This is a genomic window from Comamonas sp. JUb58 (assembly GCF_004364775.1).
Taxonomy (GTDB): domain Bacteria; phylum Pseudomonadota; class Gammaproteobacteria; order Burkholderiales; family Burkholderiaceae_C; genus Comamonas.
In genome coordinates this window covers 57,455-114,855 of the sequence record NZ_SOAL01000019.1, presented here as the reverse complement: position 1 = coordinate 114,855, position 57,401 = coordinate 57,455, and the positions used below count along the sequence as shown (strand labels likewise).

Sequence of the window (57,401 nt, the reverse complement as noted above, 5' to 3'; positions counted from 1 at the left end):
TCCAGCAGTACCAAGAATGGGGCGTGGCCTATACCGAGCTGGGGCGCGATGCCTTGCAGCAGCGCCTGGGCACCACGCACTACCACTACGGCTATCACTCGGACAACAACGTCTTTGTGCAGCCCGCCGCCCTGGTGCGCGGCCTGGCCGACAGCCTGCCCGCCAATGTGCAGCTCTGGGAGGGCGAGCCGGTACTGTCGCTGCAGGAGGGCAAGCCCCACACCGTGCGCACCGCCACGGCCGAGCTGACCGCTCCGCGCATCGTCATCGCCAACAACGGCTTTGCCCGCAAGCTCGGCTTTGCACGCGATCGCGTGTTCACCATCTACACCTATGCGGGCCTGACCGAGCAACTGGACGAGGAAGAGCTGCAAAAACTAGGCCCCGAGCCGGAATGGGGCGTGATCCCCGCCAACCGCCTGGGCACCACCTTGCGCAAGGTCGCGGGTGGCCGCTTTATGGTGCGCAGCTCCTACTCGTACGACAGCGAAGAGCCGCTCGCCGAGGTGCGCAAGGCCCTGCAGGGCTGCTACCAGATGCGCTATCCGCAGATGCGCTCGCATGCGCTGCCGCTGCTCTGGGGCGGGGTCACGGCCCTCACCCGCAACGGGGCGCTCTACTTTGGCCAAGTGGGCGATGGCCTCTACATCTCCATTGGCTGCAATGGCGCCGGCATGCTCAAAGGCAGCATGTTCGGCAAGCTGCTCGGCGAGATGGCCTGCGGCCAGCAATCCCCCCAACTGGCCGACGCGCTGGGCTTTGAACGCCCCAGCTGGCTGCCACCCGAGCCACTGCGCCGCATCGCCGTGGTCAGCACCATCCAATACCAGAAATACAAGGCCGGCATTGAGCGCTGATGCGCTTATGCGTGCCCGCTTCAGCCATCACCCAGGAGAACAGCAGATGACTACCCACACCACCAATACCATCACCCGCATTGGCGGCAACCACCGCATGTCCCAGGTCGTGCGCCACGACAACACCTTGTACCTGGCCGGCCAGGTGGCCGACAAAGTAGAGGCTGGTATCAACGGCCAGACCGAAGAAGTGCTCGCCAAGATCGACCGCCTGCTGGCCGAGCATGGCAGTCACAAGGAGCGCATCCTGAGTTGCCAGATCTACCTGGCCGACATACGCCATTTCGCCGAGATGAATGTGGTCTGGGACCAGTGGGTGGCCGCAGGCCATGCCCCCGCCCGCGCCACCTTGGAAGCGCGCCTGGCCAGCCCGGCCAAGCTGATTGAGATATGCGTGGTGGCCAGCGCGGCAGCGGCATAGCGGCAAGGTGGCCTATGGCCGCATCCCGCGATCTCTGAAACGGCGAAAGTCCACTGGCAAAAAAAGACAGTGGCAGCAGCTGCCACGGCAACTGCCCCACTGCGACTCCCTCCCGCCTTGTTGTGCGCTTGCGGGCCTCAGTTGATCGTCAGCTCCTGCCAGCAGGTGGCAATGGGCTCGTTCCAGGTCAGCGTTGGCGTGTTATCCGGTGCAAACACATAGCCTGCCGGCGCGGTGGCGACGACCGAGGCATTGCTCGTCCGTAAGGCTTCGGCGTTGGTCAGGTTATTGCTGCCGTCGTATTCGGCGTCCGTGGCCTCACGCGTGTAGCTGAAGGCCGTGCTCACGCCCGCCACGTCAAAGCTGGGTTCGGTAGCTACCAGCGGCGCGTAGACCAGCATTTGGTTCAAAAAGGGATTGTCAGAATTCATGCCATAGACGCCGATAGGGGGCTCGGTGTCATTGGTGCAACCAAAGCTGGGGGCAGCCGTGCTGGTAATCACCAGTGGCTCGACCGGCGGCGTGCAGGCAAAGGCCTGGGTGGTACAGCTGGCCCCAGGCTCCACCTCGCTGTTGACGGCGCAGCTGCCGGTATCGGCCGCATTGCCATTGGCGGTGATGCGGATGCGCGTGCCGCTGGTGTTGGTCACCGTCTGCACGGGTGCCGGGTCGGCATAGACGATGGTGTTATCGGCCACCGTGCCACCCGCTGCATTGCTGAACTCATAAGGGCCGGCGGCGCGCACCGCATTGACCAGCGAGCCCCCGCCCAGTGCCGAGAGGCTGACAGCAGCAGCCATGCCCACCACGGCCATCATGCGGTGGCTGCCACCCTGGTGGCGATGGCGCCAGGCCAGGCCCGCCACCAACATTGCCAAAGCGCCCACCGCCAACATGCCCAGCCCAGGCACCGCCGTGGCGCTGCCGACAGGCGGAGCAGCGGCCGCCGCATAGGTCAGTGAGATCTCGCAAGTGCCTGCAGTCTGTGCCCAGGCCGTTGAGCCCCATGCGGCCAAGGCCGCGGCTGCGCTCAAACGCGCCAGTGGCAGCCCAGGGCGCCATGAAAGTGTCCGTGTAGCCATTCCATCTCCTCGTAATTCATCCGCCAACACCTGGGACCCCGCCCTGCCACCCCATTACTTCGCCATGGAAGTAGTGGTAGGGCGGACTGGCGAATCAAGAACCAGCACCCAGATGCGGGTCAAGCCTGCGTGAATACGAGATAAAGATCAAATTCAATTAGTAAGCAAGTATTGCTTAATTGTGAAAATGCAAACGCTATTTCGAGAGCGCAAGACCAAATGTCTCAGGCATTGAGCGGCATCACTGCTGAGCTTTCCTCTCAGACGATTGATTAGGAAACAGTCTTGTTATTCATAAAGCAAATAATAAAGATAAATTATTATCCCCCGAAAATGCTGTCGCACAGTGGCTAAATTGCGCTGGAAACAAGGATCCAGCACTTCAGGAAAATGCTTACCGGCACACATTGACGAATATCAAGACAGGTTCATCACGCCAATAATTTAACAATATTTGACAAATGTGAATGAGTGCACACTTTCAAGAAAATCACCTAGAAAACTTCATAAGCCCATGTTTCACATCAACTCTTACTAATACGAGAGAATCACTATAGTAATTTTGATATCCAATATAGCTATGATAGAAATGCTCATCATAAATTTAAATATTTAAAGAGGTGAGCAATGAAACTAGGACAACTGCTGGCAGGCGTGCTGGTCAGCGTACCGGCCTTGGTGATGGCGCAGGCGAATATCGAGAACGGCACTTTGCGTGTCGGCGTACGTGCCGATGGGGCGCTGATGCCACAAGAAATATCGCCGCTGACGGGTATTACTTACCTGGCCAATGGGCAGGATGGCCTGACCCCAGGCTGCCCTTGCGAAGCCTGGGGCATTGCTGATGCGCTGACCAACACCTCCGGCTTCACCGGCTCCAGCGTGGGAACCACCGGCATCACGTCTGAGTCCTTTACCTCCACAGCTAGCACGGCCACCTCGGTTGCCAATGCCTTTGGCACATTCCGGGTGACCCACGCGTTTGCGCCGTCCAGCACCAATAATATTTACGAAGTAAAAGTTACCATCGAGAACATCTCTTCGACACCGGTCGAAGCCCTGTACGGCCGAGCCATGGACTGGGATGTGTTCCCCACGCAGTTCAACGAATACACGACCATCCAGCGCGGCAGCAGCACGGCGCTGGTCTTCTCCAGTGACAACGGTTTCCATACCGCTGATCCGCTGGAAAGCGACCCCGGCATTCTGTTTGTCGACCAGGACGTGGTGGACAGCGGCCCCTATGACCATGGCGCGCATTTCCGCTTCAACTTCGGCACCATCGCGCCGGGTGCCAAGGTAGATTTCACGATCGGCTACGGCGCCACCGACAACCAGGTGGACGCACTGGCCGCGTTGGCCACCTTTGGTGCCGAGGCCTATTCGCTGGGCAAACCCAGCGAGAACCCTCCGGGCACCCCCAATACGGATGGCACGCCCAACACTTTTATCTTTGCCTTCAAGGGCATTGGCGGTGTGCAGCTGATTGGTGTCGACGCGGTCGATGACACGGCGCCCGCCCTCACCCGCCCGACCAGCGGCTCGGTTACGGCGATCAATGTGCTGGCCAATGACACGGTAGATGCCGCGCCGGCTACCACCAGCAATGTGGCGCTGACGGCGGTGGGTACCTGGCCTGCTGGCATCACGGTGACGCCTGGCGGGGATGTGCTGGTTTCTTCTGCTGCTGCGCCGGGTGCCTATACGATGAGCTACCAGATTTGCAGCACGGAGCAGGAGACGCAATGTGATACGGCTACCGTTACTTTGCAGGTGAATGCGCCTGCGGTGGTGGTGCCCAAGGCGGTGCCTGTGGGTCATCCGCTGGTGTTGGCTGGGCTGGGCTTGTTGCTGCTGGGCGTGGCCCGCCGCAAGCTGGGTTGATTGCCTGCTTAGCTGTGTGCTTATCTCTGTAAATAGGCGCTGATCCTCAATGCCCTGTGGCTTTTGCGCGGGGCGATTTTTGTTTTCTCCTTGGTGCTTGCTTGCCTGTGCATCGGCCTGTTTCAGGCGCCAAACAAAGCGATGTTCCATGACCTCACCCGCTGGGACGAGACCCAACCAGCACGCCTAAAAAGCACCAAACCAAACAAACAGCAGACACAAAAAAACCGAGGCCAGAGCCCCGGTTTGTCAAACCATTGCGCGTCAACCAGCCCGCTCAAAGGGTTCGCTGTGCCCTGTGCGCTGGCGTGGCATGGTTAGCGCTGGCGTCGGCGCATCTGGCTTGCACCCAGCATCACCAGCAGCAGTGACAGGGCCACCACGCCCCACTCTTTAAGACCGGGAACCGCCGCAGGCTGCAGCGGCCCTGTTCCTAACAGGGTGTTGACAAAGGAGGCGGTGTTGCCGGTGGCCGCCGTGACCAGGGTCACCGGCGCGGGCAAACTGGCACTCCAAGCGTAGCCGGCTGGCGCAGCAGGCATGGCCGGGTCTTCGCTCACCGTGCAGCTCGCGCCCTGGGGCACATTCATGATCGCAATCGCACCGGCATTGCTGGCGTTCAAGGTAACCACCGCATTGAAGCTGCCATCGGCGCCGCAGTTGGCCGTGAAGTTGAACGCGCCGCTCACGCCCGCTGCCGGGCCACCTGCCACGCTCTTGCTAATGGTGATGTCGGTATTCGCCCTCGCCAAGGTGTTGACCAACTGCGCGCTATTGTCTGCGGGCGGTGCCGCCATGTTGACGCTGACACTGGGCGCCGGATCTTCCACCCACAGGTGGTTGGCCGGGGGCGCTGGGCGCGTGCCCTCGCTGGCCACGCAGCTGCCGCCGGAGATCACCGGTGTCATGGAGACACTGCCACTGTTAGGCGTGGTCAGCGTGACCGTCGCATCAATGGCAGGCGAGACCACGCCATCGGACCCGGTGCAGACCACCGAGACGGGGAAGCTGGTGCCGGTCAAATCGACAGGTGTGACGTTGGCAGGCCAGACCACTTGCTTGGACACCGTCAGCTGCGCGGCCTGGCAGGCAAGCGTGGCCGTCGCCGGCGTGTTGACCTGACCAATAGGCGAGACAAAGTCGGTGCCCGGGGTGATGGTATTGGTCACCGATGGGTTGCTGATGCAGGCAGCGCGGCCATCAGGGCTATTGGGCCAGACCACGGGCACGGTGATGCTGCAGCCGCCAGCCGGGATGGTGAAGCCAGTACCGCTGATGGTGCCGGCGTTTTCTGCAGCGCTGAAGGTACCACCCGTGCAGGTGTTGGTCACCGTGCCCACACCCACCAGCAAAGGCGTGGGCAGGTTGTCGGTCAGGTTGACGTTGTTGATGGCATTGGGGGTGCCATTGGACAAATCGATCGTTAGCACGGTGCTGTTGTCGTTGCCGCCCAGGGTGATGTTGGTCTTGTCAAAGCTCTTGCTGACCTTGGGCAGGCCGCAGGCGCCATTTTCGGAGGTGGCGGCATTCACAAAAGCTGGCCCTATTTTTCCTCGATTAGCGGTCCAAGATTGGTATTGGGCTACATCAATAAAAGGGGAAACATCCACCACTGCAAAAACGCATGCACCTTGACCCGCATTGGACTGCACCGTAGGGATCAAAAGGCCGTATACGTTATTTGTTGGAGTGATTCCCGCAGGAGGAAAACTGCTGGGCGGCGTGCCTGCCGCCAAATAAAGCGCATTGTTGGCAGGCACATTGTTGATATAGGTAATCACAGCACCAGTGAACGGATTCAAGCCCGTGAACGATGGTGCAAACGGAGAGTTGGTGTTGAGTGGGAACTGCGTACTGCTTTCGGGAGGACTGACACCCAGCACGAAGCTGGAGCCCGTTCCCGCATTCAATCTGGACACCATCTTGGCGGCGTTGCCCGTGTTCAACGGTTCACAACAACCATCCATGAAAAAGACCACAGAGTTGGCCCAGCGGTTAGCTACCGCATTCTGGATAACCGCCCAATTACTGTCATCGATGGCCTTGTAGGTGCCCGCGACAATGGCAATGTCATAAGGGCCCGGAGCGGCAGTGAAGGTAGCGGAAGAGATGGTGTTCGCATCGCCTAACACCGACATGCGAGTGATATTGGCAGCACCCACTACGGCAGCGAACTCGCTTTCCATATTGGTGTAGGCATCAATGGCATCTGGGTTTTCTGCGTTGGCACCTGTGACATTGGTAGTCAACATCAGCACCTTTTGCGCCAACGCATGCTGCCCACCTGCGCACAATACCAAAGCCGCTAGCAGCAGCCTGAAGAATTTAGCTAGATTTCTCATTTTTTCCTTCTATAACCAGTGAGTTAAAGAGACAGGTGCGCAGGAGAATCCAGCGGAATAATGGCAATTTGCACATCAAACGTCTCTATATCTCTATATGTTTTTTGAATGAATTTTTTTATTCACCCAGGGGTAAACCCTGTTTTACGAAGCACAAGCTTCTTAGCAGCGGCATTGTAAATTAATAATTGCTATCGATATGAAGTACTCGATATATCAAATGCAATTTATTGTCAAGGCCCTGGATGGTTGGCATCGCCAATGCTGTTGCGCTTGCGGCTCAGAGGCCACCAAAAAAGGATGTGGTATTGCGCCAGCACAGGCGCTTGCAGTGCCTGCCTGGCACTGCATCGGTATCCGGTTTGCCATGCCCCCATAGCTGCGCATCTGCTGCGTGCCAAGCAAAAACGCTGTTGCAAATAACGCAAATTGCGTTTACTGGGGATCGGCGCGATAGCCCTGATCAATGCACGTCCCACCCCATGAGCTTGCATGCTGGGCTCAAACGCAAGTGGCTCAGCGGTGCGAAGTTACCAGCGACAATAGAAATTAATCATCTATTTTGCTTTTCAACTAGTTTATGACTATAATCTAAAAGCATGCCTATGCTGTGCGGCTCCACATACAACAACACCAAGGGGCCAGGCAGGCATGGGCCAGATCCGCAGGGGATGTGTGTGAGGCAGTGCCCACCCGCAGTGCTGGCAAGGGCTTGTTCATCGCTCTTGCGGGTGCACGCCTGCAGCCAACCCCCACCCCCTGCCCCGCCAAGCCCCTGAATTGCAGCACGCGAACAGGCTCCGCCCCTACCCAGCTCCCTTGCCATGTACCTGCTGATCATTGCTGCCAGCCTTCCGATGCTAAAAATCTATGAGATAGAAATCATGGATAGCTGGTCATGGTGTGCCGTGCTCACGCCCTTGGGGTTGCTGCTGTTGTGGAAGCTTTGGGCCGACTGGTCGGGCTATACCGCTCGAAGAACATGGGCCCGCAAGGCCCGCAAGCAATCTGCTCGCTATGTGAGAGACAAAGACCTTTTCAAATTCAAGCCCTCGGAAAGGTCGCGCAGTAGATAAGAGAGGCCAGCATGATCCGGCAAACCCCAGGTTTGCGCCAGGGCACAGGCGCCAAGCTGCTGGCGGTACCACAAGTACCTACCGGCTCTGACGGCGCCGACCCAGGATTGTGTTGGGCACTCTGCGCCCGCCGGCCTTGCCTTTATCGGCATGGCCACTCCCCTCGCCCTATAAGAAATACATCCCTATGCTCACCTTGATTGGTTTAGCCATTATTGTTGTCATCGTCGCCTTGCTGCTGACGGAGAAAGTCTCTCCGGTCATCAGCATGGTGCTGGTCCCCCTGGCCGGCGCCTTGGTCGCCGGCTTCAGTACCGAAGAAATCAACGGTTTCTACCGCCATGGCATCAGCTCCGTGGTGCAGGTGGTCACCATGTTCATCTTCGCCATTCTGTTCTTTGGCGTGATGAGCGATGTCGGCCTGTTCGACCCGGTCATCCGCACCATGGTGCGGGTGACGCGCGGCAATGTGATTGCTGTGGCCGTAGGCACGGTGCTGATCTCGGCGGTAGCCCAGCTCGACGGTGCCGGCGCCTCCACTTTCTTGCTGGTGGTGCCACCGCTGCTGCCGCTGTACCAGCGCCTGAAGATGAGCCCCTACTTGCTGTTTTTGCTGCTGGCCGCCAGCGCTGGCGTGGTCAACATGCTGCCCTGGGGTGGCCCGGTGGGCCGGGTCGCCACCGTGCTGGAGATGGATGCGGTGGTGCTGTGGCGCGAACTGATTGTGGTGCAGGCGATTGGTCTGGTCTTGCTGCTGGCGATGGCGGTGTTTTTGGGCCTGCGTGAGCAGCGCCGCATCCGCGCACAAGCGCTGCACGCAGAACCGGCCGAGCCGGTCGCTGCCACCTCGGTCTCCCAGCTGGCCGCCGCGCTGCAACCCCATGGCGCCACCGAGCTGGCCATACAGCAGGCAACGGCTAGAGCCGCCGATGAAGCCCGTGCGCAACTGCTGCGCCCGCGGCTGCGCTGGGTCAATGCGCTGGTGTTTGTGCTGACCTTGGCCGTCTTGGTGATGGGCTTGTTCCCACCAGGCTATACCTTCATGATCGCCTTGTGCGTGGCCCTGGTCATCAACTACCCCAAGCCAAAAATGCAGATCGAGCGCATCAATGCCCACGCGGGCGGCGCCATCATGATGGCCAGCATCATCCTGGCCGCAGGCACCTTTCTGGGCATCCTCAAAGAGTCGGGCATGCTCAACAGCATTGCGCTGGCGCTGGTCGATGTGTTGCCCGCCATGCTGCTGCCCTATTTGCACCTGGTCATCGGCGCCATCGGCATTCCGCTGGAACTGGTGCTGAGCACCGATGCCTATTACTTTGCGCTGTTCCCGGTGGTCGAACAGATCACCTCGCAAGCCGGTGTGCCAGCAGCCTCCGCCGGCTACGCGATGATCATCGGCAGCATTGTGGGTACCTTTGTCTCGCCCTTCTCGCCGGCGCTCTGGATGGGGCTGGGTCTGGCCAAGCTGTCGATGGGCCAGCATATCCGCTACTCGTTCTTCTGGATCTGGGGTTTGTCGCTGTCACTGCTGACCGCGACCTGGTTTCTGGGCATCATCTGAGCGCCAGCGCTGACCGCAAATCACAGCCGCATGCGCTGGCGCACAACGCCAGCGCATCGCCTGCAGGATAGCCTCACATGGGGCTTTTTTGCTGTGGGCCGGCGCCGATGCTAGCGCCGCGCCCAATATTAACGCGTCAGAAGACGCGCGGCCGCATCGCGCGCTGGCGCAGCTTCTTCGACCCGCGGTGGACGCTCTTGCAGGGACACGCGATAGTCGCGGGCATAGCCAAAGCTGGGCGCGGGCTCGCGCGAAGAAAACCAGAACGTGGTGGCCGCAGCAATCTGCGGGCTGCAATACCAATAGGCATGGCCATCACCGTCGATAGCCCACCAGTGCGCCTCCTCGGGCGCCTGGCTCCAATCAATAGCTGATAACTTCATCGTTGATCTCGTCATGGGGATCACGCCTCGCTAGCGCCCCAACCACCTAAGGGCCAGGCAACCGAATAACGGGCGGGTACAGGTTGAAAGAAAGTGCTGTAGGCCTAGGCCTGCGAACTGCAGCGGCACCTGGGCGCCATGCCAGCCACCTGCCATCGGCCACGCCCATCAGCAGGCATTTAGGGGCTATTGCGCTCTGACGGAGACCGGGCTAGTTCACGCAGGAGCGATGGGAAAAACCCTTCTTGAATGATAATTTATATCTATCAATAAATAATATTGATACATAAAACAAATGTTAATACAACATCATGCGGTGGAACCTGGCACGGCCCAGTGCTACCAAAACCGCACTGCAGCAGCCGCTCTGTAAACCGGTGAATACCCCATCGCTACAGGGTTCCCTGCCCATAAATCAGTGTCTGTTCATCCTTCTAGCATCGTGCACAGGGACAACAAGCACCGATGGCATCGGCTCAATTACACACCTATTTATAAAAAGTCCTTTGCATAGGAATTTACAATTGGATAATTTAATGTGATTTGAAAAAATGAATCCACCATGACGCATGTATTTAAGCCGCAGAGATCGGCACCCATCCCAACGCTGCGGCAACTGAGCTGTTTCAAGGAGGCTGCCGAACATACCACCTTCACCCAGGCCGCTCAGGCGCTGGACATGAGTCAGCCAGCCTTCTCCTCCGCCATCCGGGAGCTGGAAATCACCCTGGGTGCCACCTTGTTTGACCGCAGCATGCGGCGCGTGCGCCTGACGCCGGCAGGCGAGTCTGTGCGCACCCAGGTCAGTTGGATGATTGCGACCTATAACGAGGGCATACAAGATATGATGCAGCGCCTGCAACATCAAAACCACGTCATCCGCATCCATTGCATTCCGTCATTTTGGCAATGGCTGGCTCCGCACATGGCGCAGTTCCAGCAGCGCTATCCCGAGGTCCATTTCCAATTGGATGACAAGCACTGTGATACCGTGTTTCAGTCCCTGGTGCAAGGGAATACCGACATCGCTGTTGGCCTGCAGTTCAATGCAGCACCCGATATCGATTCGCGCCTGATCAGCACCGATGACATCCTCATCGCCGTCTCCAAGCAGCATCCATTGGCATGTCGGTCAAGGCTGTATTGGCTTGATCTGAAAGACCAGCAGCTGGTGGTGCTGCAGCGGGGCACCACCTATAAATCGATTGCTGGCTTACTGCGGGAGCAAGGCATGGATGTCAACAGCAGGCAAAGCCTGTCCTCCATTGAATCAATGTACGCGATGGTGCACAGCGATCTCAAGATCGGGGTGATCTCCAGCTTGAACATGCAAGCGCATTGTGATCCCGAGCTGTGTTACCTACCCGTCACGCGGCCCCAGCTGGCCAGAAAGGTATGCTTGATGAGGCACGCCAAGCGCGCCGACACGCCGCTGCTGGCACAGACATTCTGGGACGAGCTATGTGCTGCCCTGTAGCATCCCGTACCCTGCTCAACAACCGTCTCGCCCCTTAAGCAGAGTAGTCCTTGGGCCAGGGGCTGGGCTGCTCGCAACAGGCCTCCCAATGTTTACCCCGCGCCGTATGGCCAATGCCAGGGTTGAAGCTGTTGCTGGGGTCCAGGCTCCGATAAAAATCAGCCAGCGCAGGTTTGGCCACATAGAGATGGCCCACGTTATGTTCTGCCGGGTACTCGGCCCCGCGCGCATCGAGCAACTCCCACATGCGGTGCTCCATCGCCAGCGGATCCACACCCTTTTTCACGATGTAGTCCTGGTGGAAGACATGGCAGAAGAAGTGGCCGTAGTAGAGCTTGTGCACCATGTCGGCCTCGACCTCGGCCGGTAGCTGTTCCACCCAGTCGCGGTCATTGCGGCGCAGGGCCACATCGAGCGCAACGATATCTTCCACCTGGACGCGGTGCACTTCGCGGTAGCGGATGGCAGCACCGGCAATCGCAAAGCGATGCAGAAAGGCCTTGCGGCCTTCTTGCGCATCACACTCAAACCAGCCACCGCTTGCACTGCCGCTGAAATGCGTGGTGAGGAACGCGCGCGTGGCATCGGCCGTGTCGTTCGACACGCGCAGCAGCAAGTGGTGCTCATAGCGCTCGCGCCACTGGCGCATGCGTGCGGGCAAGTGGCTGGGCAGCAGGTTGGTAAAGGCCTGGATGATGCGGTCGCTGACGCCGCGCAGGCCCAGCCGTTCAAAGAAACCATCGACCCGGCTTTTGAGCGCAAAGGCCGCTGGCACGCGGGCCGTGCCAAAGCGATCGATCAGCAAAAAAGTGTCCTTGCCATATTTCTCGCCAATGTCGTAGGCCGTGCGGTGGATGTACTCGCCGGCAATGGGCAGCTCGGGCAAGGCGGTGAGCAGATGGCGGCGCACGGTGGTCAAGTCGTCGGCCGCATTGCTGCCGATGTAGAACACGGTGCTGGGCACCTTGGGGAAGGTATCGAGCCGCACCGCAAACAGGCAGAGCTTGCCGGCCGAACCGGAGGCTTCAAACAGCCGCGATGGATCGGCGTTAAAGCGCGCGGGCGAATCCTGGTCCACATCGCGCACAGCGGCAGCGTAGCGCGGGTCGGATGCGGCGCGCTGCGCATCGTGCGCAATATCGGCCTCGCGGTAGTCGCCGTTTTGCAGGCGGGTCAATATCTCTTGCGGCGTGGCACCCAGTTCTATCCCAAGGTGGTTGACCAGCGCCAGCGAGCCATCGGCCCGAACCTGGGCGTAGAGCGCTAGCTCGGTATAGGCCGGGCCGCGCCGCACCAGCGAGCCGCCGGAGTTGTTGCAGATGCCGCCCAGCACCGAGGCGCCGATGCAGGACGAGCCGATGACCGAATGCGGCTCGCGCCCGAGTGGTGCCAGCACCTGCTCCAGCTTATCTAACGTAGCGCCGGGCAGGCAGACGACCTGGGCGCCATCGCCCAGCACCTGCACTCCTGTTATGCGCAAGGTGTTGATCAGCACAATCTCGCGGTCATAGCCGCTGCCGTCGGGCGTGGATCCGCCGGTGAGCCCGGTGTTGGCCGCTTGCATGATGACGATGCGGCCTGCGGCCACGGCGGCCTCCAGCACCTGCCACTGCTCCCACAGGCTGGCCGGGCGCACAACGGCCAGCACGGGGCCTTCTCCCGTGCGGTGGCCTTTGCGAAAGCGGCGCGTGGCCTGATCGCCCGTCAGCACGTGGGCGGTGCCGACGGCGGCGCGCAGCTGGGCGAGCAGTGCATCGCGCGAGACGGGGGTGGTGGTGGCAGCGGTCATGGCGGTGAGGGGGTCAATGGCTGGTGGGTGTTTACTGGCGCACCAACAGATCGCCGTTGATATCGGCCACTTTGGCCACGCTGGTCAGGGTCATCGCGACGCGCATTTCCTTTTCCATCAGCTCCAGCAAGTGCTTCACACCGGCCTGGCCCGACGTGGCCAGCGCATAGATAAAGGCGCGGCCGAGCAAGGTGGCATCGGCTCCCAAGGCGATGGCGCGCACGATGTCGAGGCCATTGCGGATGCCCGAGTCCGCCAGGATCTTGATCTGGCCCTTAACCGCATCGGCAATGGCCGGCAGCGCGCGGGCCGACGACAGCACACCATCCAGCTGGCGGCCACCATGGTTGCTGACCACGATGCCATCGGCGCCAAAACGCACGGCATCCTTGGCGTCTTCCGGATCGAGGATGCCCTTGATGACCATCGGGCCCTTCCAGAAGTCGCGGATCCATTCCAGGTCCTTCCAGGAGATCGATGGATCAAAATTGCTGCCAAGCCAGCCGATGTAGTCGGCCAAACCGGTAGGGCTGCCCCGGTAGGCGGAGATATTGCCCAGGTCATGCGGGCGGCCATTCAGCCCCACATCCCAGGACCAGGCCGGGTGGGTGACGGATTGCCAGTAGCGGCGCATCGCGGCATTGGGGCCGCTCATGCCGGAATGCGCATCGCGGTAGCGGGCACCGGGCACGGGCATATCGACGGTGAACACCAGGGTGGAGCAACCCGCGGCCTGCGCGCGCTCCAGCGCATTCTTCATAAAGCCCCGGTCCTTGAGCACATAGAGCTGGAACCACATCGGCCGGCCCAGACCCGGTGCCACTTCTTCAATCGGACAGACCGAGACGGTGGACAGGGTGAAGGGAATGCCATGGGCGGCCGCAGCGCGCGATGCCTGCACCTCCCCTCGGCGGGCAAACATGCCCAGCAGGCCGACGGGCGCCAGGATGGCGGGGATGGAGAGCTTTTCGCCAAACAGCTCGATGCTGGTGTCGAGCTGGCTCATGTCCTTGAGCACGCGCTGGCGCAGTGCCACATCGGCGTAGTCGGTGACATTGCGCTTGAGCGTTTGCTCGGCATAGGCGCCGCCATCGATGTAGTGGAACAGAAAGGGCGGCAGGCGCTTTTGCGCGGCGGCGCGGTAATCGGATGCGGAAGAGATGATCATGCTGGCTCTCTCAGGGCTGGGTGTTTGTCTCGGGCTGGTGTGTCGTTATGTGGTCTGGCGCAACGCCCATCATGGCGCGCCGGGCAGGCTGGGCATCAGCTCAGCCGGCAGGCGCATCGATCGCTCGCGGCGCGCGCGCTCTTCGTCCATCTGCTGGATGGTGTGGCGCACATGCTCCAGGTGCTCGCCAATGCAGGCGCGGGCGCGCTGCGCGTCGCCCTCCAGAATCGCCTGCATCAAGCTTTGGTGCTGCACGGTGAGCTGCTGCAGGGTGACCGGGGCGCTCAGGCGGAACATGTCGTGGCGGTTGCGCTCCACGGTAGAGAGCACCACGGTGAACAGGCTTTGCATCACCTGCACCAGCACCAGGTTGTGCGAGGCCTCGGCAATCGCCAGGTGGAACTGCGCATCGGCGCGCGCAGCCAGCTCGGCATGGCCGCTTTGCTGGTGCTCGATCATCACATCAAAGCAGCGCTGGATGCGTTCCTTGTCTTGCGCGGTGGCGCGCTGCGCGGCCAGCCAGGCGGTGCTGCTCTCCAGCGCATGGCGGGTTTCCAGCACGTCGTAGCGGTAGTTGGGGTCGGATTCGATCAGTCCCGCCAGCGGCGCCATGGCCTCTTGCAGCCAATCGGCCGATGGCACCGTCTGCACATAGGTGCCATCGCCCCGCCGAGCAGACAGCACCCCTTGGCTGATGAGCTTTTGCAGCGCCTCGCGCACTGAGGTACGCGACACCCCCAGCTCCAGCGCCAGTTGCCGCTCTGCCGGCAGACGCTGGCCCGGCTGCAGCCCACGGGCCTGCACCAGGGCAAGCAGTTTTTCAACGACGTGGTCAGCGAGGCGCATGGGGGAGAGCTTTCAGGTGTGGTGTGTTCTCGTCGCGGGCGCCATCAACAGCGATGGCGCAGCGACCTTCAATGACCTGGAATCATCCACGGAAACACATAGGCCTGCAGCGTAGTCATCAAACCAATGATGACGGCGAAGATCAGGCTGTGCTTCACGGTGAAGCGGAACAGGTCCGATTCCCGCCCCGCCAGGCCCACAGCGGCGCAGGCAATGGCGATGGACTGGGGCGAGATCATCTTGCCAGTCACGCCGCCGGTGGTGTTGGCCGCGACGGTCAGCACCTGGGGCAGGCCCAGCTGCTGCGCGGTGGTGGCTTGCAGTGCGGCAAACAGCGCATTGGCAGAGGTGTCCGACCCCGTCAGGAACACACCAATCCAACCCAGGAAGGGCGAGAAGAAGGTGAAGGCCTGGCCCGTATGCGCCAAAGCCAGCGCCAGGGTGGCCGACAGGCCCGAGTAGTTGGCGACAAAGGCAAAGGCCAGCACCATGCCGATGGAGTAGATCGGCACGGCCAGTTCCTTGAAGGTCTCGGCCAGGGTTGCGACCGCCTTGGACGGCGACAGGCGGGTGAAGGCAATAGTGATCAGCGCCGCAATCAGGATGGCGGTGCCGGTGGCCAGCAGCCAGTTGAAGGTGTAGACGGCGCCATAAGGCGCGGCAGCGGCCACGACGGGCGGCGTCTTCTCGACCAGGTTGTGCAGAAACGGCACCGGAATATTGATGACGGTAGCCGCCAGCGGGCCGCCTGCCGCAAACAGCGCCTTGAAGGGCTTGATGCTCCAGACCGTGACCATCGCAGTCAGGATGATGAAGGGCGACCAGGCTTTGATGACGGCCATGGCCGTCAGTGGCGCGCCCGAGGACACAGGCGCTGCGGGCAAGGCCGAAGCACCCTGCTCACCCGCCTCAGGCGTGAAGCGGAAGATGCGCTTGGGCTGCCAGACCTTGAGGAACAGGGTCAGCGCGATCAAGGACACGATGGCCGAGGTAATATCGGGCAGCTCGGGGCCAATGTAGTTGGCGGTGAGGAACTGCACGATCGCAAACGAGCCGCCACCGACCAGCACCGCTGGCCAGGTCTCCTTCACACCGCGCCAGCCATCCATGATGGCCATCAGCCAGAACAGCACCAGCACGGTCATAAAGGGCAGCTGGCGGCCCGCCATCTGGCCAATCGCAAACGCATCGACGCCCGAGACCTGACCAGCCACGATGATCGGAATACCCATGGCCCCAAAGGCGACCGGCGCGGTGTTGGCGATCAGACACAGACCTGCGGCATACAGCGGCTTGAAGCCCAGGCCCACCAACAAGGCCGCCGTGATGGCGACTGGTGCGCCAAAGCCTGCTGCGCCTTCCAAGAACGCGCCAAAGCAAAAGCCCACCAGGATGAGCTGCAGGCGCTGGTCCGGCGTGACCGACAGGATCGACGAGCGGATCACATCGAACTGCCCCGTTTTGACGGAGATCTTGTACAGAAACACGGCGGCCACAATGATCCAGGCGATGGGCCAGAGACCATAGAAGAAGCCATAGACGGCCGAGGCCAGCGCCGCACTGATGGGCATGCGGTAGAACAACAACGCCACCGCCAGGGCCAGCACTACCGTGATGGTGCCCGCTTGGTAGCCCTTGAGGCGCAGCTTGGTCAGTGCCAAAAAGAAAAACAGGATCGGAATCAAGGCCACCAGGGCCGACAACCAGATGTTGCCAGCCGGGTCGTAGTTTTGCTGCCAGAGAGTTTGCATGGCGATGTCTCGAAGTAATTGGACGGGCGCTTGAGGCGCCTTGATCTTGGGCTGTTCACCGGAGGACATCGCACAGCAGGCTGCCCTGCTTCGCGACATGCCAGGTGAATGGCTTGTTCGCTATGCCGTTGGTTGGACCTTTGGTCTAAATTGGTATTACCAATAAACCATGAAATCGCCAATCTGCGGCAAAGTTGGGCGATTATTGGGGAATTGACAGATTTTATTGCCAGGGTAAACCCGTAATTTAACAATTTAAGGGCTTAATTGGTATATTGGTAATACCAATTTAATCCACTGAAGATAGTCACCTTGGCAAAAACCAAACAGGGATCGCTGACTGCTTTGCCTCCGCTTGCTGGCCGGGCAGTGACCACTTACCCGCCCTCGGCCAACTGCACAGGCGGGGAAATTCCCCAGTTTCAGGGATAGCATTTTTCCCCCACTCGCATACCATCGCGGGGGTCTGCCCGCGCGTTTTTTTACCCATGCTTGAACCCTCGTTGCTTGTTGAAGATGCTCTTTTGCCTGTCCCCGTCTTGGTTGTGGAGGACGAGCCGCTTCTGCAAGAACGCTTGCGCCAGGTGTTGAAACAGCTGGGGTATGAGAACGATGCACTGATCGTTACCAGCACCCTGGCCGAAGCTCGGGCGGTAGTGGCCGAAGGGCCGGTGGGCCTGGCCTTGGTGGACTTGCGCCTGCCGGATGGCAATGGCCAGTCGCTGATCGAGGAGCTGCGGGCCGAGGACCCGGGCCTGGGCATTCTGGTGGTGTCGGCCTGGAGCTCGGAAGAGCTGATCCTGAGCGCCTTGCGCGCAGGCGCTACCGGCTATGTGCTCAAGCAGCGCGATGATTTTGAGGTGATGCTGTCCATCCGCAGCGTGCTGCGCGGTGGCGCGCCTATCGATCCCTTTATTGCCCGGCGCATTTTGCAGCTGCTGCCCATGCGCGCGCCCAAGCCCGCCGATAGCGCTGCACCAGCCGCCCATGTTGGCGAGCCGGATGTGGGCCTGACGCCCCGAGAGGCCGAGATACTGCGCCTGGTGGCCGATGGCATGAGCAACCGAGAAATTGCCGACGAAGTGCATCTGTCGCGCCATACCGTGGAGAGCCATGTCAAGCGCATTTACCGCAAGCTGGCGGTCTCCTCGCGCATGATGGCTGTGCGCGAAGCGCGCGCCCGGGGAATGATTGAGTGAGCGGGCGCGGCAAGCCCCTCCCCTGGCTGCTGCAGGCTGGGGCGTACCTGCTCGCGCTGCTGGTTGTGCTGTTGGCTGGGCCTGCGATGGCCCAATCTGCGCAATCCGGCTCCCCCAACGCTGCCAGCTGCAAGGCACAGATCCTGCAGGTGGATGCGGCACGCGCCAGCGCGCTCAAGCCTGAACTGCCCGCCCCTGCAGAGGGTTGGGTGCCGGTCAAACTGCCCGATCTCTGGACCAGCCGCTGGCCCGAGCACGATGGTGCCGTCTGGTACCGCATCGCCTGGCAGCGCGTCTGCGACAGCGCTCAACCCGTGCTCGATGCCGAGTCTGCCGTGACGCCTAGCGCGGTCGCGTTGGGCATTGATGGCATCAGCGTGGCCGGTGCCGTCTATGTGAACCATGATTTGCTCTGGAGCGATGCCTCGCTGGTCGAGCCGCTGTCGCGCAGCTGGAATGTGCCACGCTGGTGGCTGCTGCCCGAATCCATGCTGCAGCCGGGCATCAACCATGTCTGGGTGTACGTAGTCGGGAGCAGGGCACTGAGCCCGGGCCTGGGCCAGCTGCGCCTGGGCGCGCCGCAGGACGTGGCCGAAGTACAGGCGGGCAAGCAATGGCGCCAGCGCACGGTCTACTTTGTCAATGCGGTGCTCTGTGCGATGGCGGGTGTGCTGTTCTTCAGCATCTGGTTGCTGCAGCGGCGCGCACGCACCTATGGCTGGTTTGCACTGATGGCCTTGTGCTGGATGCTGTACCTGAGCACCTACCTGGCGGACACCCAATGGCCCTGGCCCGATTCGCTGACCCGCTCCCGTTTCAGCCTGGTGGCGCTGCTGGGCTATGTGCTGAGCGTGTGCATTTTTACCTTCCGCTTTGGGGGGCAGAAGCTGCCCTGGGTGGAGCGCTTTTTGTGGGGACTCGCCTTTATTGGCGCCGCTGCCACCTGCCTGGTGCCGGCCGAGCATGCACGCCAGGGCTTTAGCCTGGTGTGGCAGGGCGCGACGGCGGTGTTCCTGGTCAATGGGTTGCAGTTCCAGATCCATGCCTGGTTTCCGCGCAAGCGGCCGCGCAACCTGGCGCATATCCTGCTCGCCTGCATCTGGCTGCTGCTGACCTTGGTGGCGCTGAACAACCTCTACTCGGTGCTGGACCGCTGGCAGGTGGCGCGCGACTGGGCCGCACTCAGCGGCGTGCTGGTGATCGGCCTGCTGATGCTGCTGCTGGGTGGCCAGCTGGTCAAGCAGATGCACGAAGTGCGGCGCTTTAACCGCGAGCTGAAGGTGGGGGTGGAATCGGCCCGCAGCGAGCTGGCCCAGGCCCTGCAGCGCGAGCATGTGCAGGCGCTGGAGAACGCCAAGCTGCAAGAGCGCATGGCCCTGGCCCATGACCTGCACGATGGCCTGGGCGGTGCGCTGGTGCGCAGCATGGCACTGGTCGAGCAGTCGCCCGACACCATCAGCAGCGAGCGCGTGCTGTCCCTGCTCAAAAGCATGCGCGATGACCTCAACCAGCTGATCGACTACGGCTCCAGCGCCGGCGCGTCCGTGCCCGACACGCCCGTGCAATGGGCTGCGCCGCTGCGCCACCGCATCACCCGCATCCTCGATGAAATTGGCGTGCAAACGCACTGGAGCATTGCCGCGCAGTGGCAGGGCACGGTCGAAGAAGGCAAGCGCCCCAATGCGCTGCAGTGCCTGTTGCTGACCCGGCTGGTGGAAGAGGCGCTGTCCAACGTCATCAAGCACAGCCATGCCAGCAAGGTGCGGGTGGAATATTCGCAGCCCAAGCCCAACCAGCTGCTGGTGCGGGTCGAAGACGATGGCGTGGGCTTTGATGTGCAGGCGGTGCAACGCGCTGGCCAATCGGTGGGCATGCGCAGCATGGCCGCCCGCGCCCAGCGCCTGGGCGCCAGCTTCAGCGTGCAATCGAGCCCTGCGGGGACGATGGTAACGGCGGTGCTGCAGCTGGGAACGGGTCTGCCGGCGGCGGCACCGGGGGTGGATGCCGGAATGCGCTGAAGGTCTGAGCGCCAGCCACCTCGGCATTCGAACGCTTGACTGAAGCCAGCGTTTGAATGGCGATATGCTCAACTCCAAATACGCACACGCCGGTGATAGGTCCCTGGATAAACCGGCCTCCCCCACTCAGCAGCCTGTCCCCCCTTCCCCTCACCCAACACTCATTGATTCACCAGCTCGCGCCAGCTGATGCGCTTGCCCAGCGGCTTGGGCGTGGCGACCGGGATCTTGATGTCGATCGGGTTCTCTGGCACTTGGCTGGGGGAGACATGGCTGGTGACATCACCGTTTTGGTTGGCGCTCAGGTCATTGCCCGAGATCAGGCCATCCACGGATTCGCCGGCCATGCCCGTGCTGGTGTTCACGGCCTGGCCGGTCTGGAAGTCCAGGTAGTTGATCCAGCCCTTGCCACCGGCAACGCAAGGCTCGTTCGACGGCACATTGCTGGCGACCACCAAGGTGGTATTGGCTAGGCGCAGATCGACGTTGACGCGCTCGCCGGTGTCGGGCAGGTTCACATACCAGCTCTTGGTGGCGTCGTTGCACACCGCATCAGACATGCTTGGGGCACATTGGAGCTTGCGCGTCAGCTTGCCACTGACAGTGACATTTGTCAGCACCGACAGCTTGAGGCCCGCCAGGAACGATGCACCACTGTTGCTGTAACCATCAGCCACATCGTCAATGCCATAGATGGTCTGCTGGTCGGTAGTGCTCAAGTCCCCCAAACCCAGCAGCTTGCCGGTAGCAACCAGGATACGTGGCAGTGCGCTGCGGTTGGGGCTTTGCACCAGCTCCAGGCGGGTGGTGATGGGCTGCTCATTGCCATCCTTGTCTTTGAGCTGCACGACCTTCTGGCCCTGGTAGCTGCCGCTGACCCACTGGTAACGCCAGATGTTGCCCTGGATGTCGCCACCGTAGAACAAGGTGCTGGTGTTGTTGCCGCTGGGGTCCTTCATAAAGTTGTTCAGGTCCTTCATGCCGGAGCCATCGGCGTTGGCGATGGTCTGGACCACCGCACCGGTGCCGGCATTGAGCACATAGACATATCCCTTGCCATCGGCATTGTTGTAGCCCGAGGTGACCAGCGCCACCCAGGTGCCGTCAGGCATCTTGGTGATCAGCGGCTTGCCATAGCTTTGGCCCATGGTCGAGGCACTGGCTTCCCACAGCGCTTTGGGCGACTCGGGGTCGGTGATGTCCAACGCATAGTAGCCACTGCCGCCCTTGTTGAAGCCGCCCACCAGGATGGTTTTCCAGGCGCCATCGTGGAAGATGTCGGCCGTCACCGGCGAGCCATCAACAAAGTAGCGGTGGTTGCCGTCGTAGTTGGTGCTGGCCAGCGCGGGCATGGCAGGCATCATGGCCTTGGGCACAAAGGCCCAGGCTTCACGCGCAGCGGGGTACACGCTTTTGCCGCCGATGGTCTCTTGCTTGGTCAGGTCGGTGTCCGCGTAGAAGGCATGCAGCATGCCGTCGTTGCCGCCCACATACACCATGGGTCGGCGGTCCTTTTGCGCCAGGCGAAAGGCGGCATAGCCCGCATCGCGGTACTTGCGCTGGGGCTTGCTCACATACAGGGGCTGCGAGCCAATGATGTCGCCCAAACGGCTTTCGCGGCTACGGTAAAGCTTGGCGTCATCGCCTTGCACATAGCCTTCTTTGGTACGGTCACCACGCAGGAACTTCACCAGGTTCTCACCCAGCGCAGCGGTCTTTTGAGTATCACTCATCGGGCTGTACTGGGACAGCAGCGCTTGGGCCGCCGTGCCATTGAAGTGGCTTTGCAGCCCCCCCAAAGTGGCCCAGTTGAAGTCCTTCAACGTCGCGCCGTCCATAAAGTAGATCTGGCGGTCATCGCTGACCAGATCGCGCGCATCCAGCTTGGTCTTGGCAGACCAGTTGGGGATCAAGCTGCGGACGCCCGAGCCCGTGTTGATCTCATACGCTTGCACTTCGCCGGACCAGCGGCCGCTGCGGTACAGCGCGCCATAGGCAAAGTTATTGCCCGTCTCGACCACAGCCGACGACACGGCAACGCCGGCGCCAGAGCCCACCGCCGCACGGATATCGGCAAACACCTGGCCCAGGCCCGATTTGATGGCCTGCGGATCGTTGGCACTGAAGTAGAGCCCTCGGCCGTTGACGGCGGTATGCCAGAAGTCATCGATGGACTGGGGCTGCTCATAGTTGGTGACGCCCGGCGCCGGCCATACCGGCCAGGTCTTGGTGCCATTGCGGATGCCTGCAAAATCACCCGCGCCGTTCTTGTAGTCCTTGTCAAACTTCAAGGTGCCCGAGACGCCCATGCCGATCACATAGGTCGCCATATGCTGCCAGGTCACCTTGTCATCTTCAGCACCCGTGCCAGCCGGTTTGACCAGGTTGGCCAACTCGGGGCGCAGATCGGTGCCGTAGTAGTACTGCGCCACATCGGCCAGGGAGTTGCGGCTGCCGCCAGAGACATTGCTTTGCTCCACGGCATCGCAGGGCAGCTTGGTACAGGCCTGGTGCCCGGCAGGCAAGCTGCTCCACACCACCGTATTGGCAGGCAGCGGGCGGCCATTGGCGGGCAAGGTCATGCCTGCGGCTTCCGTCGCGCTGTAGCACTGTGCGGGCGATTCGAGGTCGGTCACAGGAATCGCTACTGTGGAATCCAACTGCGGCACCGCTTCCGTGTCACCCACCAGGGTCACGCGGTGCGTGGTTGCCGTACCAGAAAACACCTTCTTCTTGCCCTGCACTTGCGAACAATTGGTCGTTGCACAGTCGGCCGGCTGCTCTTCCGTGTAGACCGGCGTACCGCTTGCCACATCACATACCGTCACCTTGTGGGTCGACGGATCGTAGCCGGCGGCGCAGGCCTCACCGGGCTGCACGGTAAACGTCGTGGGCCCCTCTTGCTCGCAAATGGTTTCCACGCCATTGGCAGCGGTGCCGTTGGTGCAAGCGGCATAGTCTGCGGCACTGCGCAGGTAGGTCACATCCTCCACTCTTTCGCAGGTGGTCGTCGTCCAGCCGTTGTCGCTGGTCGGGCCCGACTCCACACAAGCACCATAGGCCATATCCGTCGGCGTGCTTTGGGTACGGCAGTTCGTGACCAAGTTTGCTTGTGGGCAGCTTTGCACCGGTTGGTTGTTCAGATGATTGGCTACACATTGGGTGCTCACCCAGCCATTGCTGGCTGAAGGGCCAGGCGTTGTGCTGCAGCTGGGCGTTTCGACCGGGTCGGTGGTCTTGTTCTGGCAGGTCACCAGATAACAGCCATTGGCCGGCGAGGGGCTTGCTGCCGTACAGCTTTGCACGGGCCCGTTGGCTGTGGAAGGTGGTGAGCCTGCAGGCGTGCAAGAGCCGCCACCGGAGTTGCATTCGATACCTATCCAGCCGTTGCTTACTGACGGTGCTTGTGGCGTGCAGCTGGCGGCATAGCCCCAGTCGGAGTAGCGCATCTCACAGACCGTATCGCCGTTGCAGTTGGCAGGATTTTCTGCATCGCTACCAAAGGACGTCGTAAAAGGCTCTTCACAAGCCACGATGGTGGGTGATGTGGATGCCACACATGTGCTTGCAGGCACTGCGTTGGAGGTGTGCAGCTCTGCGGCACCGCAGGCCTGGTCCATCTTGGTCGCGTTGTCCGCCATCTCTGCGGCGGAGGGACAGCTGTCTACCAACGATGAACCAGGCATTTTGGCACTGCAGACCGTATAGACATTGTCGCCACCCACACCTGCAGCGCAGAAGTTGTTGGTGGTGGGCGAGTCAACCGCCTCCTTGGCACAGTCATACTTTTTGAAGTCCGGCGCCTCCGCATTGCTGTTGACGCACTGCGCATCGGTCACATAGCTGGTCACACTGTGGCTGCTGTCGCAGTTGCTGAAAAGCACCATGCTCACACCGCTGGCCACCAAATCCGGGTGGATCTGTCCACAAGCAGGTACGGGCCCATTGATAGGCGCCACACCCGGACTGCCTTGGCAGGAAATGGTGCCCTGGCCAGGTACAAACTGTCCATTGTTGCTGCAGGCCGATGCACTAGCGGGCACTTCGCTGGTCTGGCACTCGACCATGTAGTCGCCGTCCATGCCCGGAGTGCAGCTGGCATTGACCAGTTGCCACTGGTCGTTGCCGACCAGGTTGCAGCCATAGGGCTCGCAGACACTCTTGTCCGTGGTCTTGAACGGAATCTCACCAATCGCCTGGTTGATATAGGAATAAAAATAGCGCTTTTGCTCGACCCGCTGGTACACGGCCTTGGCGATGGGCTCTTGCCTTTCGGTGGCCCAGGTCGTTCTCATGGCGTTGCGGTATTTGCTTTGGGTGATGGAGTTCCAGGTGTACCGGTGCTTGTAGACACGTTGGTAGACCATCTTGGTGGCCGCCACATGCCAGTAGCTGCGCTTGGAATTGGCAAAGCCCAGCTTCTGCTCGGCCTTTTGCTCGGTCCACGACGTGCTCTTGTAAAAGCCCAGCACCGTGCCATAGGTCACCTGTTGCGTCTGCACGCTTTTTTTGGTGATCTTCTTGTACGTCGTCTCGGTCTTGGTGCCACCACCTGGAATGATGGTCTCCCAATCCAAACCGCAGGCGTTCCAGGTATAGCCGATGCTGGCATCTCTGCGCAACAAGGATCCGCTGGTCGAACCGTCATAAATCGGACGGGGGGTCAGGCCATCTGGCCCGGTCAACGGGCGGTTGTAGAGCGGATCGCTGTCAGGGCCATCCTGCTGCCCGACCAGGGTGCTGCCATCCAGCTGCAAGGCACCTTGGCCTGGGGTACTTTCCTGGGCGGTATTCCAATACCCGTCTGTTGTGACGATGGCATAGTGGCGCTGGCAGGCGGAGATCACGGGGTCCACAAAGGGCGCCATGGCTGCATTGATGCTGTCGCTCTTGTTGCCATAGTAGCGCCCGACACGGGCCAGGGCTTCGCGGGTGGGCGAACTGCCGCCCGTCGGGGCCGATTGGATCGACTGCAACCAGTTCGCCTTGTCCGTGCTCTCAAAGTCTTTGACGGGCATGAACTTGAATACGCTGGTATGGGGTTTGGCACCCGTCAAGAAACCGACGCGAAAGTTGTTGTCCAGCGCATTGAAGGCCAAGCTGATCGAAGACTTGGCCATGTTGATACGCGTGCGGTAGAAGCTGTACCAGATGGCAAAGTTCTGTTGCTGCGCAGCCGGGATGCCCCGCCGAATCCAATAACCGTCGGGCGCCGTGGTACTGCCGGTGTTGATATTCGCGCTCGCCTGGTTGATTGGCAGACTGCCGTTGTCCACCTTGATGGCGCTGTTGCTGACCTTGTTGCAGGCGCCAGCCGTCACACCCGGACCCTCGAACGAAGGCGTGATCCCGGCTACGCGTGGCATCCATTCAAAATAATAAGCTGCTTGGGCCGGGTCGTCGTAGATGGACTCCTGGCGGAAGCGGGTGTACATGTCGTAAGCCCGAAAGCTGGTCGCCAGGTTCACCGTACCTTTGGAATGGTCGTAGCCATCGACCCAGGCGCCGCTAAAGCTGGGCTGGCTGTAGGCCGTGCCATCGGGCTGGGCTGGCAGCTCGTACTTGGTGGCAGGGTTGTAGTACAGAGTATTGCACAACGAACTCTTGTAGCCCACCGGAAAGAAGGTGGCCGAGTAATTGGTCGGGTCCCAGTCATCGGGCATGTGGGTCCACTTCATCGAGTCCGAAGTGTCCATCAGCAGCATCACATTAGGCTTGTCCTGGTTGGCAAAGGTGTTGACCGGTACATCCGAGATATCGACCGGGTTATGGATCGTGTCGGCAATAGCCATACTGCCGCCCACCGCGCCGGCCACCAGAGCCGCAACGCCCAGTGACCACAGCAGCCTGGGGCTCCAGGTGCGCGCCTGATTCCCGTGCTTCTCTTTGTCTGCGAAAGCTATATTTTTCATCTATTCGCACTCCTCTTATGACTCTTCAATTTTCTTTCCCACCCCACGCAGCCGCGACCGAATGCAGGACCCGGACATGCTTCAGTAGGTGCTCATCTGCACATAACTCTCGGTGTCACGCGGGCCAGAAACCTTGGCGGTTATCCGGTACATGGGCCGCTGGGCGCAACTGGAGACGCTGCCCACCGGCTCACTCGAGCCCGAGCAGCCTTCACCCTGGGGCACCACACAGCTTTGCCCGGCGGCATTGAGTGTTCCGACCTTGGTGCACAGCCGGTGGATCAGGTAGCTCACCTCATTGCCCAAGCCATCGTTGGTGGTGACCACAGGGGCACTGCCCCAGGCCAGGGATTGAACGGATGCCTTTGGATCAACGCTGGCGTAATAGCCCAAAGTGCTGTTGTTGGCATCGAGTGCACTGGTGCCCGTTGCTGCCAAGACTTCCAACTTTGCCAGGCCAGTTTCCAGCCCCAAATCAGCGCCTGATGTGGCTGACTGCTTGAGTGCCAGACTGCCGGAGACGCCAGCGCCCAAGGTGCTGGTGCGCACGAGAGCCAGGCCGGTGATCGTCATCACCAGCAGCACGACCAGGGCGACCAGCAGGGTCACGCCCTGCTGTTGGTACCGTGGAGCGGAGGTCACAGCTAGCACTGCACTGCGGCATGGCAGGTGTTTGGTCATGGTTGTTGCCCCCAAATCGTGTTGCGCAGCGGGATCACGCTTTCATAGACGCGGTAACGGTAGTGCGGCCATTCGCCACCCGTGCCCATCTCGAAAGACTTGCTGCCATTGGCCCACTTGGGCGCCGCGGATGTGACCGCGTCGCGCTCATACTGCGAGCTGCGTACAAGAATCGCGACGCGTACCGCCATCAGGCGTCCCAGCTCAATGGGGGTCAGCTCAGAAATGGAAGATGACCACTCGCTGTCCTTGTCAAGCTTTCCATCCCCATCCCCGTCAAAGCCATACTCCGCCACCATTTGCAGCACATCCTCGGCCACGGCGACGCTCTTGGAATCGGTCTCGTCCAGAAAGTCGTAGCGCATCAACTGGTTGTCCTTCACCCGCCATACATTGCGGGTGGGCTGGTGGCCCAGGCTGAACAGCCAGCCTTCACCCAGGCTGGTGTCGCCGCCATCGAGCATGTCGACATACGAGCCGCCATTGCGCTGCGGCGTTACCGAAGCACCGGTGTAAAAGCTGGTGTAGGCGCTGCTCATGTGGCGCACACTGGGATCGTCTTCCGCCACGCCGCCGGGGCCGGTGATGGACGAGCCGGCACCCGCAGTGACCTCCATCAGCAGGCATTTGCGGGTATCGGAATCGCTGGTACCCACGACTACATCACCAGCCTGAAAGCCCGCATTGCTGCGCTCCATCGTGAAAACACCGCCAGCACTGGCGCTGTATCGGGCACCAATAAACATATTGGCGGATGATCCGGTGAGCACCCGCAACTCTTTGCCATCGACAATTTGCACCGGCAGCAGCGGAAAGGTGTACTGGCCTGGGTCGCGGCCTGTGCGCTTGAAGGCCTGTACTTCGCAGCCCAGGTGAGCAGGGTCCATGCCCGCAAACCCGAGACCAGCGGAGCGAATGTCGCGCTCAATGGCAAACAACGCCAGGGCGCCTGCGGTTTGCGCCTGGCTGAGAGCGGCCGTAGTGCGGCGCTGCCCCTCCGAGGTCGCAAATAGCTTGTAGATGGCCAGCAAAGTCAACAAGCCGATGGCCAGCCCGATCATGATTTCGATGATCGTAAAACCCTGCATGCGGCCATGCGGCGGCGGCCTCGGTGGCGCAAAACCCTTCATGACAATGGTTCTCTCTTCGTAACTCTTAGTGCACGAATGCCTGTATTTCGTAAATACGCTTGGCTGCGTCGCTAGGCCCTTGCCAGCACAGCCGTACCGTCACTCGGTTGAGGTCGTTGTCGGTTTCCACTACCACTTGCTGGCCGCTGGCCGTAGCGCCTGGCAGTCCCACCAATGGGTTCGCCGATTCACCGCGCGCCGCCTTGAGCACCTTGCCCAGCTCTGAGGTATCACTCAGCTCGCTGCCGCTGTAGCTGCAGTGGTCGGTACCACCCGCTTGGTGTGCGAGCGCTTCAAGCGACTGCGCCAATGCCGTGGGCGAGCTGCGGTCCACGCTCAGTGACACCAACTGGATGATTTGTGCGGCGTACATGCCCGCCTCGGTGCGGTACTGTGCCTGGCCGCTGAGTGCGGTGGATTTGGCCGTGAGCCCCGCAATGCCCAAAATGCCCAACAGCAGCAGCAGGATGGAAACCATGGCCTCGATCAGCATCATCCCGTTTTGTGCGCTGCTGCCTGGTCCTTGCGCTGGCAGGCGCGTTTGTCGCTTTGAAGAGGACGTACTCAGCATTTGCGGTTGTCTCCATCGGTGGTGATACTGGGATCGCAAAGCCGTACCTGGCCGCCCTGCGACACCTGCACCAGCAGACAGCGTTGCGGGCCGCTGGCCAGACATTGGCTCGCAGCACCGGGCATGAACTTGACGGCGTTCGCGGCCGACGCATTGCCCAGGCCATTGAACGTCACCGCATTGGCCAAAGCAGTGACCGTGAGCATGGCGGCGGACTCCGGCGCCTTGACTGCAATCGTGTCGTTACCGACCGCGATGGACCAGCCCTGCTTGGCCTCGTCCAGGGTAATGGTCACATCCGCATTGCGACGTAGCGCCTCTGCGCGCGCCTGCTGCGCTCCGTCGTAATAGGCCTGGGCCGAGGCGCGGATCTTGGTGTCCAGCAATGCAACCTGAATGCTCGGCATCACCATCAGCAGCAAGAAGGCGATGATGCCAATGCCCACCAGCAACTCCAGCAAGGTGAAGCCCTGCGCACGCCGCGAAGGCATTGCAAGAAAGTGCAGCATCAGCAGCTCCCATCCTTGCGGACCGACCAGCAATTGCTTCCGGCTGTCCAGCCTGTGGGCGTGCCGGTGGTAGCGCGCTGGCCTTGCTGGTTCAGCGTAAAAATAAACCCACCCATGCCGCCCTTGCCTTTGGCCATGACGGTAAAGGCAGTTTTGCTCCGCGTCGGGCAGGAATAGTCGAAACGGGCCGTATCGCCCGGTTTAGGCGCCACGGTGCCAGGCTCGCAGGCACCTTCATAGGTGCGGTTATCCTGGAAAAACTGTTCCATCTTCCCGCCCATATCCGCCAATGGCACCAGGCCGTCGACGATTTGCCCACGCTTGATGTATTCCTGGTAACTGGGAATGGCAATGGCCGCAAGAATCGCCACGATGGCGACCACGATCATCACCTCAATGAGCGTGAAGCCGCGCTGACGCACTGCAGGGGCTTCAGCCTTTCTGGCAGTGCGATGCCTGGGCCATATACAGGCTGTTGAAGAGAAATACATGAGGACACCCCTCACCGCGCTGGCACTGGGCAAGGCGATGCTCCCAAAGACCAGCGGCGGAGAGCGTGGGGAAGCCCCGGCACATCTGCTGCTGACCCATCAAAAATTAATTAAATTTATCGATGCCAGGCAACCCATATCAGTTCTGGCCAGGTCGCATCATAAGTGACATTTAGTCAATTTCTTATGTATATAAGATATTGATAGTTTTATAGTATTTTAAGAATGATTGAAGATTTCGGTCACTGCAGGTATGTCCAATGGCTATAGCCCGCAGCGGCGATGGGCCAGGAGAGGTGGCCAGTCACTATGTTTTTAATAGCATTACAGCAAGTCTGGAAAATGCTTGCATGCGCTTCAACCCGAGACGCACCAGTTGTGTGCGAGCTCCAGACACCCAGCTAACTGGCCTTCCCAAAACGTCGGTACCGGCAGCGGCAGGCGGCCGTTCTGAAAGGCCAGATGCTGTTGCAAAGACGCATCTTGAGGGCAGCCAAGATGACATCCGGCGGAAAAAAATCAAGCCGCCGTTGCCTGATGCGGGCTTCCAGCAAGAGAGGCGCTGACCCAGCCGCCCTGACCGGGTTTATGCAGTGCACATTGCATGGGCCCCATGTTTGCGTTGGTGGGGCCCAGCGTGACAGGAGGTGATCAGCCCGCCTGCAGGGCCTTGAGCAAGGTGGCCGCATTGGCCTCGACCATATCGATATAGGTGCTGGCGGGGCCCCCCGCAGGCGACAGCGCATCGGAGTAGAGGCGGCCACCGATGGCAGCACCCGTCTCGCGCGACAGCTGCTCCAGCAGGCGCGGGTCGGAGATGTTCTCCAGGAAGATGGCGCCAATGCGCTCTTCGCGCACCTGCTTGACCAGCGCTGCCATGTCTCGCGCCGAAGGCTCGGACTCGGTCGACAGGCCGCGCACTGGCACAAAGCGCAGGCCATAGGCCTGGGCAAAGTAGCCAAAGGCATCGTGGGTGCTGACGACGGTGCGGCGCGCTGCGGGCACGGCGGCAAAGCGCTGGCGCAGGCTGGCGTCCAGGGCCGTCAGGCGGGCGATGTACTGCGTGGCCTGCTTGTCGTACTGGGCCGCGTTGGCCGGATCTGCCGTAGCCAAGCCCTTGGCGATGTTGCGCACATAGATGATGGCGTTTTTCACGTCCTGCCATGCATGGGGGTCGTTGGGGCCATGGTTGTGGCCGTGTCCATGGTCATGGTCGTGATCGTGGTCATGCCCCGCCTTGTCAGCGCCATGGTCGTGCCCGTGGTCATGGCCCTGGCCCTTGGGCAGCGCGCGCACCGCAATGCCCTGCGATGCCACGATCTCCTGGCCTTTAAAGCCTGCGGCCTTCTTGAGGCGCGGCATCCAGCTTTCAAAATCCAGGCCATTGGACACCAGCACTTTGGCCTGCTGCAGCTGGCGCGCCTGCTGCGGTGTGGGCTCAAACACATGGGCATCGCCATCGGGCCCAACCAGGGGAGAGACGCTGACCAGGTCACCGCCGACCTGGCGCGTCAGATCCTGCAAGATCGAAAAGCTGGCCACCACGGGCAGCGGCTGGCCCGCAGCCCAGACGGAGCCAACAGGCAGGGCGCTGGTCAGCGCCAGCCCCAGCAGCGCGCGGCGGTTCAGGTAAAAGTTGCTCATTTGGATACTCCCATCGGTTCAGACACAGAATCGTTGGCCGGCCTTTGGCGCTGCGCGCGCACGCTGCCCAGCCGGCCCAGGCAGAGCGACAACAGGTACAGGCAGCCCAGGCTCAAGGTGATGGCGGCCGATGCCGCAATGCCCGCGTGGTAGGACAGCAACAGGCCCAGCACGCTGCCGGCCATCGCGATGGCGGTGGACAACGCCATCTGCAGGCCCACGCCGCGCAGCCAGAACCGCGCACTGGCGGCGGGCAGCACCACCAGGGCCACCGCCATCAAGGTGCCCAGCGAATGGAAGCCGCCCACCAGGTTGAGCACGAGCAGCAGCATGAACAGTGCATGGCTGATGCTGCCCATGCGCCCCTGCAGGCGCAGAAAGCCGGGGTCCAGGCACTCCATCAGCAAGGGCCGGTACATCAATGCCAGACCCAGCATCGACAGGCTGGCGATGGTGGCGGTCAGGTACAGGGTGGGATCGTCCAGCGCCAGCACCGAGCCAAACAGCACATGCAGCAGATCCACATTGGAGCCGCGCAGCGAGATCAGCAAGACGCCAAGCGCCAGCGAGATCAGGTAGAAACCGGCAAAGCTCGCGTCCTCGCGCAAGGCGGTGTAGCGGGTCACCACGCCCGAGAGCATGGCCACGATCAGGCCGGCCGCCAGGCCGCCAATCGTCATCGCCGGCAAGGACAGGCCAAACAGCAAATAGCCCATGGCCGCGCCCGGCAAGATGGCATGCGACATGGCATCGCCCACCAGGCTCATACGGCGCAGCAGCAAGATGGTGCCCAAGGGCGCGGCGCCAGCGCTCAAGGCCAGGCAGCCGGCCAGCGCGCGGCGCATGAAGCCGTAGTCCACAAAGGGCTGCCACAACAGCTCGGCGATCATGCGCGCCTCCTGGCACCTGCGCGTGCTGCCAGGCTCGGCAGCACATCGGCGGTGGCGCCCCAGCCCAGCTGGGTGCCCGCCAGCGCCAAGGCCTCGGGAAAGAACGCCTCCACCATCTCGCGGTCATGCAGCACAGCCAGCACGGTGCGGCCCCGCACATGCCACTGCTGCAATAGCTGCAGCAGCACATCGATGGAGGGCTCATCGACACCGGTAAAGGGTTCGTCCAGCAGGATCACCGGCGGGTTCTGCACCCAGAGCCGGGCAAAGCGCATGCGCTGAAACTGCCCGCCCGAGAGCTCGGCAATCCAGCGCGGCTGCCAGCCCTGCAGGCCCACGGTTGCCAAGGCCTTGCTGATCTGCCCCCGCTGCGCATCGCAGACGGCCCTCAGCGCGCCCGTCTGCGCCCACAGGCCCATGCTGACAAAGTCTTCCACGCTGATCGGAAAGTCACGCTCCACCTCGCAGGCCTGCGCCAGATAGCCCAGCGCCGCACGCGGATAGCGGCAGCGCAGCGACCCCTGCATGGGCGCGAGCTGCCCCAGCAAGCCTTTGAGCAAGGTTGATTTGCCGCCGCCGTTCGGCCCGACGATGGCCGTCATCGAGCCCGCCGCAAACTGCCCGCTGACACCCCGCAGCGCCAGCTTGCCGCCGTAGCCCAGACCGAGGTTGGAGAGTTCGATATCGACGCCATGCACTGCTGCTGCAGGCAGGCTGGGAACGGACTGCATCATGTCTGCTGCACCGCCCATAGCACGCCCCCCCAGAGCAGCGCGCTCATGCCCAGCGCCAGCAGGCAGCGCGCCAGCGCCGAGGCCTGCAAGGCGCTGCGGCGCCTGCTTTTTTGTATTGATCCCATAACGCACCCATTCGCAGGTGCGCTGCTGCCCAGGTCATCTGGACGGCATCGAATGTGCACCTGCAGCATCTTCAAAAATGTGATGTTATAACATTAAATGAAAATGCGGGGGAAAAAGCACGGCCCAGCTTGGCAGCTGCGGCCAGGCTATGCAGAGAGGAAATGCAGGAAAGAGAGGGGGGGGAGAAACAGCGATCCGAGGCGCTCAGGCCGCCGGTGCAGCAGCGCAGCGGCTGCAGGTGCCATGCATCTCGACATGGGTGCTGCTGGGCCGGAAGCCGTTGGTCTTGGACCAGGTCTTGAGGCGCCGTTCCACCGCAGGCTCCAGGAACTCATCGACCTGGCCGCAGTTATCGCAGATGGCGAACACCACCAGGCCATGGTCATGGCCTTCGGCATGGGTATGGGCGCAGACCACAAAGGAGTTGAGGCTCTCGACCCGGTGCACCAGACCGTATTCGATCAGCTTGTCCAGCGCGCGGTACACCTGCTGGGGCGCGCGCAGGCCCTCGTCGCGCAGCTGGTCCAGCAAGGCATAGGCACTGGCCGGATTGGCCTCGCGCGCAAGCGCTTCGAGCACCAGGGCTTGGTGCTTGGTCAACTCGGGCTGGGGCGTTTTGGCGACTGTGGACATGGTGACAACAAAGGCAGAGGCCAGAGTTTAGCCGGTCTGCTGTGCGGACGCTGCCAGCGGGGGCTCCGCAGCGGCGGCGGCCTCCTGCTCTTGCGCGGCTTGCACCAACCAGTGCTGCACCGCCTGCCAATGCGCATAGCCGTAGAGGCGCCGAAAGCGCTGGGTTTCCTCCAGCCCCGGATTGCGCCAGACCGCCAGGCGTTGCGCGATGAAGTCTGCGCTCAAGGGGATGCCGCATTCGACGGTGATGCAGTGCCGCCACTGCGCGTAGGTTCTTGGAATCATCGTTGTCCTTTCCACATCTCAACAGCTGCCCTCCTCCCGGTTCCCGTTGAACGTTTGAGAAAAACGAGCTTCAATTTGTTATGTTATAACATATCGCATTACCAACACAGGCACCACCCAACGCTGGCCTGGGCATGCAGCAAGCCACCCCAGCCAGCGCCAACCCCGCATTCCACGATGACTTCCAGCACCCTCTCCTACCCACTGGCAACGACGCGCCCAGCCAAACTCCCCGTCACCGTGCTCTCGGGATTCCTGGGTGCCGGCAAAACCACCCTCCTCAATCACATCCTGAACAACCGCGAAGGCCGGCGCGTGGCGGTCATCGTCAATGACATGTCCGAGGTCAATATCGACGCCGCCCTCGTGCGCCAGGGCGGGGCTGAGCTCTCACGCACCGATGAGAAGCTGGTGGAGATGAGCAATGGCTGCATCTGCTGCACCCTGCGCGAGGATCTGCTGGTGGAGGTCAACCGCCTGGCCAGCGAAGGCCGCTTTGACCAGCTGGTGATCGAGTCCACTGGTATCTCCGAGCCCCTGCCCGTGGCAGAGACCTTTACCTTTGCCGGAGAGGACGGCCGCAGCCTGGGCGATGTGGCGCAGCTGGACACGATGGTCACGGTGGTCGATGCCTTCAATTTTTTGCGCGACTATAGCTCGCGCGACCACCTGCAGGCGCGCGGCCAATCGCTGGGCGATGAGGACCAGCGCACCGTTGTAGACCTGCTGGTCGAGCAGATCGAGTTCTGCGATGTGATCGTGCTCAACAAGGCCGATCTGGTATCTGGCGCCGAGCGCGAGCAGCTGATGGGCATCTTGCGTGGCTTGAACCGCCGCGCCCGCATTGAGCTGGCCGAGTTTGGCCAGGTGCCCCTGCACAAAGTGCTGCAAACGGGCCTGTTCGATTTTGAGCAGGCCTCCCAGGCCCCTGGCTGGCTGCAGGAGCTGCGCGGCAGCCACCAGCCCGAGACGGAGGCCTATGGCATCAGCAGCTTTGTCTACCGCGCACGCCGCCCTTTCCACCCCGAGCGCTTTTTTGCGCTGATCAACCAGGAGTGGCCAGGGGTGGTGCGCTCCAAAGGCTTCTTCTGGCTGGCCAGCCACCCCACATTGGCAGGCCAGTGGTCACAAGCCGGTGCCGTGGCCCGCCACAGCGCTGCCGGTTACTGGTGGGCTGCTGTGCCCGAAGAACGCTGGCCGCAGGACGCGGAAGCCCTGGCCCTGATCCGCAAAGCCTGGGATGAGCGCGTAGGCGATGCCCGCCAGGAGCTGGTATTGATCGGCATGGACATGGATGAGCCTGCCCTGCGCGCGCAGCTGGACAGCTGCCTGCTCAGCGATGCCGAGATGGCGCAGGGGCCAGCGGTGTGGACGGGCTTGCGGCATTCGTTTGTGGATTGGCCCGACAGCCAGGTCTAAGACATTCGCCGCCTCACAGCGCCTGGTAAACCGCCAAGGTCTCCGCTGCGCAGCGCTGCCAGGAGTAGCTGGCGGCACGCGCCAGGCCCTGGGTGCGGGCATCGCACAGCCAAGGCTTCCGGCCCTTTCTGGATATCGCCGTAGCCCGTCTCCGGCCGGTTGGCCACAATGCCAAAGGTCAGCATTGCGCCCTCGCTGGTTCCATTGCCACCGCACAGGATGACGGGTGTGAGTTTGGGCATGGGGATTATCTCGATAGTAGGAGGTCTGGGGCAGTGCCTCAGCGCTTTTCAGGGGCCGCTTGCTGATTTTTGATTTGCAGCCAAGGACTGTGGTCGTGATTTGATCGTTGGCCACTCTGACCTTGAGTGACGTGGATAACAGGAAGGCACGTACCTTATTGCTGCATTTCTAAATGCTCGCTCAGTCATTGTTTTGCCTCACTCCCATAGCCTGCAACCGCACATCAATCTAGTGCAGATAAAGTTCAAAAAATGCAGACAAATGTGAGTATCACTACACATTTGCAAGACTATTAATAGGTTCTACTAATACCCATTAACATTTTCAAAATACAGGATAAAACCCCAGTATCCTGCTGGCCTGCCGATCCATGCCACACTCCCCGCCTATGTCTAGTTCCGAATGGGCCCGCAGCGCTGTTTCCGCCTTCGATCGCATGGTCAATATCGAGGGTGGCTTTCGCTCGCGCCCCGGCCAGCGGCTGATGGCCGAAAAAGTGGCCGAGACCTTTGCTGCGGCCCAGCTGGGCAAGCTCGAAGAGGACGAAGAGCCGCAACGCGCCATTGCGGTGATCCAGGCCGGCACGGGCGTGGGCAAATCGCTGGCCTATGCGGTGCCTGCCATTGCGATGGCGCTGCAGCGGGGCACCCGGGTGCTGATCTCGACGGCCACGGTGGCGCTCCAGGAGCAGCTGGTGAACAAGGATTTGCCGGCGCTGGCCCAGCAGATGGACCAGCCATTCAAATACGCGCTGGCCAAGGGCCGGGGCCGCTATGTCTGCAAGCTCAAGCTCGAGCGCCTGGCGAGCGTGGCCCAGGGCGATGGCACGGACGGCGGCGAGCCCATCGACGACGATTTCTTTCCCGAAGAAGCCGCGCAGGCGCGCCAGTCACAGCGCAGCCCACAGGAGAATGCGGCGCGCCTGCAGTTCTACACCAGCATGGCCGATGCGCTGACCACCCGGGGCTGGGATGGTGACCGCGACAGCCTGGACACCCCGCCCGAGCCCGAGGTCTGGAGCCCGGTCGCCGCCGAAGGCAGCTCCTGCACCGGCAAGCACTGCCCGGTGTTTGGCAGCTGCACCTATTACGAAAAACGCAAGGACCTGGTCCAGGCCCAGGTGCTGGTGGCCAACCATGATCTGCTGCTGTCCACCTTGGGCGCGCGCCTGCTGCCCGAGCTGGACAACTGCCTGCTGATCCTGGACGAGGCCCACCACCTGCCCGGCACCGCGCTGTCGCAGTTCGCCTGCGAGATGAACCTGAGCCAGCTCACCTGGATCGACAAGCTCGCCAGCCGCGCGCAGCGCGTGGGCGCCTTGGTGGAGGTCAGCGAGATCGCCGACATCCCGCGCCATTCCGCCCAGCTGCGCCAGCATTTGCAGGATTGCGCCAGGCTGTTGATGGACGAATACGGCGAAGGCATGCGCCAGCAGCTGCAATCAGGCGGACGGGGCCCTGCCCGCGTGCGCCTGCCGCGTGGCGAACTGCCGCCCGCACTGGTCGAGCCGCTGGCCCAGGCCGCGCACCACGCCAGCGCTTTTCTGGATGTGCTGCAGGCCATCTCCAAGGCCCTGCGCTCGCAGATGCGCGACCGGCCCGATGAGGCCAAGCGCCTGTCCACCCTGTATGCCCAGGTGGGCAGCCTGGCCCCGCGCCTGGAGGCCGTGCATGACACCACCCAGCTGCTGCTGCAGGATGCGCCCCAGGGCAGCGTGCCGGCGGCCAAGTGGTTCACCCTGGATGTCGTGGGCGATTTTGTGGCGATCAAGGCCTATGCCAGCCCGGTGATCCCCGGCTCCACCCTGCGCCACCATCTCTGGAGCCAGGTGCGCGGCGCCGTGCTCACCTCGGCCACGCTCACCAGCGGCGGCCAATTCGATTTCTTCTTGCGCGAATCGGGCCTCTACAACGACCCGGCCGTCTCCACCCTGGAGGTCGCCAGCCCCTTCAACTATGCCGAGCAAGGCAGCCTGGTCGTCACCGAAACCCAGGCCGACCCGCGCACGCCCCAGCAGTTCACCAGCGAGATGGTGGACGCGCTGCTCGAAGACCTGGCCCAGGTGCAGTCGGGCGGCTTGGTGCTGTTCACCTCGCGCGAGCAGATGCGCCTGGCGGTCGATGCGCTGCCCACGGCCATGCGCCAGCACGTGCTGGTGCAAAACACCTTGCCGCGCAGCCAGCTGCTGCACCAGCACCGCGAGCGCGTTGCCGCAGGCCTGCCCAGCATCATCTTTGGCATGCAAAGCTTTGGTGAGGGGCTGGACCTGCCTGGCGCGCTGTGCGAATCGCTGTTCATCACCAAGCTGCCGTTTGCACCGCCCGATGACCCCGTCGACGAGGCCCGCGCCGAGTGGTTGAAAAACTCGGGCCGCGACCCCTTCAGCGAAATCGTCGTGCCCGCCACCGCCATTCGCCTGGCCCAGTGGGTGGGCCGCGCGATCCGCACCGAGGTGGACCAGGCCCATGTCTACTGCTACGACAAGCGCCTGGTGCGCACCGGCTATGGCCAGCGGCTGCTGGCCAGCCTGCCGCCCTTTACCTTGCACCGCCGCATGGCCAACACCTAAGGTTTATCAGTCCTTGGCGGGTGCCTCGTCCGGGCTGCGCAGATGCACGCCTTCCAGCGAAGGAGGCACCAGCGCCGGCAAGGGTGAGGCCACCGGCGCCCCAAAGCCTTCGCCGTTTTGCCAGTCGCGCAAAAAGCCTTCGATCTCTTCCTGGCTCTGGCCGACAAAGTTCCACCAGATCATCACGCCGCCTTCATAGGGCGTGCCACCCAGCAGAATGCAGCGGCTGCCGGCGCCGCATTGCAGATCCAGGCTCGTCTGCCCATCGGGCAGGTAGACCAGTTCATTGCCCGGGGCCGGCTCGCCGTTGACCTGCAGATCGCCGTACAGGCAGAGCACCGCATACTCAAAATCGGGCCGCAGTGCCAAGGTGGCGCTCGTGGCCTGCGCCGCTTCCATATCGACGGCCACCAGCGGGCTGTGCACTTCGGTGGGCGCCTGCTGGCCCAGCCAGTCGCCGGCCAGCACCGTCATCTGTATGCCCTGCTGCTGCAGCCGGGGCAGCTGCGGGTAATGCTGGAAGCGCGGCGGCATAAAGCGCTGGTCCTTGGGCAGCGCAATCCACAGCTGCACCGCATGAAAGTCCGGCTTGCCCAGGCTTTCTTCCGAATGCGCAATGCCCTTGCCGGCGGTCATCAGGTTGACCTGGCCGGGGCGGATCGGCTGCTCGCTGCCCAGACTGTCGCGGTGCAGGATCTCGCCCTCGATCATCCAGGTAAAGGTCTGCAGACAGGTGTGCGGGTGCGGCCCCACCTGCATGCCAGGGCCGCTCTCAAAGTGCGAGGGGCCCGCGTGGTCCAGAAAACACCATGCGCCCACCATGCGCCGCCCGCGCTGCGGCAGGGCGCGAAGCACCGGCACGCCGCCCACATCGGCCATGCGTCCGGGATAGTGTCTCAATACTTTGGTATCCATATTCAAGCTCCTCTATAGGGGTGCAAAGCACGCGCAAGCCTCGACGAAACAGACCTACACATAAATGCCTTCGGTGTATGGTACAAACAAGTCGTGCGGCGGTGATGACCAGAGAGGGCTTCGCTGCCACATATTCCAACGTGTTAGCGCCCGGCAGCAGCTGGCGCGACGACAGGCTCCCAGGGATTCGCTCTGGCAGCCGGTGCAACTCTCAGATTTGCCAGGTCGTGCTGGCGGCTTCCATGACTCCAGCTTTGCAGCTTAGCCTGCGAGGCTGGAATTCGGTGCCCCCTCATTGAAAGGTGACAACCAATGACGACTCAACACTCCCACAACTACCCCGAGAACTTCAAGGCTCGCGTGGTAGGTATCGTTCAGCACCGCATCGGGGACGGTCAGCTGGAAACCATTCCCACCCCCATGGAAGTCGATGTCTCGACGGCCATTGCCAGCTTTGTGCTGTCCTGGACCATCGAAGGCCAGCCAGTGACCGTGTCGCTGGCCAAGCCCGACTTTGATTACCACATCGACCACAACAATATCGTTGTGCAATAAGAGCGACGACCACGGCCTTTGAAACCTTGCTACAGAGCCGTTAGTTTCACTAACCGCTTTGTACATCGTCTCAAGGTTGTGAGTGTCACTCTGAACGTTTTCAAGCGCTGAAAAGCGCTTTCAGCGGCACGCCGCTTTGTACGGCCTGCGCGCCGTCTCGGGTATCCGGCCAGCCTCAAGCCAGCGCCGTGGTTACCCGCACCTCACCCACCAACAACTTGTGCACCGGGCAGGCTTCTGCAATCTGCTTGAGCCGGCTGCGCTGCTCTTCGCTCAAATCACCTTCCAGCTGAATGCTTCGCACGATGTCGTTGCCCGAGGCGACACTGCCATCGGGGTTCAGCGCCAGCTCCACCTTCACGCCTGTCAGCGGCCAGGCCTTGCGCTGTGCATACATCTGCACCGTAATCGTCGTGCAGGCACCCAGGGCCGACAGCAGCAGCTGCATGGGGCTGGGGGCCGTATCGCCACCGCCAACGGCCTGCGGCTCATCACCATGCCATGCATGGCCTTGGGGGTTGTGCAGATCCACACGGTAGTTGCTGGTCGTGCTCTGTGCCTGGGCTTGTGCCTGCTGCGCCATATCGCTATATCTCCTGGTTCGATAAGCCAATATAGGCCTTTCTGCCCCAACACGGTTGCAAACGGGCACAAAAAAACCAGCGCCGTTGCCGGTGCTGGTTTTGTGTGTCGCATGCCCTGGGCCACAACCCGGGCACAGAGCGCGCGAGGCGCTTACTTGGCGGTGACGACGCGCACCATTTCCAGGCACTTGTTCGAGTAGCCCCACTCGTTGTCGTACCAGGACACGACCTTCACAAAGGTCTTGTCCAGTGCAATACCGGCTTCGGCGTCGAACACCGAGGTGCAGGTCTCGCCACGGAAGTCGGTGGCCACCACCTTGTCTTCGGTGTAACCCAGCACGCCCTTGAGCGCGCCTTGCGACTGGGCCTTCATTTCGGCGCAGATCTCTTCGTAGGTGGCTTCGCTGTTCAGCTCCACGGTCAGGTCGACCACGGACACGTCAGACGTAGGCACGCGGAAGGACATGCCGGTCAGCTTCTTGTTCAGCTCAGGAATCACCACGCCCACGGCCTTGGCAGCGCCGGTGCTCGATGGGATGATGTTTTCCAGAATGCCACGGCCGCCGCGCCAGTCCTTGTTCGACGGGCCGTCCACGGTCTTTTGCGTGGCAGTCGCTGCGTGCACGGTGGTCATCAGGCCGCGCTTGATGCCCCACTTGTCGTTCAGCACCTTGGCCACAGGTGCCAGGCAGTTGGTGGTGCAGGATGCGTTGGAGATGATGGCTTGACCGGCGTAGGTCTTGCAGTTCACGCCAAACACGAACATGGGGGTGTCGTCCTTCGATGGGGCCGACAGAATCACCTTCTTGGCGCCCGCATCGATGTGCTTTTGTGCCGTTTCCTTGGTCAGGAACAGGCCGGTGGACTCGATCACCACGTCGGCGCCGACTTCGTCCCACTTCAGGTTGGCAGGGTCGCGCTCTTGCGTCAGACGGATCTTCTTGCCGTTGACGATCAGGGTGTTGCCTTCGACGGCAACCGTGCCCTGGAAGCGGCCGTGCACGCTGTCGTACTGCAGCATGTAGGCCAGGTAGTCAGGCTCGAGCAGGTCGTTGATCGCAACGATTTCGATATCGGAAAAATTCTGCACTGCAGAGCGCAGCACATTGCGGCCGATACGGCCAAAGCCGTTGATGCCTACCTTGATTGCCATAGTGATCTCCAAGTAATGAAATGCCGCATGCCCCCGGCCTGGGCCACGCTCGCTGCCGTTGGCACCAGGTTGCCGGATGGGCCAGACCTGCCAAGCCGTTGCCAGGGGCACGCTGCAAAGAGCGGTGCGGGGACGGGGCGGTCTGATTTTGCCGCGTATTGTAGAGAACACTGGCCCAACCATGGAATAGTGGGCCATTGCCAGGCAGCCGCTGGGTATCGCCGGGGTGACTGCGGGGACAGATACATCCTCTGACAGAGCAGCGCAGGCCGGGAATGGTCCCCGCCGATGGCCAGCTCCGTTGCAATACCGCCCCAGACGCCGGGCCGCCCCCTCCAACGCCATGACTCTGCCACTCCCGCCCTCTTCCACTGCCACCATCACCCACCAGCAGCCATAAAAAAACGCAGGCTGCAGGCCCTGCGGCCCGCATCCCTGCGTTATTTGGTTGCTGAGGCGCTGAGCGATTAACGCTTTTGCAGGGCCACTTCCACCGTGTTGGCCACGTTGTCGGCGGTAAAGCCAAAGTGCTCGAACAGCACGCCAGCAGGCGCCGATTCGCCGAAGGTATCAATACCTACCACGGCAGCGCAGCCGTACTTCCACCAGAAGTCGGTCACACCCATCTCGACGGCCACGCGCGGCAGGCCGGCGGGCAGCACGCTGCTCTTATAGGCCACCTCTTCGCGGTCGAAGGTGGTCGTGCTCGGCATGGAGACCACGCGCACGGCGATCTTGCGCTCGGCCAGGAGGCGCTGAGCCTTCAGGGCCAGCTGCACTTCGGAGCCGGTGGCGATGATCACGGCTTGCGCCTTCTTGTTCAGGCCGATGTCCGATGGCTCGGACAGCACATAGGCACCGCGGCTGATGTTGCCGATGGCATCACCATTCTTGGGCGCGTAAGGCAGGTTCTGGCGCGACAGCAGCAGGGCCGTAGGCTTGTTGCGGTTGCTCAGTGCCACGCTCCATGCCACGGTGGTTTCAGCGGTATCCGCAGGGCGCCACACATCCAGGTTGGGGATCAGGCGCAGGCTGGCAGCGTGCTCGATCGACTGGTGGGTGGGGCCGTCTTCGCCCAGACCGATGGAGTCGTGGGTGAACACATGCACCACGCGGCGCTTCATCAGCGCAGCCATACGGATGGCATTGCGGCTGTAGTCGCTGAAGGTCAGGAAGGTGCCGCCGTAGGGGATGAAGCCGCCGTGCAGCGCCACGCCGTTCATGATGGCGGCCATGCCGAACTCGCGCACACCGTAGTTGATATGGCGGCCGATCTTGCCGTCTTCGGTCTTGACCACAGCACCGCTGTCGTCCACGCGGAAAGCGGGGGTCGACTTGGTGTTGGTCAGGTTGGAGCCGGTCAGGTCGGCCGAGCCGCCCAGCAGCTCAGGCAGCGCAGCGGTGAAGTCTTCCAGTGCCAGCTGGCTGGCCTTGCGGCTGGCCACGGTCTCGCCCTTGGTGTGGGCTTGGGCCACGGCTTCCACGGCCACTTGGGCAAACTGCTTGGGCAGGTCACCAGCCATGCGGCGCTTCAGCTCAGCGGCCAGCTCGGGGAAGGCCTTGGCGTATTCGGCAAACTGCGCATCCCAGGTGGATTCGGCCTTGGCGCCAAAGGTCTTGTGGTCCCAGGCTTCGTAGACATCGGCAGGGATCTCGAACGGGGCCGAGCTCCAGCCCAGCGCTGCGCGGGTCAGGCCGATTTCTTCGGCACCCAGGGGCTCGCCGTGGGCCTTGCTGGTGTCCTGGCGGTTCGGGCTGCCCTTGCCGATGGAGGTCTTGCAGATGATGAAGGTGGGCTTGTCCGCAACCTTCTTGGCCTTGGCAATCGCGTCGCTCACGGCCTTGGGGTCGTGGCCGTCGATCGGGCCAATCACGTTCCAGCCATAGGCTTCAAAACGCTGGGCGCTGTTGTCCACAAACCAGGGCTGCACCTTGCCGTCGATCGAGATGCCGTTGTCGTCATACAGCGCGATCAGCTTGTTCAGCTTCCAGGCGCCAGCCAGCGCGCAGGCTTCGTGGCTGATGCCTTCCATCAGGCAGCCATCGCCCAGAAACACATAGGTGTGGTGGTCCACCACATCGTGGCCGGGGCGGTTGAATTCAGCCGCCAGCAGCTTTTCTGCCAGCGCAAAGCCCACCGCATTGGTGATGCCCTGGCCCAGCGGGCCGGTGGTCGTCTCGATGCCGGGGGTGATGTCCACTTCAGGGTGGCCAGGGGTCTTGCTGTGCAGCTGGCGGAAGTTCTTCAGCTCGCTGATCGGCAGGTCGTAGCCGGTCAGGTGCAGCAGCGCGTAGATCAGCATGGAGCCGTGGCCGTTCGACAGGATGAAACGGTCGCGGTTGATCCACTGGGGGTTGAGCGGGTTGTGCTTGAGGTGCTTGCTCCACAAGGCCACTGCCATATCGGCCATGCCCATCGGCGCGCCAGGGTGGCCGGAATTGGCTTGTTGAACGGCATCCATTGCGAGTGCGCGGATCGCATTCGCCATATTCTGATTGTTGACCATGGGAGTGGAGGAAGAAAAAAGCGACAAAGGCCGCATTTTAGCGGCCTGCTGTTGCCGCTGTCCGGCATGGCAGTCTTGGCCTACGGCTGTGCAGGGCCACCACCTACTCCAACGGCCTTGACAAACACTGACAATGCGCAAGCTATCGCCAATAAAAATCTATTAATATTATTTATACCGACTATCGTTTATCAGCTTCCGCTTGAAAGGATTGACCATGCAACGCACCCTCTCCACCACCGCTCTGGCCTTGACGCTTGCCCTGGCGTCGCTGAGCGGCAGCGCCTTTGCCAGCACCGCAGAGAAGATCGCCGCCGTGCAAGCGGCGCGTTTGGATCTGACGCAGGCCATCCAAAGCGCACAGAGCCAGCATGGCCTCAAGGTCTTGCAAGCCGAGATCGACACCAAGAAAAAGCAGCCCATCTACGAAGTCAGCGGCATCAACGCCCAAGGCCGTGAGATCAAGCTCAAGTTCAGCGCGCTGGACGCCGCCCAGGTGCTGGAAAACAAGGACGACGGTGCCGCCGAGAAAAAGGACACCGACCGCCTGGCCGCTGCCAAGATCAGCATCAGCGACGCCATCGCCACTGCGCTGAAGCACACCCCCGGCAAGGCCATCGAGGTGGACCTGGACGACCACCTGGGCGTGCTGACCTATGACGTGAAGATCATCAACGCGGCCAACACCGAGGTGGAAGTGCGCGTGCATGCCATCAACGGCAACATCCACCAGTAAGCGGGTCGCGCAGCAAGCCGCCCCGGCCAGCCATGCGCTGGCCTTTTTTTGCGTCTGGTGTTTGGCCTCAGGCCAGGGCTTGCGCCATGTACTGCGCATCCTCGCCATAGCTGTGCAGGGCATCCCGCTCCTGGGCCGACCAGGGCAGCAGCGGCGCATAGCCCTTGCGCTGCCAATACGGCTGCGAGCCCATCACAGAGACCAAGGCCGAGTAGCGCAGCCCATCGGCCTGTGCCTGTTGCAGCATGGCCTGCAGCAGCGCAGAGGCCAGGCCCTCACCAGCGCGCGCCGGGGCCACGGCCATGTCATGCAGGTACAGGGTATCGGCGGGTGCTGCACAGGCAAAGCCGCCATGCAGGGGCGTCACCTTGCCCAGCACAGAGTGGTAGGCGGCAAGATAGGCCAGCACCTCAGCGCCTTGCACGATGACCAGCGAGCACTGCACCGGGCTGGCCAAGCGCGCCGCATACAGCGCGGCGCTCTCCAAAAAGTCCGCGCCATAGCAGGCCAGTTGCACCTGCATCAGGCCATCCAGGTGCTGCGCGGTCAGGGGTTCAAGGGACCAGCGGGGCTGGTCGTGGGAAGAGAAACGCATCGGCCGATTGTCGGCGATGCCACAGCGATCAGCCCAAAGGCGCCAGCGGCTGCGCCGTGGATGCCGGCACCGTGGTGCGCGCCGCATTCATCACCATCGACAGCAGGCTGTAGTAGCCATTGATACCGATCAGGTCCATCACGCCCTTGTCGCCAAACCGCTGCTGGGCCCGGGCCCAGGTCGCGTCGCTCACCTGGCGCTGCTGGTGCAGCTCGATGCAGAAGTCATGCACAACGGCTTCGTCCTCAGGCATGGTCTCGGGGCGGCGGCCTTGGGCCACGGCATCCACGGTCGCCTGGCTCACGCCTTCGCGCAGCGCAATCGGCGCATGGATGGCCCATTCCACCTGCTGCGTCCACTGCCGGGCCGTGACCAGAATGGCCAGCTCGGTCAGGCGCACACCGATGGCGCTGCGGTAGCGCAGGTACTCGCCCAGACGCTGGGTGTGGTCCATCAACTCGGGGCTGCGCAGCAAAGGCACAAAGGGCGATATCAGCGCGCCGCGCGGGCCATCGATGATGGGCTGGGCATAGCGGCGCTGTTCTTCGCTCCAAGCCTCGGGGGGCAAGGGCGGCAGGCGGTCCTGGGTAGGCGTCATCGGGCGGGTTCTTTCAGATCGTTTCGGGGGCGTTTCAGGCAGCGACCGGCTGCTGGGCCAGCACTTTGTCGATGGCATCGCCCAGGCGCTCCACCACCTGGTCCAGTTCGGCTTCGCTGCTGATAAAGGGCGGCGCCAGCAGCACATGGTCACCATGCAGACCGTCAATCGTGCCACCCATGGGATAGCACAGCAAGCCATGGGCCATGGCCTGGGCCTTGACCTTGGCATGCAGCTTGAACGCCGGGTCAAACGTGGCCTTGCTGCTGCGATCCTGCACCAGCTCCACCCCCCAGAACAGCCCCCGGCCCCGGATATCGCCGACATGGGGGTGCGCGTCAAAGCGGGCATGCAGCTGCTTTTGCAGGTAGGCGCCACGCGCCAGCACCTGGGGCAGCAACTGGTCACGCTGAATCACCTGCTGCACCGCCAGTGCGGCGGCCGCCGCCATCGCATGGCCGATATAGGTATGGCCATGCTGGAACATGCCGCTGCCGCGCCGCATGGCCTCGACGACCTTGCGCTGCGCCAGCACCGCGCCAATCGGCTGGTAGCCGCCACCCAGGCCCTTGGCAATGGTCATCAGGTCGGGGCTGATGCCCTCTTGCTCCACCGCATGCAGGCTGCCGGTGCGGCCCATGCCGCACATCACCTCGTCAGCAATCAGCAAGATGCCATAGCGGTCGCAGAGCGCACGCAGGCCCTGCCAGTAACCCGCAGGGGCGGCCACCGCGCCCAAGGTCGCGCCCACCACCGGCTCGGCCACAAAGGCGATCACCTTGTCCGGGCCCAGCGCTTGGAACTTGGCATCGATCTCGGCCAGCAGACGCGCCACATAGGCGGGCTGGCTCTCGCCGTCCAGGCGATCGCGGTATTCATAGGCCGGGGCCACGCGGCCCACGTCCATCAGGATGGGGGCAAACTGCTTGCGGCGCCATTCATTGCCGCCCACGGCCAAGGCACCCAGGGTGTTGCCGTGGTAGCTTTGGCGGCGCGCGACAAAGTGCGTGCGCTCGGGCTGGCCGATCTCGACAAAATACTGGCGTGCCATTTTCAGCGCGGCTTCCACCGCCTCGGAGCCGCCGGAAACAAAGTAGACATCCGTCATGCCGGCGGGCGCATGCGCGACCAGGTGGTCGGCCAGCGCCTCTTGCACCTCGGTGGTGAAAAAGCTGGTGTGGGCATAGGCCAGCTGGTCGAGCTGGCGGTGCATCGCCGCCAGCACATCCGGGTGCGCATGGCCCAGGCAGGACACCGCTGCCCCGCCACTGGCATCCAGGTAGGCCTTGCCGGCCTGGTCAAACAACGCCACGCCTTTGCCGCCCACCGCGACAAGAGGAACCTGGGCCAGAGAACGATGGATGACATGGCTCATGCGAGCACTCCTTCACAATGCGACACCAGCCCTGCGCCGGCAGCGATACGCATAGTATAAGGATCATTTGTATTTTTTCAATACATTAATGGATCATTTGTTCCGTTTCGATCTATTTCTGTTCCCGGGCTTCCCCTTCCCTCCCTCTCGCTATCCCTTCAACGCAAGCCGCCTACATAGCGCTTGGCACTCGCCACCAGGCCCGGCGCAGCAGCATCCGCTGCCGGCCCCGCCACCGCAGCGCCCAAGGTGGCGGCCGCCGGTGCTGGCGCGCCCGGCAAGCTGGCGGCAAAACGCAGCGCCAGCCGCTCCAGCTCTGCGTCCTGGTGGCTGCGGGCATGGTTCAGCGCAAACTGGGCCATGGCCTGGCCATACGCGGTATCGCTGGCCATCCACTCGGTATCGGTGACCCGGCCCGTCTTGCGGCGCAGCGCCACATGCAAATGCGCGGCGATGGCCAGGCGTTCACTGTCGTTCATACAAGCTCCTCCGTGGCAGAACCTGATGGGCCGGCTGCGCAGCCAAGGCGGCGCAGCCGGGTAGCGCGGCGGCACAGTGCAGCGCCGCACATCTCAATTCAACTCAGTTTTGGCTTTCCTGGTGCAGGCTGACATCCAGCCCATCCAGCTCCTGCTGCGTGGTCACCCGCAAAGGCAGAACCACACGGATCAAGGTCAGCAAAATGGCAGTGCCCACTGCGCTGTAAATCGCCACCGCCGCCACTGCGACCAGCTGGTTCAGCACCGTGGCATCCACCCCGGCAATGGCGCGGTCGGCAAACACGGCGGTGAGCAGCGAGCCGGCAATGCCGCCCACGCCGTGCACACCAAATACATCGAGCGAGTCATCCACACCCAGGCGGCGCTTGAGCCAGGTAGCGCCCCAAAAGCAGGCCACGCCGGCGATCAGGCCAATCGCCACCGCGCCGCCCAGCTGTACAAAACCGGCAGCCGGTGTGATGGCCACCAGACCACCAATCAGACCCGAGAGCACGCCCAGCAAGGTCGGCGCGCCGCGCACCCACCACTCGACCAGCATCCAGGACAGCGCACCAGCCGCAGCGGCCACCATGGTGACCAGCATGGCCAGCGCGGCCCGGCCATCGGCCGACAGCGCCGAGCCGGCATTGAAGCCAAACCAGCCAATCAGCAGCAGCGCTGCGCCCATCGCCGTCCAGCCCAGGCTGTGGGGCTCAAAGGCCTGGCGGCCATAGCCCTGGCGCCGGCCCAGCATGGCCGCGCAGACGAGCGCTGATACCCCCGCATTGACGTGCACCACCGCGCCACCGGCAAAGTCCAGCGCGCCCAGCTTGTTGAGCCAGCCATCGCTCTCCCACACCCAGTGGGCCACCGGCGCATAGACCAGCACGCTCCACAGCGCCGAGAACAGCAGCAGCGCCGAAAAGCGCATGCGCTCGACCACGGCGCCAATGATCAAGGTGGTGGTGATGACGGCAAAGGCCATCTGGAACAGCGCATACAGCGACTCGGGCAGATGGGGCGCCAGGTGGCTGACCGACACGGTGCCGGCCGCCGCATCCAGCCGCATGGACGAGAACCAGGCCCGGTCCAGCCCGCCCAGCCAGGCCGATGACTTGCTGAAGGCCAGCGAGTAGCCCAGCGCAAACCAGGTGAGCGCCACCACGGCCGCCACCGCAAACACCGCTACCATCGTGTTGACCACGTTCTTGCGCCGCACCAGCCCGGCATAGAAGAGCGCAATGCCCGGCAGTGTCATCAGCAACACCAGCACCGTAGAGACCAAGAGCCAGGCCGTATCGGCCTTGTCAATCGCAGCCATCTGCACCATTTGCATGCCATCCCATTTGTACGTTGTCATCCATTGCGGGTTTGTTTCAAAAGGTAGCAGTTTCTATGCCATGGGCCGGGAAAGCGCCTGGATACGGGGCCTGCGGGCATGTGGCGTGCTGGCCAGGCTGCCGGCTAAAGCCAGATCGCACCACATCGGTGCCCTGGGCCATGGACCAGCCCCCAAAAGCAAACCGGCGCATGCATTGCTGCAGGCGCCGGCTCTGTAGGCAGGGGCTAGAACGGACTTCAGTCCGCCGCCAACACCTTGCCTGGGTTCATCAACCCCAGCGGATCGAGCGCCTGCTTGATCGCCCGCATCGCAGCCAACTCTTGCGAGGTGCGGCTAAAGCCCAGGTAGGGCATCTTGTGCAGGCCAATGCCATGCTCGGCCGATACGCTGCCCTGGAACTGCTGCACCAGGCCGTACAGCACGGCCTCCAGCGCCTCGTCCTCGCCATTGATGGTTTGGCTGTCGGTGGTGACATGCAGATTGCCGTCGCCCACATGGCCAAAGAACAGGCTGTGGTGGCCGGGCCAGCGCGCATCAAACGCGGCGCGGCAGGCAGCGGCAAAGCGGCCAATGTCCACCTGGGGCAGGCTGACGTCAAAGTTCACCGGTGGGTGCATGTATGCGGTCATCTCGGCCGGTGCCTCGCGCAGCTTCCACAGGCTCCTGGCCTGCTCGCTCGATTGCGCAATCACCGCATCCACCACCTCGCCAGCCTCCATGGCCTCGCCCAAGGCCTCTTCCACCGCAGCGCGCAGCGCGGCCTCGTCCTTGCCGTCCACATCGATCAGCGCCTGCAGCGGGTGCTGCTCGGCAAACGCGGGCTGCAGCTTTTGCCACTGGATGGAGGTCTGCACAAAGTCGCTCCACATCAGCTCGAACGCGGCCACGCTGTTGCCAAAACGGGCCTGCATGCGCGCCAGCACCGCCAGCGCCTCGTCAAAGCCCGGCAGGGCCACCATGCAGGTGGCCTTGGCCTGCGGTGCGGGCCGCAGGCGCAGCAGCACGCGGGTGATGATGCCCAGGGTTCCCTCGGCACCGATAAAGAACTGCTTGAGGTCGTAGCCGGTGTTGTTCTTCAGCATGGGGCGCAGCATCGGCAGCACCGTGCCATCGGCCAGCACCACCTCCAGTCCCAGCACCTGCTCGCGCATCATGCCGTTTTGCAGCACGCCATTGCCGCCCGCATTGGTGGAGACATTGCCGCCAATCTGGCAGCTGCCGCGCGCGCCCAGGTCCACGCCAAACACCCAGCCGGCCGCCACGGCCGCTTCCTGCACCGTCTGCAGGCTCACCCCGGACTGCACGGTCATCAGGCCGGTGCGCGCATTCACGTCCTCGATCTGGTGCATGCGGTCCATCGCCACCGCCACACCCTGGGCCACTGGCACGGCCGCGCCGGCCAGCCCGGTCAGACCGCCCTGGGGCACCACCGGCACCCGGTGGGCATGGCAGATGCGCAACAAGGCGCTGACCTCGTCCGTGCTGCGCGGGCGCAGCAGCGCCAGCGGCGGCACCGGCGGCGTGCCGCTCCAGTCGGTCCAGTACTTCTGCGGGATGGCGTCGGCGCCGCGCGAAAAGCCGTTGGGGCCCAGCGCTTGCACAAGGTCGGTCCAGAAAGCCGCCGCAGGAGCGGCTGCCGCGTTGTCGGTGCGAGAGGTAGTCATAGCCCGCTATTGTCGGGCGGTTTGTCTGGCAGACGCGGCCTGTCAGCAGCAAAACCTGCTGGGCCAGTACAGCAAAAAACGGCATCCCCGGCCTGCCCTGCAAGCCGGGGATACCGTTTGCGGAGGTGTCGGGATCAGCGTGCCGATTGCTGCACGTAGGCCAGCAAGGTCTCCACCATGCGGCGCACATGGGGCTGCACCTTGGCGGCCACGGCCGGCAGGTAATCAAAGGGCATGTGCTCCTGCATATAGCTGCTCTGCGTCATCTCCAGCTGGATGGCATGCACGTTCTGCGCTGGCTGGCCGTAGTGGCGCGTGATGTAGCCGCCCTGAAAGCGGCCATTAAGCACGCTGCTGAAGCCGTCGACCTCGCCATTGCGCGCCTCGGCCAGCAGCGCTTCGCCCAGGCCTTCGCCGCAGCTGGCGCCCTTGTTGGTGCCCAGGTTCAGATCGGGCAGCTTGCCCTCAAAAAAGCGTGGCAGCACCGACTGGATCGAATGCGCATCCCACAGGCCCGCGGCGCCATGCAGCGCCTGGATGCGGGCCAGCTCGGCGGCCAGCTGGTCGTGGTAGGGCTTCCAGACCTGGTCGCGGCGCTGGGCAATCTCGGCATCATCGGGCTGCAGCGCGGCGCTTTGGTAGACGGGGGTGTCGGCAAAGGTGTCCACCGGGCACAGGCCGGTCACGCTCTGGCCGGGGTAGAGGCTGGCGCCATCGGGGGGACGGTTCATGTCCACCACCAGGCGCGAATGCGTGGCCACCAGGGTCGAGGCACCGATCTCCTGCGCAAAGGCATAGAGCAGCGGCAGGTGCCAGTCGGTGTCATGCACCTCGCGCGCTTCGGGCGTAAAGCGCTCGGCCAGCGTGGGCGGCACATAGGTGCCCACATGGGGGAAGGAGATCAGCAGCGGCGCCGTGCCTTGGCGGAACTCGAAGGCGGCGCGGTCGGTTTCAAAATGCATGGATCATGGCTCCTGAAGAAGTTCGGTACGTGCGGCGACAAAGCCGCGCTGCGCGCTCTGGTGCAGCGGGTGGCGGCCTTCGGCCACGCGGCACTGGCCGCCCACCCAGACACGGGCCACCGCACTGCTGCGGCTGCTGGCAAACACATGGGCATCGAGCTGCTCGGCCGCCGGCAAGCCAGCCAGTGCCAGGTGCTGGCCATCGAGCTCCACCCAATCAGCCTGCTGGCCCACGGCCAGGCCGGCCACCGCACGGCCACTGGCCTGCGCGCCACCCTGCACCGCTGCCAGCAGCATATGGCTGCCCACATGGGGCTGCTGGGCGCTGGCCGCCACATTGCGTTGCTGCGATTGCAGGCGCTGGCTGTACTCCAGCATCATCAGCTCTTCGGCGGCGTTCACGCCGATATGGCTGTCCGAGCCAATGCCCCAGCGGCCATTGCCGGCCTGCCAGCGCGGCAGGTCGAAGATGCCATCGCCCAGGTTGGCTTCCGTCAGCGGACACAGGCCTGCCACCGCTTGCGATACGGCTGCGGCTGCGTATTCGGCCTCGTCCATGTGCGTGGCATGCACTAGGCACCAGCGCGCGTCCACCGGCATATGGTCCAGCAACCAGGCCACCGGGCGCTGGCCACTCCAGGCCACGCAGGCATTCACCTCCGCCATTTGCTCGGCAATGTGGATGTGTACGGGTGCCTGGGCATTCAGCGCATGCAGGCCCTGCACGGCCTCCTGCAAGGCCTGGGGCGCCACGGCGCGCAGCGAATGCGGCGCCAGGCCCAGAGCCGCGCCTTGGGCGTTGCAGGCGGGGGCCAAGGTCTCCAGCAGGCGCAGCATGTTATCGGTGCTGCGGATAAAGCGCTTTTGCCCCTCATTGGGCGCCTGGCCGCCAAAGCCGCTGTTCTGGTACAGCACCGGCAGCAAGGTGATGCCGATGCCCGCCGTGTGCGCCGCACGCAGCAGCGCCAGGCTCAACTCGCCATCTGGCGCATAGGCCTGGCCGTCCGGCTGGTGGTGCAGGTAGTGGAACTCGCAGACGCTGGTGTAGCCCGCTTCCAGCATCTCGATGTAGAGCCAGGTGGCAATCGCCTCCAGGTGCTGGGGCCCCAGCCGGGCCGCAAAGCGGTACATCAGATTGCGCCAGCTCCAAAAGCTGTCCTGCGCCTGGCCGCGGAACTCCGACAGCCCGGCAAAGCCGCGCTGGAAGGCATGCGAATGCAAGTTGGGCATGCCCGGCAGCACCGGGCCGGCGGCCTGCGCCACGCCAGCGCAGTGGGTCGCATCGACCCCGGTTTCGACAGACGTGAAGCGGCCTTGCGCATCCCAGCGCAGCAGCACGTTCTGGGCCCAGCCGCTGGGCAGCAGGGCCTGAGCGGCAAACAATTGATTATGGGTATTCATCGCATCAGACACCGGGTGCTACCTCCTGCAGCGCGACGGCGATCAGCAGGGCATCGTCGCTGCTGGCATCCAGCTGCAGAGGCTCGTTGAGCGCAGCGGTCCAGTACAGGCCGTCTTCGCCACCGGCCGTCAATGTGGCCGGCTGCGCAGGCAAGCGCCAGCTGCCGGCCCGCGCCAGCAGCATGCCCTGGGCACTGGTCAGTGCCAGGCTGCCACCTCGGTGGATGGTGACCTGCGCCTGCACCCGGCCGCGCCGGGTCATCACATTCAGATCCTGCGAGGCGCCACCCAGCAGCTGGCAGTCCAGCGCCACATCGCCTGAGAAGGCGAAGGGCTGCAGGCAGTGCTGCAGCAGATGGTCCACACTCCCATCGGCCGCTTGCAAATGCACGCCATCACCACCGAGCAAGGTGATGATGCGGTCGATGCCCGCAAAGGCCGAGAACGGCCCGCTGCTGGCAATTTGCGCAATGCTGATGCGCCAGGCAAAACTGTCGATACTCGCGCCAGGCGGCCAGCACAGTACCTCCTGGGTGGTGCCGCCGCCGTTCTTCCATGGCGTAGCGGGCAGCGCGCTGCTGCTGAAAAATTGCATGCTCATAGCTACCCGTTTATTGCTTGGTCAACACGGCCTGCAAAAAGCTGCGCGTGCGCTCCTTGGTCGGGTTGCTGAAGATGGTCTGCGGGTCACCGGCTTCGATGATGCCGCCGCCATCCATGACGACGACCACATCGGCCACTTCCTTGGCAAAGCCCATTTCATGGGTCACCACCATCATGGTCATGCCCTCGGCCGCCAGCATCTTCATCACCTGCAGCACCTCGCCCACCAGCTCGGGATCGAGCGCCGAGGTCGGCTCGTCAAACAGCATCACCTTGGGCCGCATGGCCAGTGCACGGGCAATGGCCACGCGCTGCTTTTGCCCACCCGACAGGCTGCCGGGCATGGCATCGGCCTTGTGGCCCAGGCCCACTTTTTTCAGCAGGTCATGCGCCAGCGCATCGGCATCCTTGCGGCCCAGGCCGTGGAGCTTGCGCGGGCCCAGGGTCACGTTGTCCAGCACGGACAGGTGCGGGAACAGGTTGAAGGACTGGAACACCATGCCCACTTCTTCGCGCAGCGCGTTCAGAGCTTTCTCGGGCAGCATCTGGCCGTCCTGCACCAGGGTGCGGCCGCAGATCTCGACACTGCCGCCTTGCGGCACTTCCAGGCCATTGCAGCAGCGCAGAAAGGTGCTCTTGCCCGAGCCGCTGGGGCCGATGACGACCACCACTTGTTGGGGCTTGACATCGAAGTCGATGCCGTCGAGCACCACATGCTCGCCAAAGGCCTTGCGCAGCCCACGGATGCGGACCATGGATTCGGAATTCAACGGAGCTGCGGTCATTGCACCATGCCTCCAGCGCGCATGCGCTTTTCAAAATGGCGCAGTGCCAAGGTGGTCACGCCGGTCAACACAAAATAAATCACGGCAATCGCCAAATACACTTCCAGCGAGCGGTAGGACACGCTGATGATCTTCTGGCCCTGGTGCATCACATCGTGGATGGTGAGCAGCGAGACCAGCGCCGAGTTCTTGATCAGCGCAATGAACTCGTTGCCCAGCGGCGGAATCATGCGCACGATGGCCTGGGGCAGGATCACCGAGGCCATGGCCTGGCCGGACGACATGCCGATGGAGCGCGCGGCTTCCATCTGGCCGCGATCAATGGACTGGATGGCGCCGCGCACCACCTCGGACACATAGGCGCCCGAGTAGATGCCCAGGCCCAGCACGCCGCAGGCAAAGGCCGGCAGCATGATGCCGAACTGCGGCAGGCCGAAGAACAGAATGAACAGCTGCACCAAGAGCGGCGTGCCCCGGATGACGGCCACGTAGGCCGTGCAGATGCCGTAGATGATCCTGTTCTTCGGGTTGAGCCGGCCAATGCCGATCAGCAGACCCATCACGCAACCCAGTACCAGCGCTGCGGCCGTGATCTCCACCGTCACCGCTGCGCCGCGCAGCAGATCGGGCCACCCTGCCCAGACGGGCGAAAAATCCAAATCCATAGTCAATCCTGTCGTCTCAGATCAGCGCACTGCCTGGGCAGCGCGCTGCGGCACCCTTGCCTATTACTTGCTGCTGGGGAACCACTTGTCCACGATGGCCTTGTAGCCACCGTCGGCCTTGAGCTGCTCCAGCGCCTTGTTCACCGCGGCGGTCAGCTCGGGCGTGTCCTTGCGGATGGCCATGCCGTATTCCTCGGTGGTGATCTGCTCGGCCAGCACCTTCATGCCGCCACGGGTGCGGTTGTACTGGAAGGCGGCGGGCTTGCCGGTCACAGCGGCATCGGCGCGGCCGATATCGACCAGGTTGAACATTTCCTGGTTCTTTTCCACCTCGACGCGCTGCACCTTCGGGAAGTGCTCGGTCAGGTAGCCCACCGACTTGGTGCCCACCTGCACCGAGACCTTCTTGCCATCCAGATCGCTCAGCTTGGTGATGGGGCTGCCTTCCTTGACCATGGCCACCAGGCCGCCGGCGTAGTAAGGCTGGGTAAAGTCCACCACCTTCTTGCGCTCATCGGTGATGTAGATGGCCGAGACGGCCATGTCGTAGCGCTTGGCGATCAGACCGGGCACCAGGCCCTTGAAGTCGATATCCACCCATTCGACTTTCTTGCCCATCTTGGCCGCAACGGCCTCGACGAGCTCGACGTCAAAACCGGTCTTCTTGCCGTTTTCGACAAATTCCATGGGTGGGAAGGTGGCATCAGTGGCCACGCGCAGCACATTGTTCTGGGCAAAGGCAGCGCCTGCACCACAGGCCAGGGCGATCAAAGAGGTCTTCAAGACCAGGCGACGGAAGTTCATGGGAGAGTCCTTTATCAATTCAAGTACCAAGCAAAATCTCAATGTCATCCAGCCAGACTGCGGGAGATGCGGGCCGCCGCTGCCAACGTAGCCTGCACCAGCTGGGCTTGCTGGTGCTGCACACGCTGCTGGGGCGCCATCAGGCTGAGCGCTGCCACGGCGCGGCGGCCGCTGGCAAACACCGGCACGCTGCAACCCCAGACACCGGCATCGACCTGGCCCACCGTGGTGATGTAGCCCTGCGTGCGCAGCTCCTGCAGCTCGGCAGCGGCCTCGGCGCGGGCGGAGCTGCCTTCGCCGTAGTGCTGGTTCAGCAGCGCTTCGCGTTGCACGGCGGGCAGATAGGCCAGCACGCATTTGGCCGATGCCCCGACCTTCAACGGCACGCTGCTGCCCTTGTCAAAGGAGCAGCGCAGCGACAGCGGGCTTTCCACCATGTCCAGGCACACGGCCTGGCCATTGGCTGCGACCAGCAGGCCTGCGCTTTCCTGGGTCTGCTGCGACAGCTGCACCAGCACGGGGCGGGCCACATGCACCAAATGGGAGCCATCGTCAAAGCCACGCGCCAGCTGCAGGCCCAGCGGCCCGGGCGCATACAGCGCACCGCTGTCGGCCACAAAGCCAAAGCGCTTGAGGCGCGCGAGCTGCCGGTACAGGCTGCTGCGGGGCAAACCAGTGCCCTGCATCAGCTCGTTGGCCGACAGCGGCCGCCCGGCGCAGGCGAGAACCGCCAGCACCTGCAGCACCCGATCAGCCGCCGACACCTCGGAACCCGGGGTATCCGCTGCCGTAGGCTCGTTCGCCAAAAACTCTGTAGCATCCATTCGCAATTCCCATTCCTCGGGACTAGTGACAATGAAGATCTTGCAAGATCAATGCCAGAATTGTCGAATTGCTCTCTGCATTGCACCCTAGCGCAAACCCTAGGTCGGAATTGAATGGCGAATTCAATTCCCATTTAATGGGAATTTGAAATGTAAATTCCCTTTGAAGACTTGCGTTTGAGACATGCCATGCTGAGTCTTCTTGATGCAATGCCAGACCCTATTGAAATTGTTAATATGGTAGTTTTGAACTATCATTTTTCAATTTTTGATAGGAGTCCGCATGTCAGGAAAGCCAGCAGCTCGCATCGACGACAAAGTCAAATATGCGCGAATCGTCACCGGTTCACGCACGGTGCTGATCGGTACCCAAGGCGGCGTGGCGTGCTCGGTCTGTCCGGGCGGCAAGGCAGTCGGCAATCCCGTCAATCCGCAGCTGGGGGCCAAGGTTCTGTCCGGCGCCTCTGACTTGGATTTCGCATTTCCAGGCGCCATGCCCCTGGTCTGGCAGCGCCAGTACAGCAGCTATGTCAACGCGCAGCATGGCGGGCATTGCGGGGTGTTGGGCTATGGCTGGGGGCTGCCAACGGATTTGCGCATCAAGGTGGAGGCAAGCGCCACTCTATTGCACGACAGCCAGGGCCGCACGATCACCTTTGATGCCTTGGCAGCAGGTGAGTCGATCTACAGCCCCAGCGAAGATATCTGGCTGCTGCGCTCTGGCTGGCATCCAGGCAATCTGACGCACGATCTGGCGGCCATGACCGGGCCCGCCAAGTTCACCGAGGCAGGTGCTGCAGATAGCTTTGAAGCCCCACCCCCGCGTAGCGAGCAGGCACCCTTGTGGTGGCAGGGCCGCTTTTCTTGGGTTCGGCGCGATATGGCTTGCGGGGATTTGATGATCCTGGCGGCCAATGGGAGCGGAGATACCGTCTGGGTATTTGGCCCGGCCAACTGGCAGGCGATTGAAGCGGCGCGCAAAGCGATCCATGAACAGAAGACCGCAGGCAAACCGGTCACTGTCACCGAGCTGGATATCGATTCAAACTGGATTTTGCTGGGCAAGGTTGACCGCCTGGGCCGCTCCCAGCGCTACCACTGGACCAAAGTGTTGGGCCAGGAGCGCATCACCACCATCGACGATGGTGTGGGCCGAGGCT

49 protein-coding genes (2 of these 49 running past the window's edge) are annotated in these 57,401 nt (G+C 62.5%); 13 read left to right on the top strand and 36 right to left on the bottom strand.

Features of this window, described 5'->3' with window-relative positions; translation table 11 throughout:
* Positions 1-857: the 3' portion of an FAD-binding oxidoreductase gene (locus EDF71_RS19435; protein WP_133858206.1), read on the top strand. It extends 448 nt beyond the left edge of the window; 857 of the gene's 1,305 nt are visible here — the last part of the coding sequence; its start codon lies off the left edge, out of view; its stop codon occupies positions 855-857.
* A 46-nt stretch (positions 858-903) separates the two neighbouring features.
* On the top strand, positions 904-1,278 hold the full coding sequence (locus EDF71_RS19430; protein WP_133858205.1) for a RidA family protein: 375 nt from the start codon (positions 904-906) through the stop codon (positions 1,276-1,278).
* Positions 1,279-1,415: 137 nt separating this feature from the next.
* On the opposite strand, the gene EDF71_RS19425 is transcribed toward EDF71_RS19430, so the two are convergent.
* The gene (locus EDF71_RS19425; RefSeq protein WP_133858204.1) at positions 1,416-2,360 is read right to left on the bottom strand and encodes a midcut-by-XrtH protein; all 945 of its coding nucleotides are present in this window, start codon (positions 2,358-2,360) and stop codon (positions 1,416-1,418) included.
* A 627-nt stretch (positions 2,361-2,987) separates the two neighbouring features.
* Here EDF71_RS19425 and EDF71_RS19420 point away from each other — a divergent pair.
* Positions 2,988-4,244 carry a hypothetical protein gene (locus EDF71_RS19420; protein WP_133858203.1) on the top strand — a complete coding sequence of 419 codons (1,257 nt, stop codon included), beginning with the start codon at positions 2,988-2,990 and terminating at the stop codon, positions 4,242-4,244.
* A 317-nt stretch (positions 4,245-4,561) separates the two neighbouring features.
* On the opposite strand, the gene EDF71_RS25110 is transcribed toward EDF71_RS19420, so the two are convergent.
* Complete coding sequence (locus EDF71_RS25110; protein ID WP_166656589.1) at positions 4,562-5,776, bottom strand: IPTL-CTERM sorting domain-containing protein; 1,215 nt, start codon at positions 5,774-5,776, stop codon at positions 4,562-4,564.
* Positions 5,777-7,410: 1,634 nt separating this feature from the next.
* Here EDF71_RS25110 and EDF71_RS19410 point away from each other — a divergent pair.
* Together EDF71_RS19410 and EDF71_RS19405 are read left to right on the top strand one after the other, a co-directional pair.
* Positions 7,411-7,662 (top strand): TIGR04438 family Trp-rich protein, encoded by a 252-nt coding sequence (locus EDF71_RS19410; protein ID WP_133858201.1) that lies wholly within the window; start codon positions 7,411-7,413, stop codon positions 7,660-7,662.
* Positions 7,663-7,849: 187 nt separating this feature from the next.
* Positions 7,850-9,226: a citrate:proton symporter gene (locus EDF71_RS19405; RefSeq protein WP_133858200.1), complete on the top strand. Its 1,377-nt coding sequence runs from the start codon at positions 7,850-7,852 to the stop codon at positions 9,224-9,226.
* 128 nt (positions 9,227-9,354) lie between these two features.
* On the opposite strand, the gene EDF71_RS19400 is transcribed toward EDF71_RS19405, so the two are convergent.
* Positions 9,355-9,609 carry a hypothetical protein gene (locus EDF71_RS19400; protein WP_133858199.1) on the bottom strand — a complete coding sequence of 85 codons (255 nt, stop codon included), beginning with the start codon at positions 9,607-9,609 and terminating at the stop codon, positions 9,355-9,357.
* Positions 9,610-10,171: 562 nt separating this feature from the next.
* Here EDF71_RS19400 and EDF71_RS19395 point away from each other — a divergent pair.
* The gene (locus EDF71_RS19395) at positions 10,172-11,086 is read left to right on the top strand and encodes a LysR family transcriptional regulator (protein ID WP_133858198.1); all 915 of its coding nucleotides are present in this window, start codon (positions 10,172-10,174) and stop codon (positions 11,084-11,086) included.
* Between the two features lie 34 nt (positions 11,087-11,120).
* Here the strand turns inward: EDF71_RS19395 and dld are convergent, their stop codons facing one another.
* The 4 genes from dld to lldP all read right to left on the bottom strand — a co-directional run bounded on the left by dld (position 11,121) and on the right by lldP (position 16,640).
* Positions 11,121-12,875, bottom strand: coding sequence for a D-lactate dehydrogenase (gene dld, locus EDF71_RS19390; protein WP_133858197.1), 1,755 nt, complete (start codon positions 12,873-12,875; stop codon positions 11,121-11,123).
* Between the two features lie 31 nt (positions 12,876-12,906).
* The gene (gene lldD, locus EDF71_RS19385; protein WP_133858196.1) at positions 12,907-14,043 is read right to left on the bottom strand and encodes an FMN-dependent L-lactate dehydrogenase LldD; all 1,137 of its coding nucleotides are present in this window, start codon (positions 14,041-14,043) and stop codon (positions 12,907-12,909) included.
* 69 nt (positions 14,044-14,112) lie between these two features.
* Positions 14,113-14,889 carry a transcriptional regulator LldR gene (gene lldR, locus EDF71_RS19380; RefSeq protein ID WP_133858195.1) on the bottom strand — a complete coding sequence of 259 codons (777 nt, stop codon included), beginning with the start codon at positions 14,887-14,889 and terminating at the stop codon, positions 14,113-14,115.
* Between the two features lie 68 nt (positions 14,890-14,957).
* Complete coding sequence (lldP, locus tag EDF71_RS19375; protein WP_133858194.1) at positions 14,958-16,640, bottom strand: L-lactate permease; 1,683 nt, start codon at positions 16,638-16,640, stop codon at positions 14,958-14,960.
* Between the two features lie 488 nt (positions 16,641-17,128).
* On the opposite strand from lldP, the gene EDF71_RS19370 reads away from it, so the two are divergent.
* Together EDF71_RS19370 and EDF71_RS19365 are read left to right on the top strand one after the other, a co-directional pair.
* Positions 17,129-17,839: a response regulator transcription factor gene (locus EDF71_RS19370; RefSeq protein WP_133858193.1), complete on the top strand. Its 711-nt coding sequence runs from the start codon at positions 17,129-17,131 to the stop codon at positions 17,837-17,839.
* 86 nt (positions 17,840-17,925) lie between these two features.
* The gene (locus EDF71_RS19365; protein WP_133858192.1) at positions 17,926-19,857 is read left to right on the top strand and encodes an ATP-binding protein; all 1,932 of its coding nucleotides are present in this window, start codon (positions 17,926-17,928) and stop codon (positions 19,855-19,857) included.
* Positions 19,858-20,018: 161 nt separating this feature from the next.
* On the opposite strand, the gene EDF71_RS19360 is transcribed toward EDF71_RS19365, so the two are convergent.
* The 12 genes from EDF71_RS19360 to EDF71_RS19310 form a co-directional block, all read right to left on the bottom strand.
* Positions 20,019-25,769: a PilC/PilY family type IV pilus protein gene (locus EDF71_RS19360; RefSeq protein ID WP_133858191.1), complete on the bottom strand. Its 5,751-nt coding sequence runs from the start codon at positions 25,767-25,769 to the stop codon at positions 20,019-20,021.
* An 81-nt stretch (positions 25,770-25,850) separates the two neighbouring features.
* Positions 25,851-26,411 carry a PilX N-terminal domain-containing pilus assembly protein gene (locus EDF71_RS19355; RefSeq protein WP_166656588.1) on the bottom strand — a complete coding sequence of 187 codons (561 nt, stop codon included), beginning with the start codon at positions 26,409-26,411 and terminating at the stop codon, positions 25,851-25,853.
* 35 nt (positions 26,412-26,446) lie between these two features.
* A complete protein-coding gene (locus tag EDF71_RS19350; RefSeq protein WP_166656587.1) occupies positions 26,447-27,538 on the bottom strand; it encodes a PilW family protein in 1,092 nt (363 codons plus the stop codon).
* Positions 27,539-27,605: 67 nt separating this feature from the next.
* Positions 27,606-28,151: a hypothetical protein gene (locus tag EDF71_RS19345; RefSeq protein ID WP_133858188.1), complete on the bottom strand. Its 546-nt coding sequence runs from the start codon at positions 28,149-28,151 to the stop codon at positions 27,606-27,608.
* A complete protein-coding gene (locus EDF71_RS19340; RefSeq protein ID WP_133858220.1) occupies positions 28,145-28,660 on the bottom strand; it encodes a GspH/FimT family pseudopilin in 516 nt (171 codons plus the stop codon). The genes EDF71_RS19345 and EDF71_RS19340 overlap by 7 nt, the downstream gene beginning before the upstream one ends.
* Positions 28,660-29,151: a type IV pilin protein gene (locus tag EDF71_RS25595; RefSeq protein WP_133858187.1), complete on the bottom strand. Its 492-nt coding sequence runs from the start codon at positions 29,149-29,151 to the stop codon at positions 28,660-28,662. The genes EDF71_RS19340 and EDF71_RS25595 overlap by 1 nt, the downstream gene beginning before the upstream one ends.
* A 651-nt stretch (positions 29,152-29,802) precedes the next feature.
* The gene (locus tag EDF71_RS19330) at positions 29,803-30,795 is read right to left on the bottom strand and encodes a metal ABC transporter substrate-binding protein (protein ID WP_133858186.1); all 993 of its coding nucleotides are present in this window, start codon (positions 30,793-30,795) and stop codon (positions 29,803-29,805) included.
* Entirely contained in the window at positions 30,792-31,685 is an 894-nt protein-coding gene (locus tag EDF71_RS19325; RefSeq protein WP_133858185.1) for a metal ABC transporter permease, read from the bottom strand. Before EDF71_RS19325 ends, EDF71_RS19330 begins: the two co-directional genes overlap by 4 nt.
* Positions 31,682-32,416: an ABC transporter ATP-binding protein gene (locus EDF71_RS19320; RefSeq protein ID WP_133858184.1), complete on the bottom strand. Its 735-nt coding sequence runs from the start codon at positions 32,414-32,416 to the stop codon at positions 31,682-31,684. Before EDF71_RS19320 ends, EDF71_RS19325 begins: the two co-directional genes overlap by 4 nt.
* Positions 32,416-32,544, bottom strand: coding sequence for a hypothetical protein (locus EDF71_RS25590; RefSeq protein WP_279586298.1), 129 nt, complete (start codon positions 32,542-32,544; stop codon positions 32,416-32,418). The genes EDF71_RS19320 and EDF71_RS25590 overlap by 1 nt, the downstream gene beginning before the upstream one ends.
* Positions 32,545-32,749: 205 nt before the next feature.
* Positions 32,750-33,178 (bottom strand): Fur family transcriptional regulator, encoded by a 429-nt coding sequence (locus EDF71_RS19315; protein WP_133858183.1) that lies wholly within the window; start codon positions 33,176-33,178, stop codon positions 32,750-32,752.
* A 27-nt stretch (positions 33,179-33,205) separates the two neighbouring features.
* Positions 33,206-33,463, bottom strand: coding sequence for a hypothetical protein (locus EDF71_RS19310; protein WP_208301092.1), 258 nt, complete (start codon positions 33,461-33,463; stop codon positions 33,206-33,208).
* 177 nt (positions 33,464-33,640) lie between these two features.
* On the opposite strand from EDF71_RS19310, the gene zigA reads away from it, so the two are divergent.
* Complete coding sequence (gene zigA / locus EDF71_RS19305) at positions 33,641-34,882, top strand: zinc metallochaperone GTPase ZigA (protein WP_133858181.1); 1,242 nt, start codon at positions 33,641-33,643, stop codon at positions 34,880-34,882.
* A gap of 631 nt (positions 34,883-35,513) precedes the next feature.
* Positions 35,514-37,694 (top strand): ATP-dependent DNA helicase DinG, encoded by a 2,181-nt coding sequence (gene dinG / locus EDF71_RS19295; RefSeq protein ID WP_133858179.1) that lies wholly within the window; start codon positions 35,514-35,516, stop codon positions 37,692-37,694.
* 6 nt (positions 37,695-37,700) lie between these two features.
* Here dinG and EDF71_RS19290 read toward each other — a convergent pair whose 3' ends face one another.
* Positions 37,701-38,609, bottom strand: a complete 909-nt coding sequence (locus tag EDF71_RS19290) for a pirin family protein (RefSeq protein ID WP_133858178.1) — start codon at positions 38,607-38,609, stop codon at positions 37,701-37,703.
* A 312-nt stretch (positions 38,610-38,921) separates the two neighbouring features.
* On the opposite strand from EDF71_RS19290, the gene EDF71_RS19285 reads away from it, so the two are divergent.
* Positions 38,922-39,164 (top strand): hypothetical protein, encoded by a 243-nt coding sequence (locus EDF71_RS19285; protein WP_133858177.1) that lies wholly within the window; start codon positions 38,922-38,924, stop codon positions 39,162-39,164.
* A gap of 175 nt (positions 39,165-39,339) precedes the next feature.
* On the opposite strand, the gene EDF71_RS19280 is transcribed toward EDF71_RS19285, so the two are convergent.
* From EDF71_RS19280 to tkt, 3 genes are all read right to left on the bottom strand, one after another.
* A complete protein-coding gene (locus EDF71_RS19280; protein ID WP_133858176.1) occupies positions 39,340-39,747 on the bottom strand; it encodes an OsmC family protein in 408 nt (135 codons plus the stop codon).
* A 152-nt stretch (positions 39,748-39,899) separates the two neighbouring features.
* Positions 39,900-40,901, bottom strand: a complete 1,002-nt coding sequence (gene gap / locus EDF71_RS19275) for a type I glyceraldehyde-3-phosphate dehydrogenase (RefSeq protein ID WP_133858175.1) — start codon at positions 40,899-40,901, stop codon at positions 39,900-39,902.
* 467 nt (positions 40,902-41,368) lie between these two features.
* On the bottom strand, positions 41,369-43,408 hold the full coding sequence (tkt, locus tag EDF71_RS19270) for a transketolase (RefSeq protein WP_133858174.1): 2,040 nt from the start codon (positions 43,406-43,408) through the stop codon (positions 41,369-41,371).
* A 217-nt stretch (positions 43,409-43,625) separates the two neighbouring features.
* On the opposite strand from tkt, the gene EDF71_RS19265 reads away from it, so the two are divergent.
* Positions 43,626-44,144, top strand: coding sequence for a PepSY domain-containing protein (locus tag EDF71_RS19265; RefSeq protein ID WP_133858173.1), 519 nt, complete (start codon positions 43,626-43,628; stop codon positions 44,142-44,144).
* 67 nt (positions 44,145-44,211) lie between these two features.
* Here the strand turns inward: EDF71_RS19265 and EDF71_RS19260 are convergent, their stop codons facing one another.
* The 13 genes from EDF71_RS19260 to EDF71_RS19200 all read right to left on the bottom strand — a co-directional run bounded on the left by EDF71_RS19260 (position 44,212) and on the right by EDF71_RS19200 (position 56,241).
* Positions 44,212-44,739: a GNAT family N-acetyltransferase gene (locus EDF71_RS19260; protein WP_133858172.1), complete on the bottom strand. Its 528-nt coding sequence runs from the start codon at positions 44,737-44,739 to the stop codon at positions 44,212-44,214.
* Positions 44,740-44,767: 28 nt separating this feature from the next.
* Positions 44,768-45,337, bottom strand: a complete 570-nt coding sequence (locus EDF71_RS19255) for a carboxymuconolactone decarboxylase family protein (protein ID WP_133858171.1) — start codon at positions 45,335-45,337, stop codon at positions 44,768-44,770.
* A 34-nt stretch (positions 45,338-45,371) separates the two neighbouring features.
* Positions 45,372-46,712, bottom strand: coding sequence for an aspartate aminotransferase family protein (locus EDF71_RS19250; RefSeq protein ID WP_133858170.1), 1,341 nt, complete (start codon positions 46,710-46,712; stop codon positions 45,372-45,374).
* 158 nt (positions 46,713-46,870) lie between these two features.
* Positions 46,871-47,191, bottom strand: coding sequence for a hypothetical protein (locus tag EDF71_RS25475; protein WP_243854365.1), 321 nt, complete (start codon positions 47,189-47,191; stop codon positions 46,871-46,873).
* Positions 47,192-47,294: 103 nt separating this feature from the next.
* Positions 47,295-48,527 carry an ammonium transporter gene (locus EDF71_RS19240; protein WP_133858219.1) on the bottom strand — a complete coding sequence of 411 codons (1,233 nt, stop codon included), beginning with the start codon at positions 48,525-48,527 and terminating at the stop codon, positions 47,295-47,297.
* A 242-nt stretch (positions 48,528-48,769) separates the two neighbouring features.
* Positions 48,770-50,197 (bottom strand): FAD-binding oxidoreductase, encoded by a 1,428-nt coding sequence (locus EDF71_RS19235; RefSeq protein ID WP_133858169.1) that lies wholly within the window; start codon positions 50,195-50,197, stop codon positions 48,770-48,772.
* A gap of 134 nt (positions 50,198-50,331) precedes the next feature.
* Entirely contained in the window at positions 50,332-51,159 is an 828-nt protein-coding gene (hutG, locus tag EDF71_RS19230) for an N-formylglutamate deformylase (RefSeq protein WP_133858168.1), read from the bottom strand.
* A gap of 3 nt (positions 51,160-51,162) precedes the next feature.
* Positions 51,163-52,560 carry a formimidoylglutamate deiminase gene (locus EDF71_RS19225; RefSeq protein ID WP_133858167.1) on the bottom strand — a complete coding sequence of 466 codons (1,398 nt, stop codon included), beginning with the start codon at positions 52,558-52,560 and terminating at the stop codon, positions 51,163-51,165.
* A gap of 4 nt (positions 52,561-52,564) precedes the next feature.
* Positions 52,565-53,161 (bottom strand): HutD family protein, encoded by a 597-nt coding sequence (locus EDF71_RS19220; RefSeq protein ID WP_243854364.1) that lies wholly within the window; start codon positions 53,159-53,161, stop codon positions 52,565-52,567.
* 10 nt (positions 53,162-53,171) lie between these two features.
* Positions 53,172-53,948: an amino acid ABC transporter ATP-binding protein gene (locus tag EDF71_RS19215; RefSeq protein ID WP_133858166.1), complete on the bottom strand. Its 777-nt coding sequence runs from the start codon at positions 53,946-53,948 to the stop codon at positions 53,172-53,174.
* A complete protein-coding gene (locus tag EDF71_RS19210; protein WP_133858165.1) occupies positions 53,945-54,613 on the bottom strand; it encodes an amino acid ABC transporter permease in 669 nt (222 codons plus the stop codon). Before EDF71_RS19210 ends, EDF71_RS19215 begins: the two co-directional genes overlap by 4 nt.
* Positions 54,614-54,676: 63 nt before the next feature.
* Positions 54,677-55,417, bottom strand: coding sequence for a transporter substrate-binding domain-containing protein (locus tag EDF71_RS19205; protein WP_133858164.1), 741 nt, complete (start codon positions 55,415-55,417; stop codon positions 54,677-54,679).
* 44 nt (positions 55,418-55,461) lie between these two features.
* Positions 55,462-56,241 (bottom strand): IclR family transcriptional regulator, encoded by a 780-nt coding sequence (locus EDF71_RS19200; protein ID WP_133858163.1) that lies wholly within the window; start codon positions 56,239-56,241, stop codon positions 55,462-55,464.
* 283 nt (positions 56,242-56,524) lie between these two features.
* Here EDF71_RS19200 and EDF71_RS19195 point away from each other — a divergent pair, with 283 nt between their 5' ends.
* On the top strand, positions 56,525-57,401 hold the start of the coding sequence (locus tag EDF71_RS19195) for a DUF6531 domain-containing protein (protein WP_133858162.1). 3,929 nt of this gene lie beyond the right edge of the window; only the first 877 of its 4,806 coding nucleotides appear in the window; its start codon is at positions 56,525-56,527; the stop codon falls past the right edge of the window.

Excerpts from the sequence above, each read along its gene's own strand:
- EDF71_RS19235 (WP_133858169.1), bottom strand. The coding sequence starts at position 50,197 with ATGACTACCTCTCGCACCGACAACGCGGCAGCCGCTCCTGCGGCGGCT.
- EDF71_RS19330 (WP_133858186.1), bottom strand. The coding sequence starts at position 30,795 with ATGAGCAACTTTTACCTGAACCGCCGCGCGCTGCTGGGGCTGGCGCTG.
- hutG (WP_133858168.1), bottom strand. The coding sequence starts at position 51,159 with ATGCATTTTGAAACCGACCGCGCCGCCTTCGAGTTCCGCCAAGGCACG.
- EDF71_RS19215 (WP_133858166.1), bottom strand. The coding sequence starts at position 53,948 with ATGACCGCAGCTCCGTTGAATTCCGAATCCATGGTCCGCATCCGTGGG.
- EDF71_RS19315 (WP_133858183.1), bottom strand. The coding sequence starts at position 33,178 with ATGTCCACAGTCGCCAAAACGCCCCAGCCCGAGTTGACCAAGCACCAA.
- EDF71_RS19400 (WP_133858199.1), bottom strand. The coding sequence starts at position 9,609 with ATGAAGTTATCAGCTATTGATTGGAGCCAGGCGCCCGAGGAGGCGCAC.
- EDF71_RS19430 (WP_133858205.1), top strand. The coding sequence starts at position 904 with ATGACTACCCACACCACCAATACCATCACCCGCATTGGCGGCAACCAC.
- EDF71_RS19265 (WP_133858173.1), top strand. The coding sequence starts at position 43,626 with ATGCAACGCACCCTCTCCACCACCGCTCTGGCCTTGACGCTTGCCCTG.
- EDF71_RS19405 (WP_133858200.1), top strand. The coding sequence starts at position 7,850 with ATGCTCACCTTGATTGGTTTAGCCATTATTGTTGTCATCGTCGCCTTG.
- EDF71_RS25475 (WP_243854365.1), bottom strand. The coding sequence starts at position 47,191 with ATGAACGACAGTGAACGCCTGGCCATCGCCGCGCATTTGCATGTGGCG.
- EDF71_RS19290 (WP_133858178.1), bottom strand. The coding sequence starts at position 38,609 with ATGGATACCAAAGTATTGAGACACTATCCCGGACGCATGGCCGATGTG.
- EDF71_RS19285 (WP_133858177.1), top strand. The coding sequence starts at position 38,922 with ATGACGACTCAACACTCCCACAACTACCCCGAGAACTTCAAGGCTCGC.
- EDF71_RS19210 (WP_133858165.1), bottom strand. The coding sequence starts at position 54,613 with ATGGATTTGGATTTTTCGCCCGTCTGGGCAGGGTGGCCCGATCTGCTG.
- EDF71_RS19395 (WP_133858198.1), top strand. The coding sequence starts at position 10,172 with ATGACGCATGTATTTAAGCCGCAGAGATCGGCACCCATCCCAACGCTG.
- EDF71_RS19340 (WP_133858220.1), bottom strand. The coding sequence starts at position 28,660 with ATGCTGCACTTTCTTGCAATGCCTTCGCGGCGTGCGCAGGGCTTCACC.
- EDF71_RS19365 (WP_133858192.1), top strand. The coding sequence starts at position 17,926 with ATGGCCCAATCTGCGCAATCCGGCTCCCCCAACGCTGCCAGCTGCAAG.
- EDF71_RS19425 (WP_133858204.1), bottom strand. The coding sequence starts at position 2,360 with ATGGCTACACGGACACTTTCATGGCGCCCTGGGCTGCCACTGGCGCGT.
- EDF71_RS19240 (WP_133858219.1), bottom strand. The coding sequence starts at position 48,527 with ATGCAAATGGTGCAGATGGCTGCGATTGACAAGGCCGATACGGCCTGG.
- dinG (WP_133858179.1), top strand. The coding sequence starts at position 35,514 with ATGTCTAGTTCCGAATGGGCCCGCAGCGCTGTTTCCGCCTTCGATCGC.
- EDF71_RS19420 (WP_133858203.1), top strand. The coding sequence starts at position 2,988 with ATGAAACTAGGACAACTGCTGGCAGGCGTGCTGGTCAGCGTACCGGCC.
- tkt (WP_133858174.1), bottom strand. The coding sequence starts at position 43,408 with ATGGTCAACAATCAGAATATGGCGAATGCGATCCGCGCACTCGCAATG.
- EDF71_RS19200 (WP_133858163.1), bottom strand. The coding sequence starts at position 56,241 with ATGGATGCTACAGAGTTTTTGGCGAACGAGCCTACGGCAGCGGATACC.
- EDF71_RS19350 (WP_166656587.1), bottom strand. The coding sequence starts at position 27,538 with ATGCAGGGTTTTACGATCATCGAAATCATGATCGGGCTGGCCATCGGC.
- EDF71_RS19370 (WP_133858193.1), top strand. The coding sequence starts at position 17,129 with ATGCTTGAACCCTCGTTGCTTGTTGAAGATGCTCTTTTGCCTGTCCCC.
- EDF71_RS19325 (WP_133858185.1), bottom strand. The coding sequence starts at position 31,685 with ATGATCGCCGAGCTGTTGTGGCAGCCCTTTGTGGACTACGGCTTCATG.
- gap (WP_133858175.1), bottom strand. The coding sequence starts at position 40,901 with ATGGCAATCAAGGTAGGCATCAACGGCTTTGGCCGTATCGGCCGCAAT.
- EDF71_RS19250 (WP_133858170.1), bottom strand. The coding sequence starts at position 46,712 with ATGAGCCATGTCATCCATCGTTCTCTGGCCCAGGTTCCTCTTGTCGCG.
- EDF71_RS19310 (WP_208301092.1), bottom strand. The coding sequence starts at position 33,463 with ATGATTCCAAGAACCTACGCGCAGTGGCGGCACTGCATCACCGTCGAA.
- EDF71_RS19255 (WP_133858171.1), bottom strand. The coding sequence starts at position 45,337 with ATGACGCCTACCCAGGACCGCCTGCCGCCCTTGCCCCCCGAGGCTTGG.
- EDF71_RS19360 (WP_133858191.1), bottom strand. The coding sequence starts at position 25,769 with ATGAAAAATATAGCTTTCGCAGACAAAGAGAAGCACGGGAATCAGGCG.
- EDF71_RS19205 (WP_133858164.1), bottom strand. The coding sequence starts at position 55,417 with ATGAACTTCCGTCGCCTGGTCTTGAAGACCTCTTTGATCGCCCTGGCC.
- EDF71_RS19260 (WP_133858172.1), bottom strand. The coding sequence starts at position 44,739 with ATGCGTTTCTCTTCCCACGACCAGCCCCGCTGGTCCCTTGAACCCCTG.
- zigA (WP_133858181.1), top strand. The coding sequence starts at position 33,641 with ATGACTTCCAGCACCCTCTCCTACCCACTGGCAACGACGCGCCCAGCC.
- EDF71_RS19410 (WP_133858201.1), top strand. The coding sequence starts at position 7,411 with ATGTACCTGCTGATCATTGCTGCCAGCCTTCCGATGCTAAAAATCTAT.
- EDF71_RS19280 (WP_133858176.1), bottom strand. The coding sequence starts at position 39,747 with ATGGCGCAGCAGGCACAAGCCCAGGCACAGAGCACGACCAGCAACTAC.
- dld (WP_133858197.1), bottom strand. The coding sequence starts at position 12,875 with ATGACCGCTGCCACCACCACCCCCGTCTCGCGCGATGCACTGCTCGCC.
- lldP (WP_133858194.1), bottom strand. The coding sequence starts at position 16,640 with ATGCAAACTCTCTGGCAGCAAAACTACGACCCGGCTGGCAACATCTGG.
- EDF71_RS19220 (WP_243854364.1), bottom strand. The coding sequence starts at position 53,161 with ATGAGCATGCAATTTTTCAGCAGCAGCGCGCTGCCCGCTACGCCATGG.
- lldD (WP_133858196.1), bottom strand. The coding sequence starts at position 14,043 with ATGATCATCTCTTCCGCATCCGATTACCGCGCCGCCGCGCAAAAGCGC.
- lldR (WP_133858195.1), bottom strand. The coding sequence starts at position 14,889 with ATGCGCCTCGCTGACCACGTCGTTGAAAAACTGCTTGCCCTGGTGCAG.
- EDF71_RS19225 (WP_133858167.1), bottom strand. The coding sequence starts at position 52,560 with ATGAATACCCATAATCAATTGTTTGCCGCTCAGGCCCTGCTGCCCAGC.
- EDF71_RS19345 (WP_133858188.1), bottom strand. The coding sequence starts at position 28,151 with ATGCTGAGTACGTCCTCTTCAAAGCGACAAACGCGCCTGCCAGCGCAA.
- EDF71_RS25595 (WP_133858187.1), bottom strand. The coding sequence starts at position 29,151 with ATGTATTTCTCTTCAACAGCCTGTATATGGCCCAGGCATCGCACTGCC.
- EDF71_RS25590 (WP_279586298.1), bottom strand. The coding sequence starts at position 32,544 with ATGGGATCAATACAAAAAAGCAGGCGCCGCAGCGCCTTGCAGGCCTCG.
- EDF71_RS19320 (WP_133858184.1), bottom strand. The coding sequence starts at position 32,416 with ATGCAGTCCGTTCCCAGCCTGCCTGCAGCAGCAGTGCATGGCGTCGAT.